Raw genomic sequence first — 54071 nt, forward strand, 5'->3', positions numbered from 1 at the left:
CTGAGGCCTCCGGACAGCGGCTGGTCGGCCACCTGCTGCCGCTGCTCCCACTCCCGGAACCGGGCCCGGACAGCCATCCGCTGCCGCTCAGCCTCCTGGTAGGCACGCCTCCGCTTCTCCCGCGTACGGGCCTCCCGCTCCGCGAGGCGCGCTTCGACGGCGTCCCGGACCGGCTGGTAGGCCTCCACCGCGGGCCGTACCCGCTCTTCGAAGGAGGCGTCGGCCGCGTCGTACCGCATCCGCGTCCGGCGGTGTGTCATCGGCAGGTCCCACCGCCGGATACGCCGCTGCGCCTTCTTCAGCTCCCTCTGCTCCGCGGCGATCCGCTGAACGAGGAGCGCGGCGGCTGCGGACCAGGCGGCGATCTCCTCGGGCGTGCCGTCCACGTCCACATGACGGGGCATCGACGTGTGCCCGGCGCCCAGTGCGTCCTGGACGTGGTCGGCCGGCAGCTCGGGCTCCCGGGGGAACCAGTACACGGTGATGTCGAGGTCCGCGCCGAGCCGCAAGCCCCGGTACGAGATCTGTAAGGCCATCCGCCCAGAGTGGCACCTCCCCGCACCCCGCGACCGGCGTTCCACAGGATCGAAGGGGAACCTCCCCGGCCCCCCGTGGACGGTGCCGGTGAGTCGAGAGCCGCCGCGACGGTCGGGGGTGCGGGAAAGGGCTGCGTGGGCCCGGGTTGCGGGGGCATACGGCTCTTACCTTCTGGAAGGAGCAGTGATGCTGGGTATAGCGGCCGCCGTGCTGTTCTTCATCGCGTTCTTGATCAACGCGGCGGAGATCTCGACGAACCACGTGTTCTCGTCCGGCAATTTCATGATCTTGGGCCTGATGGTGCTGGCCCTCCACGTGGCCGGAATCGGCAGCGGCTGGAGCGGACGCGCCCGACGCCGCTGACACCGTACGAGGGGCCTCGGCCCGCGTACGCGGACGCGCGGGGGAAGGTGGTTCGCCGTCTTCCCCCGCGGCGTGTGCGGCGGGGACTACCAGTCGAGCTCCGCGTGGACGGACTTCCCGTCGCGGCGGGGGACCACCCGCACCAGGCGGGCGAGGCTCTGGACGATGGACCAGCCGCGTCCGCCGGTCCGGTCGGGCGGCCTGGAGTACGGCAGGCGGGGGCTCGTGTCCCGCACGGTGATGCCGACCCCGCGGGGGAGCAGGCCGAGCTCCAGGACGGCGGGCCCGGGCGCGTGGCGGACGGCATTGGTCACCAGTTCGGATACGACCAGCAGGACGTCGTCGTGAAAGGTGTGGCGAGCCTGCGGGGCGGTCGGGACGTGGTGGCGGAGAAAATCGTCGGCGGCGTCCCGGGCCGCTGCGATGCAGCCGGGCGCTCCGCTGAAGTCCACGCACACCTGCACAGGGCGGGCGTCGTGCGGGGTGGCCGGCGGGAGCTCCATCCCCACTCCCTCTCCACTTCGGCTGAGTGCCTCACTGTCCGGGCGCCTCACCGCTGCCCGTGACCCCTTCGTGCCACCGGGGCGCCCGTCGGTCGACTGCGCCCCCAGGCAGCAGGGTACCCAGCCGACGCGCGCCATCCGCAGGTTCGTATCCCTTGCCGTCCTGTCCTTATGGGCAGGTTTGGACGTGCACGTGGTGATCCGTTCCGCACAACGGGTTCCTTTCTAGTGCAGATTCACTACTCTTGCCTGGTGCTCACTACCCAGCCCGGGGGTCGCCGCATGAGGGAAGACGCACGGTGACCGGCCCGGCGTTCCAGGTCGGCCCCGCGATCGACGCCGACACCGTCCGCCTGCGACTCGTCGGCGCCCTCGACCTGGAAGCCATCGCGCGACTGCGCGTCGCCCTCGCCGACTGCCTCGCACGGCGCTGTGACCGCCTGGTGCTCGATCTCCGGGACCTGCGCTTCTGCGACTGCGCGGGGCTCAACGTACTGCTGGAGGCCAAGGCCGCAACCGATAGGATCGGCGCCGACCTGCGCGTCGAGGGCGCCGACGGGCAGGTGGCCCGGCTCTTCGCCCTCGCAGGCGTCACCGAGCTGTTCGCCGAGAGCGTGCCGCGTCTACCACCGAGGACGGCCTGATGCCTTCACCCCCGCAGGCCCCACCGGCCACCGCGCCGGCCCTCGCCGCCGCGCGCATCACCATCCTGCTCGTCGAGGACCACGACATGGTGGCCGAGGCCATCCGGCTCGCCCTCGACCGCAGCGACGACCTGGACGTGGTCGGCCGCAGCCTGTCCGTCAAGGACGCGCTGACCGACGCCGCCCGGCTGCGCCCCGACGTGGTGGTACTGGACCGGCGGCTCCCCGACGGCGACGGCATCGCCGCCATCACCCGGCTCAAGGCGGCGGCCCCCGGGACCAGGGTGCTGGTACTGACCGGCGAGGGGACGCCGGCGCTGGCCGCACGCGTCGCCGGGGCCGGCGGATCGGGCCTCATCCTCAAGGCCGGCAACCTGGCCGAACTGCGCAACGGCGTACGCCTGGTGGCGGCGGGCGAAGTCGCCTTCCGCGAGGGCCAGCCGGACGCGGGCGGAGGCCTGATCGGTGCCGGCCTGCCGGGCGCCGGTGAGGGATCGCCCGAAGCGGCGCCCGGCGCGACGTCGGACCGTGCGGCCGGCCGGGCAGCCGACCGGGGCACCGACACCGACACGGGCACCGGCCGGGGCACCGACACGGACACCGGCCGAGGCGCCCTCACCCCGCGCGAGCGCCAGACCCTGGAGCTGCTCGGCGACGGCCTGGGGGCCGCCGAGATCGGCCGCTGCCTGGGAGTCGCCCTCAACACCGCCCGGAACCACATCCAGCGGGTCCTGGAGAAACTCGGCGCCCGCTCCCAGCTGGAAGCCGTCGCGGTGGCCCGCCGCAAGGGCCTCCTCCGGTGACCGGGAGCGACCCCGTCGAGGGCGGCGGCACCCTCGCCCCGACGGAGACGGCGTTCACCCTCCTGGTCACGAGCGTCCTCGACTACGGCATCTTCATGCTCGACCCCGAGGGCCACGTGTCCAGCTGGAACGCCGGCGCCGAACGGATCAAGGGCTTCCGGGCCGCGGACATCATCGGCAAGCACTTCTCGGTCTTCTACCCGCCCGAGGACATCGCCGCCCGCAAACCCCATCTCGAACTGGAGGCCGCCATCGCCGACGGCCGACTGGAGGACGAGGGCTGGCGCATCCGCAAGGACGGCACCCGCTTCTGGGCCAACGTCGTGATCACCCCCCTCTTCGACGAGAGCGGCGAACTGCGCGGCTTCGGCAAGGTCACCCGGGACATGACCGAGCGGCGCGCCGCCGAGCAGGCCCTCAGCGAACGCCGCCGCCTGTTCGCCCACATGGTGCAGGCGCAAGAGCTGGAACGGCGCCGCATCGCCTGGGACGTCCACGACGACTCCATCCAGGCCATGGTCGCCGTCGGCATGCGGCTGCAGCTCCTCGCCGACCGGGCGGACGGGCCCCTCGCGAGCGAGATCGCCCGGCTCGACACCTCCGTACGGGAGGCGGTCGGCCGCCTGCGCAACCTCACCTTCCGCCTCCAGCCGCCCGGTATCGACCGGCACGGACTGGTCGAGGCGCTGTCCCAGCACCTCGCCGACGTCGTGACCGGGGACTGGGGACTTGAGTCCCGCCTCGAACACAACCTCGTCCAGGAACCGGCGCCCGAGACCGCGATCACCATCTTCCGCGTCGTGCAGGAGGCACTGCTCAACGTGCGCAAGCACGCCAGAGCCCGCGGCGTACGGGTCAGCGTCACGAGCGAGAGCCGCGGCCTGCTGGTCCGGGTCGCCGACGACGGCACCGGACTCCCCGCGGTCACCCGCAGGGTGCACGAGCACTTCGGGCTGATGGAGATGCGCGAGCGGACCGAGACCGCGGGCGGCTGGTGGACGCTGCGCAGCGAGCCCGGCACGGGCAGCACCGTGGAGTTCTGGGTCCCCGACCTGCCGTCCGGTGTGCTGGACGAGCCGATGCCCGGCGCACCGGTCATGAGCTTCGACTCCCGTACCGCTCCTGCGGAGCCGTCGTGACCCCGGCCGACGCCCCGCACGTCCCCCAAGGCCGTGTGCGGGTCCTGATCTGCGACGACAACGACATGCTGCGCGCGGCCCTGTCGGAGGTCATCGAGGCCCAGCCCGACCTCACCCTGGCCGGCGGCGCGGCCGACGCCGACGAGGCGATCCGGCTCGCCACCGTCCGACGGCCGCACGTCGTGGTGCTCGACGTACGCTTCCCCGGCGGCGGCCCGTACGCGGCCCAGCAGATCATCAGCGCCGTCCCCGGTGTACGCGTCCTGGCGTTCTCCGCGTACGGCGACCAGGGCCCCCGCACCGAGATGGCCGCGGCCGGTGTCGCGGGATACCTCGTCAAGGGCGCCACGAACGCCCAACTGCTGGCCGCCGTACGGTCCCTGGGAGCCGAGGCCCGCGCGTCCGCCGGCCCGGCCGCCGAAGGGGGCGCCGCCCTCTGAGGCCCGGGCCGCAGCCGGGCGCGGCGTACGCGTCCCGAGGCCCCGCGGCTGCCCGGGCCCGGCCGGGACGCCCGGGGGCCGGGTCAGGCGGGACGGCGGTCGCCGTCCCCGTCGCGCGGCAGGTCGGCGGCCGCGTGGTGGGCGAGGACGTCACGGGTGGCCTGGCGTTCGGCTTCGGCGATGGCGGTGGGGTGGACGTTGATGACGCCGCCGAAGGGCCGGTCGACGTCGCGGATGATGCAGAGCGTCGCGGTGAGCAGCGCGGTGATCACGGTGAGGGTGATGAGCTGGCCGCGGTTGTTCCTGCGGGGGATGCAGATGCCGAGGGCCATCACGGTGATGACGAGGATGGCGAGCAGGAACCAGAGGATGGCGCTGGGGATGCTGGCGGTTGACTGGGTGAGGCGTTCCTCGCGTTCCTCGGAGCGTTTGTTGCCGGCGGCGACGAGCATGCCGCAGGCCGGTTTGCCCTCCAGGGTGCGGAAGGTCCGCCGGAAGTCCGTCGACCACACGCTGGGAGCGGCGGAGCCCGTGCCGTCCGCCATGGCGGGCCATTCCTGGGTGCGTACGGCGCGGGCGTAGCAGACGGCGGAGGCCTGGATCTGCGTCCGCTGGGTCTCGGGCGCCTACTCGGCGCTCTCCACGAGCTGGTCCAGGGCGCGGGCCTCGCCGCGGGAGGCGACCTCGGCCTTGCCGTAGGAGCCGTTGGCGGTGACCAGGACGAAGGCCAGCAGGAGGACGGTGAGGGTGAGCAGGGGGCCGACGAGGTCCTTGACCGCCATGCCGGTGTCGTCGTCCTCGCTGAGCAGACGGGGACGGAGGTAGCGGTTGGCGGCGAGTCCGGCGAGGAGTGCGAGAACGGCGACGACGATGACGAGGACCACAGCTGCGTACCTCCGAAAGCGGGGCGGGCGTGCGTGTGCGGGGCGGCGGGCGCGCCGTGATCCTGCCGGGGCCGCCGGCGGTCGGGAACAGCGGATCGTTCGCTCGCCCTCGCACGGGGGACCCGCCTTGAGCCATTGGGCGGGAAGGTGCCCGCCGACCTGGCTGCCGCCGTCGCCGGTGTGACACTGGAGGAGTGACCGACAACGCGGAGCGGACCGAGCGGCGCCTGGAGCGCGTGATCCTGGAACTGCTGGAGCGTCGAGGACCCACCGCGACGATCTGCCCCTCCGACGCCGCGCGGGCGGCGTACGCGGGGCACGGCGACGGCTGGCGCGCCCTCATGGAACCGACCCGGCGCGCGGCCCGGCGGCTGGTCGCGGCGGGCGAGGTCGAGATCACCCAGGCCGGCCGCCCCGTGAACCCGCAACAGGCCCACGGCCCCATCCGCATCCGCCGCACCCGCTGACCCGGTCCCGTAGGCGCACGGCCCCTGCGCCGCGGTGCAGGCGCGGCCCCGGCGCCGCTGAGCGGTTCCGACCGCGCGGGCGCGGCGGGCGCCGCGGCGGCCGGGCGGGGTCCTGGCAACCCCCCTGCGTCAGCCAACACGGCACTACTAGAGTGTGCGCGTGACCGAGCAGAATCCCGAACTCATCGCCGGCCGGTACCAGCTCGTCGAACGCATCGGCCAGGGCGGTATGGGCCGGGTCTGGCGTGGCCTCGACCAGCACCTTTTCGGACGTGAGGTCGCCGTCAAGGAGATTCTCTTCCCGCCCGGGATGGACGACGGCGACCGCGCCGCGCTGCTGCGGCGGTTCACCGGCGAGGCCCGCGCGGCGGTCACTCTCAGCCACCCCGGGATCATCACCATCCACGACGTCGTGGACCACCACGGCGCTCCCGTCATCGTCATGGAGCTGATCCGAGGCCAGTCCCTGGCCGCCGCCATCCGCGACCGGGGCCGGCTGCCTGCGCGGCGGGTGGCCGAGATCGGCGCGGCCGTGCTCGACGCGCTGACCGAGGCACACGCGGCACGGATCATCCACCGCGACATCAAGCCGGACAACGTGCTCCTGACCAAGGACCGCGTCGTCCTCACCGACTTCGGCATCGCCCACCTCGCGGACGCCACGACCAAGCTGAGCCACAGCGGAATCGTCATCGGCACACCGCAGTACATGCCGCCGGAGCAGCTGGAGGGCAAGCGCCCGACCCCCGCCAACGACCTGTGGGCGCTCGGCGCCACCCTCTACCACGCCGTCGAGGGGCGCCCGCCGTTCGACGCGGAGGGCCTCCACGCCCTCGCGGTGGCCGTGTTCACCCGACCGCACCGGCCGCCGGTCCACGCCGGCCCGCTGGCACCCGTACTGGACGCGCTCCTCACCAAGGACCCGGCGCGGCGCATGGGCGCCGCGGAAGCGGCCGAGATGCTGGCGGCGGCGCTGCGGTCCTTGCCGCCCCTGGCCGACGCAGCCACCGGGCGCGGGACGGGGCGGGACCCCGCGCCCGACAGCGGCACCGGGAACGCCCTCCCTCCCGTACCCGCACCCGTACCCGACCCGAGGGCGACCCCCGCACCGGCACCCGACGCGGCGGCCGAGCACGCCTCGGCGCCGACGGAGCCGCAACCGCAGTCGGAGCAGGAACCCCCGACGGTGCCGTCCCCGCAGACCCCGACGGTCCTGGACCCGAGGTCGAGCCCCGACACCCCGCGCGGACCCGTACCGGACCGGCCGACCACCCCGCCCGCGCCCGTACCGGACCGCCCGACCACCCCGCCCGCGCCCGTACCGCGGGCCGAGGACCCGGTCACGCTCGGTCCGACGGCCGAGCTGGAGCCCGGCGCACGGACGCCCGCCCGGCGGCGGGACCTCGGCCGGCGCTCCCTGATCCTGGGCGCGGCGCTGGCCACGCTCGCCACGGGCTCCGTCCTGACATGGTCCCTCACCCGGGACAACGACGAACCCGGCGGCGGCGGCGACAGGCCGGCCGGAAACGGCGCGCCGGCCTCCGTCACCGTGGTGATCGGGGTGGACGCACCGCTCAGCGGCGGGCTGTCCTCGATGGGCGCCGGCGTCAAGAACGCCGCCGACCTGGCGGTCAGGACCGCCAACGAATCCCGCCACGTCCCCGGCGTGAACTTCGAGATCAAGGCACTCGACGACGCGGCCGACCCCGCCAAGGGCGCGCCCAACGCGGCACAGTTCATCGACGACGAGAAAGTGCTGGGGGTCGTGGGACCCCTCAACTCCGTCGTCGCCAAGACACTGGTGCCCCCGCTCGCGCGGGCCGGCATGGCAAACGTGTCACCTGGCAACACCGACCCCGTTCTGACGCTCGGCCCCGACTGGGCGTCGGGCACCACATCCCGCCCGTACTCCACCTACTTCCGCACCATCGCCACGGACGTCGACCAGGGGCCGTTCGCCGCCCGCTACCTGCACGGCAAGGCCAAGAAGACCAAGGTCTACGTGGTGGACGACGCGAGCGCCCACGGCACCTCCCTCACCTCGGGCCTCACCGCCGAGTTCACGAAGCTCGGCGGTACCGTCGTCGGCACCGAGCAGGTCGACCCGGCCGAGCGCGCCTTCGCGGGCCTCGCCGAACGGGTGCGGTCCTCCGGCGCCGACGCCGTCTACTTCGGCGGCTACTACGACACCGCGGCGCCGCTCTCCCAGCAGCTCAAGGAGGCGGCGGTCACCGCGCCCCTGATGGGCGGCGACGGCATCTTCGACCAGCAGTACCTGCCGGCGAACCCGAAGGCCGAGGGCGACCTCGCCACGAACATCGGCGCACCCGCCGAGGAGTCGCCCGGGGGGCCGGACTTCCTCGCCCGGTACGGGAAGGCCGGGTACCCGGAAGCTGCCGGCTGGTACGGCCCCTACGCGTACGACGCGACCTGGACCCTCATCGAAGCGGTGAAGGCCGTCGTCACGGCCAACGGCGGCACGCTCCCGGGCGACGCCCGGGCGAAACTGGCGCCGGCCGTGTCGGGCCTGTCCTTCGACGGCGTCACGGGCCGCGTCGCCTTCGACGCGAACGGCGACACGCTCAACCGGCGGCTGACGGTGTACACGGTGAAGGCAGGCAACTGGGCGACCGTGACGAGCGGTTCCGCCACCCGCTGACGCCGATCGCGGCACTCTCGGTACGGGAGCGTGCGCCCCCGGCACCTCCGGTACGAGGGGCGCACGCCCCCCCGTACGGGTGACGGCTGCCCGTTTTCGGCGGGGCGCGCGGCGTCGCCCCCGACACTTGCCGAGTCGGGTTCCGGCAGCCGGGGTGGCGGCGCGGCAGGACCGCCCCTGCTCCTCCTCTGCCGTCGGGGCCCGCGCCGGGACGAGCCGTGCCCCGCAGAGGAGACATGCTGTGACACACACCGAACGGGGCCCGGGCCTCGCCGAGGACGCCGTGGCACTGGTGGCAGGCCTCGCCGACCTGGCGTTCAGCGGACTGAGCAGCGCGGTGGGGGGAGTCAGCGGTCTGCTGCGCAGAGCCGACCTGGGGGAGCTGCTGGCCGACGGCCAGGAGGAGACCAAGGCCCGCGGCCGCCTGCTCCTCGACCGGCACGCGGCAGCGGCACCGGCCCACCTGGAGGTCCTGGCCCGCGCGGTCGCCGAACGCCGTCGGGCGGAGAACGGCCGTGAGTGAACGAGAAGAGCACGCCCTGCTCAAGGAGCGCGTCGACCAGGTCCTCAGCGCCTTCGTCACCGCGGAAGCACAGGCCCTGACCGCCATCGACCCCAGCCTCGCGCCGGTCGCGGAGCAGCTCCACTCCGCCACCGGGTACGGCAAACGCCTCCGGGCCGCGTTCTGCTACTGGGGCTGGCGCGGGACCGGCCAGCCCGACAACGACGCACTGGTGCGCGCCGCCGGCGCGATCGAACTCGTCCACGCGGCCGCCGTCGTCCACGACGACCTGATCGACCACAGCCGCACCCGGCACGGCCGCCCCACCGCGCACATCGCCTTACGGGAAACCCTCACCACCCGACCCAAGGCCGGCGCCCGGACCCTGGCCATGCTGGTGGGCGACCTGTTGCTGTCGATGGCCGGCCAGCTGTTCACCACCTCCGGGCTCCCCGGCGCCTTCCTCAGCAGGGCCCGGCCGCTGTGGGCCGTACTGGCCCGCGAACTGGTGGCGGGGGAGTGCCTGGAGGTCATACGCACCGGCTGCGCACCGGATCCGGACGCCTCGGTGAAGGTGATCCGCTACAAGACCGCCAAGTACACCGTCGAACACCCCCTGCAGATCGGCGGCCTCCTCGCAGGCGCCCCACCCGCCCTGCTCCGGGCGTACAGCGACTACGGGCTGCCGCTGGGCGAGGCCTTCCAACTGCGCGACGACCTGCTGGGCCTGTTCGGCGACCGCGAGCAGACCGGCAAGGACCCGGCCGACGACCTCGCCTCGAACCGTCCCACCGCGTTGATGGCGTACGCACTCGCCCGCGCCACGAAGACGGAACACGCCGAGCTGCACCAGCTGCTCGGCCGGACGGACCTCACCGAGCGGCAGGTGGAACGCGTCCGCCGCATCGCCCACCGCACCGGAGCCGTCACCCGCGTCGAAGACATGATCACCGTCCGGCTCCGCCAAGCGCACGAAGCCCTGGCCGCGGCCGACCTGACCAGCGAGGCCCACCGGGCCCTGACGGCACTCGCGACGCACGCGACCACCCGAACCCGCTGACCCCCACGCCCACCCCCACCCCCACCCCCATCCTCGTCCCCCGGAGCAGCACATGACCTACACCCCGGCAGCCATGGACGCCCTGCGCACCCGAGGGGACGAACTCGCCGACGCCACCGTGGCGGCCCTGTTCGAGCGCGGGGAGGTCCGAAAGTTCAACACCCTCATGCGCTACGTCTCCACCGTCGGCCAGGACCTTCCCGAAGGCCTGCCCGACGTCGCCCGCGAGTACCTGCACGCCACCGGTTCACCGCCGGACTGGGTGGACTGGGGCGAGATGGAGCGGGCCCGCCTGTTCTTCATCGACAACAACGTGCACATCTCCACGGCCCTGTCCTTCGCCTCGATGCCCGCCTGCTACGTGGTGCCGCACGTCGCCCGACTGCTGTCGGCCACCCACTCGTTGAAGTACCCCTCCAAGCGGATGGCCGAGACGGGCCAGTTCACCGTCTACCTCATGCGGCCCGACGCGTTCGAAGCGGGCAGCCGCTTCCTGCCCGCAGCCCAGAAGGTGCGCCTCCTGCACGCCTCCATCCGCCACCACCTCAAGCGCGAGGACCGCTGGGACACCGCCGCGCTCGGCACGCCGATCTGCCAGGAGGACATGATCGGCGGGCAGATGATGTTCTCCATCCAGGTCCTCGACGCCCTGCACCGCCTCGGCATCCACATGAGCAACGAAGGCGCCGACGCGTACTACTACGCCTGGAAGGTGGTCGGCGCCATCCTCGGCGTCGACCAGGACCACGTCCCGCAGAACCTCCAGGAAGCCCGCGCGTTCTCCGACCTCTACATGACCCGCCACATGGGTCCCAGCGAGGAGGGCGCCCAGCTCACGCGCCAGCTCATCGACCTCTACGAGGACGTCGTGCCCGGCACCTTCTTCGACCCGGTCGTCTCCGCCCTGATCCGCTACCTCATCGGAGACACCTGCGCCGACTGGCTCCAGGTCCCCCGCACGTCCTGGGACGCCGTCGTCAAGACCGCTCCTGCCCTGCTGGGGGTACTGGAGACCATCGAGGACCACTCTCCGCTGGCCGCCTGGGCCCTGGACCGGATCGGGCACCTGACGAGCGTCCTCGAACTGTCCTCGCTGACCCGCGGCCGCGTCATGCACTACGCCATCCCCGAACAGCTCAAGAGCGACTTCGGGGTCAGCACGACGGTGCCGCCCAAGAGCCGCTGGACCCCACCGCCGCCGACCGTCTCCGCCTGAATGCCGGATCGGGCGCGGCGGGTCGGGGCATGCTGGGGGTGCGCTGGGGCGCTCTACTCAGGTAGCGGGGGTTGGTCGGTGTTACGCATTCACTTCACGGCGGAAGACCTTGCCCGGACACGGGTGGCGGCGACGATCGGTGTCGCAGCGGAGATCTACGGCAGCCTGGAGATGCTGAGGGAAAAGCGGGACCTCCTTCATTTGAGCGCATGGCGGTCAGCGGTCGCCGGCCGGATGGGAGCGGACACGCGCCCCCTGACCTCCCTGGTTCCGGTGCGCGGTCCCGGGCTCGATCTGTTCGCTTTGATGGGTGATGTGCCCTCCGTGGACCACGCCGTGGACAACCTGCTGCACGCCCCGGTGTCCCGGCTGCGACGCGAGTTCGAGGGACTCGAATTCCACCCCGGACACCTGCCGTGGGCCAGGCGGGTGTCCGAGGGCGACCGTGACGCACGGCGGGAGCTGGCCGAGGCCGTACGCGCCTGCCATCGGCTGACTGTGGAACCGTACTGGCGGCAAGGGCAAGCGGAACTGGTCGCACTGTCCACCCGCGGCGCGAACCTCGTGTTGGAGGGCGGCATCGACCTACTACTGCGATCGATCGGCGCACCCCTCGTCCGATGGCGTCCGCCGGTGCTCGAAGCCCCCTACCCGCGCCGGGTCGAGGTACGTCTCCAGGGAAGGGGGCTGATCATCACCCCCACGATCTTCTCGAAGCATCCGGTGAGCCTCCTGTGGGACCCGCTCGATACCACCCAGCCACCCCGGCTGACCGTGCCGGCCCTCCGCCGCCCGCTGACCGGCACCGAACCGGCGGAAGCGGACGCCTCCGCCCTGCGGAACCTGGAGTCCCTGCTCGGCCGCACGCGAGCTGCCGCCCTGCATGCGACAGCGGAAGGCAGCACGACGACCGAGCTGGCCCGCCGCCTCAACGTCACGGCCGCGGCGGCCAGCCAGCACGCGACCGTGCTCCGGAACACAGGCCTCATCACCACCAGCCGCCGAGGCGGCTCCGTGCTGCACCTCATCACCCCGCTGGGCCTGTCCCTGTTACGGCCCGACACCCTGCCGCAGGGGTGACCCCCCGAGGGCGCCATCGAACTCCGGTGACGAGGCGTGCGAGGCGTGCAAGGCGCCACACCTGCCCTCATGACTTACCGTCATAGCCCACCTTTAAGCCGTGACTTAACAGGTGGGCCACAGTCGGCCCGCCCGCCAGGATGTGAGCCGCAACCGACCCACTTCGACTACCTCACACCCATCCTGGAGTTCGCATGCAACGCCATCTCGCCGCCGCGCTCGGTTCCGTTGTACTGACCGCCGGCACCTTGCTGGGCGCTCCCGCCGCCAGCGCGCAGGTCGCCGCCTACCCCGTCACCCCTTACGGCCCCATCGCGGTCGGGAACACGTGGACGAAGGGCACGATCACCTGGTACAACCGGTCGGTCGTGGTGAAGGGGACGCACAAGTCGGTGAGCTCGGCCGGCCCGGCCTACTGCCGTCGCACCTGGGCGTACACCTACGACGCCAACGGCACGCTGCTGGGCTCGGCCGGCTCCGCCCCGTCTGACACGGCTTGCGGCACAACCGAGGACTTCGCCTTCCCCGTTCCGGCCGATGTCCCTGGCGGAGCCGCGCGCGTGTACGTCTGCCTCGACGACGGCAACCTCAAGGACCTGCGCTGCGACCCTTACTGGCGCCCCTGACCCCTCCGACCGCGCGCACGGCGCAGCCGCCGCCGAGGCAGGCCCGCACCAGGGCTCCCGGGGTGACCGTACCGGCCACGAAGCCGACCTTGAGTTCGTCGCGAGTGGGCATCTGGCCGGTGGGGTCGCCGACGGAGGACGACGTGGTGCCCGGCTCGGTCCGCGATTGCTGGGGGTTTAGCCCTGTCCCGGGGCAGCTGATCTGGGGTGTGCGGCGGCCGTTGACCAGCCCGAGGTGTTCTCACGGGCGGTGCTCGGTCGGGATATTCGCTGGTCGCCGCTTGTTGCTGGTGGTCATACTGCCGCGATGGATCCAGTGATTCTTGAGACCGATCGTCTGGTGCTGCGGGTCTTCACACCTGCCGACGTGGATGCCGTGTACGAAGCCTGCCAGGACGAGGACATCCAGTTCTACACCCCGGTGCCGGTGCCGTACCGGCGTGCGGACGCGGAGAAGCTCGTCGGTGAGAAGCTGCCCGTCCAGTGGGCCGAGGACAAGGACTACACCCTCGGCGCGTTCCGCAAGGACACCGGCACCCTGGTCGGCTCGTACTGCCTGACCCTCATCAGTCGCGGTGTCTGGGAGCTCGGTTACTGGGCGGTCAAGGAACAGCGCGGACGCGGGTACTCGGTGGAGGCCGCTCGGGCACTGTGTGAATGGGGCTGGGCCACCCTTGACGTGCACCGCATCGAGTGGTGGGCCATGGCCGGGAACACCACATCGCGTGCCGTCGCCGAGAGGCTCGGCTTTACCGTCGAAGGAACACTGCGCAATCGCAGCATCGCCAACGACGGCAAGCCGCATGACTGGTGGGTGGGCGGACTGCTGAGGCCCTGATGCTCGGTCCGGTGCTTCGCCGGCCCCGTTGCTCTCCTGCAGGTCCTGCCGAGGAGCCCCACCCACTGATCATCGGGCAGTGGTGTGCGGACGCAGAGATGTCCATTCCCCTGCACCCGTTTCCTGCCCCAATGGGGACGGTCCGCCGCCGCGACACCGCCGGCGGCAGCAGCGCCTCCCGCTGGGCGGCGGTGGACGCCGACGGATAGGCGCTGCGCGCCGGCCCTGCTCTACCGCTCGGGCAGACCGCAGACCGCAGACCGCAGACCGCGTCCGGCCTGCCGGTGCTCGTCACACCCGTGGCCGCCCCGGACCGTTCGCGTGCCGGGTCCGGGGTGGCACAGGGGGCGGCAGGCCGTCAGCGACGTTCCCAGTCTTTAGACGGGGGTGCTGGGCAGGGCGGTGAAACCGGGCGCGCAGGCGGCCGCCAGGTTCGACGGGGTGAAGGGAACGCCGTTGGTGGTGCAGCGGGCCTCGTACAGGACGCCGTCACTTCCCAGGAGGGTGACGAAGAGCCGCCCCGGGTTCTCCTCGGTCACGGCGACCGACGTGTCGAAGGTGCACCGGGGTCCGCCGGGGAGCAGGGCGAGGTTGATCCACACTCCGGGGTTGCGGCTGTCGTTGAGGAAGGCGTGACCCTGCTGGTCGGTCGCGGCGCGGAACACCGTCTCGAACAGGGGGGACGAGGCATAGTCCACGACGGTGGAACTCACATCACGACTTGTGGTGCAGCGTCGGCTCGAATCATCGTCCACCGCGACCGGCGAAGGCTTGGCAGTCTTCGCGGGGGCCTTGGGGTCAGGGCCTGCGTGCGCGGCGGCGGACGGGGCCACCAGGGCACCCGCGAGCAGGGCTACCGACACCGCCGCGGCGCTGCGCGCAGCCCAAGGAAGCTTCCTCATGCGATCTCCTTTTTCGTCAGCGCAGGCCGACCGACACGGGAAGTAGTCGTCACGCCTGCGTTACATGCGAAGACAGGAACGCGACCCACGCGCCGGGCGAGGTATGGCATACGCCAGGAACAACGCGTGACTCGCGGGCTGCTTCGTCTCGCCCCGAACATCGCACGCAGCCCGCACCCGGAACCGCACACCACTCCGAATATTCATTCGTGTGAGGGGCTCACCCGGAACCACTTGGCGGCATGCCGCCAAGCGCGCCGGAGTAAGGGCGGCAGTGGCTCGGGCGAGGCGTCGGGCGAGGCGTGGATTCCGCCTCCCGGCGACGGCCGCCCGTTATCCCGTGCCCTCACGCGAAGCGATCAGGCGATCGACGTGACCACCCTCGGGACGGCCCTGATCCTGGCGACCGACGCCCTGACCGAGTGGGTAGAGGCCGGCTGCCCGCCGCCCGCGCATGTGGCCACACAAGCCCCGAAGCGCGCTGAGCCGGCTCGAAGTCGCCCGAGAATCGCTCGGCACGTACATCGTGGGCCGACTGGCCGCGCTCGGCGTGGAGATCCTCTGCTGCCACAGCACCAAGCGGCCTCGGAGAAGGTGGGTCACGTCCACGCGCCGCCCGGCACGGCACCGCGCCGCGTTGTCGCAGAGCCCGAGTGCGCCCAGTACCAGGGCACTGCTCCGCCCTGCGATGCACCGCTCCGGGCGACGCTGCAACGCACCCCACGTCCCCGAGGCCGCTCAGCGTCCAGGCAGGCGAGCGGGATCGGCGATGATCTGGCGGACGGTCCGCCATGCCGCGCCCAGCACCGGTCCGCGGCGCCCCAGGGCGGAGGGGCGCACCGCCTCCGGGGGCCAGGGTCGGACGGTGACCCGGACGGCGAGTTCGGCGCGTACCGACGGGAGGAGCCAGTCGGCGAGTTCGGCGTAGGCGCCGCCGAGAACGAGGCTGTCCGGGTCGATCAGGTTCACCGCCGAGGTGAGGCCGAGGCCCAGGGCCCGTCCCGCGCGGTCCAGCGCCCGCAAGGTCGAGGCGTCCCCTGCGGCGGCCCGCTCGGCCAACAGGGCCACCGGGTCGCCGCCGACGTGCCCCAGCCCGGCCTGGCGCAGCACGGCCGCTTCGCCCGCGTACTGCTCCAGGCAGCCGCGTGCCCCGCAGGCGCAAGGGAGGCCCTCCGGGTGGACGGGCAGGTGGCCGAGTTCCCCTGCGAAGCCGCGGGCGCCCCGGAACAACTGCCCGCCCATGACCAGTGCGGCACCGATTCCGGCCTCGGCGGAGACGTGTACGAAGGTCTCGGCGGGGTTTCCCCGGTGCCACTGCTCGGCCAGCGCCCCGAGGTTGGCCTCGTTCTCCGGATCCGGCACGGTGTCGGGGTCGGGCCAGTGGTCGGCGAGGCGGACGGCGTGCCAGCCGAGGTTGGGCGCACGCTCCACCAGCCCGCGCGGCTCGTTCGGCACCACCCCCGGCACGGCCAGTACGCGACCCTCGACGCGCAGCCCGAGGGCGGCGGCCCCGGACTCCGCCTCGGCGCCCAGTGCGGCGGCCTCCGCCAGCACCTGTCCGGCCGGCCGGCCCGCGTTGGCCCGCTCCACGCGACGCCAGACCCGGGGTTCACCGCGCAGGTCCACGACGCACGCGGCGAGGTGGGTGACTCCGATCTCCAGGCCGAGGCCCGCGGGACCCCGATCGTTCAGGGCCAGCGCCCGTCCGGGGCGGCCGACCCGTCCGCTGGGCGGGGCTTCCGTCTCGGTCACGGCTCCGCGATCGATGAGCTCGTCGACCATGGAGGAGACGGCCGGCCTGGTCAGGCCCGTGTGCCCGGCGACGTCCGCCCGAGAGAGCGGGCCGTGCGCGGCGACCGTACCGATCACCACCGCGAGGTTCTGCCGGCGCATCCCCTGCTGTGAGGCGGGCGCGGTCTCCAGGCCACCGCTCGCCCTCCCGATCCCCGCCATGGAGCCGACCCTCCTATCGTCGTGCGGGCGGGGCCTCCTGCAGGGCCCGCGCCCGCCGCAGCGTACTGGTGATCCGTTCGAGCGTGTCGTCGTCACGGGGTACGGGCTCCAGTACCCGGCCCCCGGCGGTCCGCCAGCGCCGGGCGACGGCGTCGGCGGGCTCACCCGTAAGCAGTGCGGCGGCCTGGGCGGCCGCCCCGAGCGCGACCAGTTCCCGGGCCTCGGGCACCTGGACCGCTCGGCCGGACAGCCGCAGGACGGTCCGCCGCCAGGCCTTGCCGCGGGCTCCGCCGCCGATCAGGAGCAGGGGCACGTCGGGGGCGGGGTTCTCGCCTCCGGCGCGCAGCACGTCGTCCAGCGCCGCGAGCAGGGCTTGGGCAGCGCCGTCGTAGGCGGCCTGGAGGAGCTGTCCCGGCGTGGTGTCGTGGCGCAGGCCGTGGACCAGGCCGGACGCGTACGGGAGGTTGGGAGTGCGTTCACCGTCCAGATGGGGGAGTACCACCACCGTGCCGCCTTCCTCGACGTCCTCGCAGTCGCGGCCGACGAGGGCGGCGAAGCGTTCGACAGCGAGGGTGCAGTTCAGCGTGCAGGCGAGCGGCAGCCAGCCGCCGAGAGCATCGGCGAAGCCGGCGACGGTTCCGCCCGGGTCGGCAGGCCGGCTGCGGCCGACGGCGTAGACGGTGCCGGAGGTGCCGAGGCTCAGCACCGGCCGGCCGGGTGTGAGGCCCAGGCCGAGAGCGGCGGCCATGTTGTCACCGGTCCCGGTGGCCACCAGAGCGCCCTCGCGCAGCGGCATCCCGGCTCGGACGACGCCCGCCCGGGCGCCGGGCGGGAGGACCTGTGGCAGCAGCCCGGGATCGAGGCCGATCCGGCCGAGGACGTCCTGGTCGTAGCCGTCCGGGCCCCACCAGCCGGTGCCCGACGCGTCACCGCGGTCCGTCACCGCCTCACCGATCAACCGCTCCGTCAGAAAGTCGTGGGGAAGCCGGACGGCCGCGACGCGGTCGGCGACGGCCGGCTCGTTGGCGCGCAGCCAGGCCCACTTGGCGGCCGTGAAGGCGGCCGTAGGGACGCTTCCGGTACGGCGGGCGAGCTCTGCCGTACCGAACGCGGCTGCGAGTTCGGCGGCCTGCGGAGCGGAGCGGACGTCGTTCCACAGCAACGCCGGACGCACCGGCCGGCCGGCCGCGTCGAGGGTGACCAGGCCGTGCTGCTGGCCGGCGATCGAGCAGGCGGCGGCGCGATCCGCCCAGCCGGTGCCTGCCATGGCATCGCCGAGCGCCCGCCACCACTGTTCGGGGTCGCTCTCGCGTCCGGCGCCCTTGCTGACGGCGTGCGCGGCCCGCCCCTCGCCCAGGACGGCGCCGGTGTCCAGGTCGACGGCGAGGGCCTTGGTGCACTGGGTCGAGCTGTCGACACCGATCACGACACGCTGAGCAGACATGCGTTCCTCCGGTGGGGTTCCTTCTGGCGTCCCGGCATACTAATTTGTTTTCCGTCATTACAAATAGCCCTCTCGGCTCGGATCCGGAGCGCCCCATGACCAGCGACCCGCTCGTCCCCACTCCCGCGCACAGGTTCACCTTCGGCCTGTGGACCGTCGGCTGGCAGGGCCGGGACCCCTTCGGCGACGCCACCCGACCCGTCCTCGACCCGGTCGAGTCCGTGGAGCGGTTGGCCGAGCTCGGCGCCTACGGTGTCACGTTCCACGACGACGACCTGATCCCCTTCGCGGCCGGTGACACCGCACGCGAGCAGGCGGTCAAGCGCTTCCGCACCGCACTCGACACGGCCGGGTTGAAGGTGCCGATGGCCACCACCAACCTCTTCACCCACCCGGTGTTCAAGGACGGCGCCTTCACCGCCAACGACCGGGACGTCCGCCGGTACGCGCTGCGCAAGACGATCCGCAACATCGACCTGGCCGTGGAACTCGGCGCCACGGTCTACGTCGCCTGGGGCGGCCGCGAAGGTGCGGAGTCGGGCGCGGCCAAGGGCGTGCGCGCCGCCCTCGACCGGCTGAAGGAGGCCTTCGACCTGCTGGGCGAATACGTCGACAGCCAGGGATACGACCTGCGCTTTGCGATCGAGCCCAAGCCCAACGAGCCGCGCGGCGACATCCTGCTGCCCACCATCGGCCACGCCCTGGCGTTCATCAACGAGTTGGACCGGCCCGAGCGGGTCGGCCTCAACCCCGAGGTCGGCCACGAGCAGATGGCCGGGCTGAACTTCCCGCACGGCATCGCCCAGGCCCTGTGGCACGGCAAGCTGTTCCACATCGACCTCAACGGCCAGACCGGCATCAAGTACGACCAGGACCTGCGCTTCGGCGCGGGCGACCTGCGCCAGGCCTTCTGGCTGGTCGACCTGCTGGAGTCGGCCGGCTACGACGGTCCCCGCCACTTCGACTTCAAGCCGCCGCGCACCGAGGACTCCGCCGGCGTCTGGGCTTCGGCGGCCGCCTGCATGCGCAACTACCTGCTCCTCGCGGAGCGCTCCCGTGCCTTCCGGTCCGATCCGGAGGTCCAGGCCGCGCTCGTCGCCTCCCGACTGCCCGAACTCGCCCTTCCCACCGCCGAGGACGGCCTGGCCGGGCTACTGGCAGACCGGTCCGCCTTCGACGAGTTCGACGTCGATACCGCCGCCCACCGCGGCATGGCCTTCGAACAGCTGGACCAGCTCGCCCTCGAACACCTCCTCGGCGCCCGCTGAAAGAGCGTTCCATTCCGGGGGATGAGGCCTCGAAGACTCCCGGACCTCCCGATCAATCTCACCTGCCGCGTCGGCCGCCGCCTGGACCCGCGGGTGTGGACGCTCCCACGTGGTCACCGCAAACCGAAACGGGCGCCGTCCACTCCGCGTGCGGGGTCTGCTCACTGACGGGCAGCGCATGTCGGTCGAGCCGATGGCCGCCCGGCTGGGTGAGGACGGGAATTGCCCCCTCTGGGTGAGGACGGGAATCTCTAAGCGGGCTCCGCGGCGCGGGGGGCCTTGAGCCGGGAGATGAGTTCCTCCACGAACGCCTCCAGATGGGGCGGGTGCGCTCCGGTCCGGGTGGCGCAGAACCAGGTGCGGGTCAGCGGCCGCGCGCCGATGTGGACGAGGGCGAGGTCGTGCGAGGCCGCGTACGGGGCGGCCACCCAGTTGGGCAGTACCGTCACGCCCTGCCCGCCCGCGACCATCTCGACCACCAGGTCGGTCACCACCGGCATGGTGGTGATACGGGCCGGCCGGGCACCGGCGGGGATCGGCAGCGGCATCGACGGGATGCGCTTTTGGTCGTAGAAGTCGTAGAGGACCAGGTCGGCGCCGTCGAAGTCACGGGCGGTCAGGTACGCGCGCGAGGCCCACGGGTGGCCGGCCGGCACCACAGCCACCATCTCGTCCTCGAACAGCCTGGTCAGTGATACCCGGTCCATCTGCAGGTCCGGCTTGGTGACCAGCGCGACGTCGACCAGGTCGGCGAGGAGTGCCGGGATCGGCGCGTCGTCGGGGACGGTCTCGATGCGTACGTCGATGTCCGGCTCGCGCTCGCGGAAGGCGCGGAGTACGGGCGGCAGCCAGGGGAAGGTCGTGCTGCACTGCGCGGTGAAGCGGACCCGCCGGTCGCGCCCGTCGCGGAGCTCCCGCAAATCCCGGGAGGCCGACTCCAGTTCGCCGAGGACATGGCGGGCCGCGACCAGCAAGCGGCGACCGGCGGCGTTGGGGACCAGACGGCGGCCCTTGCGGTCGAAGAGGGGCATGCCCAGGCGGGCCTCCAGCCGGGTGAGCCGCTGACTCAGCGCCGGCTGGCTCACGTAGAGCCGCTCGGCGGCCGCCGTCAACGAGCCGGCTTCCGCGGTGGCGTCCAGGAGTTCCAGGTCACGCAGGTCCACATCCATAACCCTGGATTATGGCATGCTGCAATTTTCGTCGTGGTGTTATGCGTGGGGAGTTCGTAGGTTTCTGGTGTCAGCAGGACAGGCCCAGCCGCCACGAAAGGCACACATCATGACCGACACCACCACCACCGCTCTTGTCACCGGCTCCTCCAGCGGTATCGGCCTGGACATCGCCCGCGCCTTCCTGGCGAGCGGCGCCAACGTTGTCCTGGGCGGCCGGGACGGCGACCGCCTCGCCAAGGCCGCGGCCGGCCTCGGCCACCCGGAACGGACCGCGTGGGTCACGGGCGCCATCGCCGAGCCGGCGACCGGCGAGGCCCTCGTCCGCACCGCCCTCGACCGGTTCGGCGGCATCGACGTCCTGGTCAACAACGCGGGCACCTTCGCCCCCAAGCCCTTCACCGAGGTCACCGAGGAGGAGCTCGACGGCTTCCTGACCGGCAATCTCAAGGGCACCTACCTCACCACCCAGACGGTGGTGCGAGCGCTGCGCGCGCAAGGCCGGGGCGGCAGCATCGTCAACATCGGCACCGTCCTGGTGGACCACGCGCTGGCGGGCTTCCCGTCCTCCGCGCCGGTGGTCAGCAAGGCCGGCGTGCACGCGCTGACGACCAGCCTGGCCGCAGAGCTCGCCGCCGACGGCATTCGCGTCAACCTCGTCTCGCCCGGCATCATCCGCACCCCGCTGCACGCGGGCTCCGACGTGGACTCCTTCGGCGGGCTGGCCCTGCTGAACCGGGTCGGCGAGGTGTCCGAGATCTCCGAGGCGGTGCTCTACCTCGCGGGCGCCACGTTCGTCACGGGGCACGCCCTGCGCGTGGACGGCGGGCACGTCACCGGCCGCGCCTGAACCCCACCACACCACTCCACACCCCTCCACTCCACTCCACTCCAGCGAAAAGGACGTCCCCCGCCATGCCGTACGTCAACGTCAAGATCACCCGTGAAGGCGCCACCGCTGCCCAGAAGGCCGAGATCATCGCCGGCGTGACCGACCTCCTGGTCAGGGTCCTGGACAAGGATCCCGCCACCACCTTCGTCCTCATCGACGAGGTCGACCTGGAGGACTGGGGCGTCGGCGGCGTCCCGACGCAGGAGTACCGCCGCCGCAACCTCCCGAGGCAGAACACCTAGTCCTGCTGCGGTGCCAGGGAGCGCCGGACGCAGAACTCGTAGCCCTCGGGGTCGGCCATGACCACCCAACTCCGGTCCGGGCCCTGGCCCACGTCCGTCCTGGTGGCGCCGAGGCCGAGCAGCCTGGTCACCTCGTCCTCGGCGCTGGCGTCGACCGGGCTGACGTCGAGGTGGAGCCGGTTCTTCACGCCTTTGCCCTCCAGCACCTGGACGAGCACCAGGGTGGTCGGCATCTGACGGGCCCGGACCTCTCCGTCACTTCGCGCATTCGCGATCACGCGGGCGTTCTCGTCCTCGGCGTCCGGAGGCCAGTACCCCATAAAGCCCTCGGCGTTGCCCCGGCCGAGCAGCGCCGTCGTCGCGTCCTGCCAGATGCGGGTGAGCTGGCTCCGTGCGACCTCGGAGGTTACGTACGGCGCGAGCATGCTGAAATCGCTGGGTCCGCCAGGGTCGTGGTTGCGCCCGTCGGGGGAGAGGGACAGGTTCGCGGTCACCCTGCGGCTGGTCGAGTGGGTCATTGAGCGGCCGTCCGCCACCGCGGCTCCTCTGCGGCAGCTCGCTCCGCGTGGAGGCTTGCCTCGTAGCGGTCGTAAGTCGCGCGTGGGCCGCCGGCCTGGGTGGCGGTGTCGGCGAGCCGCCGGAGCGTGGCTGCAAGGTCCCGCACAGGCGCGGGCCAGAGCGCGTAGATGCGGCGCTGGTCGGTGCGGTGGGAGGTGACGACGCGGCGGTGGAGCACGGCGTTTCATGGGTGGTCGCCTGTGAAACATCCGCCAGCGGGCGACCGACCTGCGGCGACCGTGTTTCACGAGTCGTTGCCAATGTCTGGAGCGCGGAACCCATGCCGACCTGCCCGTTCAGGGGTTGCGGACCTCCCGAGACGAACCGCTGAACGAGCGTGGTGGCGAGGCAAACCGCCGTCCGCGCGGCCTCCAGCGTCTCGGGGGTGGTGGCGCTCTGGCCGCCGTGCCGGGAGGTCTGTCCTTCCCACAGCGCGCGCATCCTCGCCTCCGCCGGGGCGACGGGGTCGCCGGCCGGGATCTCAGGGTCTCGAAATAGGCCCGGGACTCCAACAGCACCTCCCCGTGTGGCCGTTCTCCAGTACGTGCGACGCGGGGTCGCCGATCCCCCGCTCGGCCTGCCACGCGGGCAGGTCGTATTCGGCAGGAGGAGTGGCTCGGGGCCGTACAGCAGCTTGAGGTTGCAGTCGCGGAACTGGCTCATGGGGGTGAGTACCACGGAGGTTCGAAGGGCCGGAGCCCGGACCCCGGCCAGGTATGGCGCCGACTACGCCCTCTGCAGCGAGCGCACGGACCTGGGCGTCGAGATCGGCCGTGTAACCGCCAGTCCACGACCACGACCACGATCGCGACCGCGACCGCGACGTCGGTCAGGCCGGTGATCAAGTCGGCCCTCGGCGCTCGGAGGAGCAGTCCTCGGTGACCAAGTGATCGCGCGGCCCCGCTGCGGGACTTGGTATGGACCTGACAAGCCCAGTCGGCTAGCGTAGCGCCCGCCACTCGCTGAGAGCGCTCTCAAGCGTCTGATCCCCCACACCAGGAGGTCTCGTGAAACACACCGCCCCCTTACGCGCTGCGGCCGTCGCCGCCCTGCTTCTGACCGTCGGCCTGGGCGCCACCCACGCCGGCGTGGCGAGCGCCGTCCCGCTTGCGGAGCCCGCCGCGGCATCGTCCGCCGCAGCGCCGTCCGCCTCGGCCGGACTGCTCGACGCGATGCGCCGGGACCTCGGGCTCACCGCTTCCCAGGCCGAGGAACGGCTGAGCGCAGAAAAGGCCGCCGCGGCCGTGGAGAAGACCGCACGGCAGGCCGCGGGTAGTGCGTACGGCGGCTCGTGGTACGAGCCGGCCACCGGCCGGCTCGTCGTCGCGGTGACCGACCGCGCGGAGGAGTTCGAGGTGCGGGCCCTGGGCGCCGACACCCGGCTCGTCCGGCACAGCGCCGCCGCGTTGGACCGCGCCAAAGCGAGCCTGGACACGCTGCGCGCCCCCACCGGGGTGGCCGGCTGGCACGTCGACCCGCGGACCAACAGCGTCGTCGTCACGGTCATAGGTAGCGAGCGGGAAGCCCCCGCCGTACGGGCGTTCCTCGACCGGGCCCGGGCCGACGGCCCCGTCACCGTCGCCGAGACGGCGCAGGCGCCCCGTACGTACGCCGCTGGCACCGTCGGCGGCGACCCGTACTACACCGGCAACGTCCGCTGTTCGATCGGGTTCTCCGTGTACGGCGGCTTCGTGACGGCTGGGCACTGCGGGCAGGCGGGGGCCGCCGTGCGCGGCTGGGACGGGTCCGCGATGGGCACCTTCCATGGATCCTCGTTCCCCGGAAACGACTACGCGTACGTCGGTATCCACAGCGGCTGGTGGACCGTACCGGTGGTGCTCGGCTGGGGCGCCGTCCCGGACCAGCTGGTACGCGGCTCCGCCGAGGCACCCGTGGGTGCCTCGATCTGCCGGTCGGGGTCCACGACGCGCTGGCACTGCGGCACCGTCCTCGCCAAGAACGAGACCGTCAACTACAGCCAGGGCTCCGTCTACCAGATGACGAAGACCAGCGTCTGCGCCGAGGGAGGCGACTCCGGCGGCTCGTTCCTCAGCGGGGACCAGGCCCAGGGCGTCACCTCCGGCGGCTGGGGCAACTGCTCGTCCGGCGGCCAGACGTGGTTCCAGCCGATCAACGAGATTCTCGGCCGCTACGGCCTGACGCTGCACACCGCCTGACAGCGAGGATGTACGTGAGCGTTCCCCGGCGGGGTCTGCCCCAACGCCTGACTGACTCAGGGTCCTCCACGGGATGGGGCGGCTCTGTCCGGGGGACGCTCGCGTGCATCCCCCGGTCCGGGGGACGCGCCTTCATAAGAGCCCGGCCAGAGACCCCATCGCCAACCGGCCCGAATAGGTGGCTCGCCGTAATGGTCAAGCCCACGGCGCCGACCGAGGAAGCCGCACTCCGAGGAGTGGGTGCGCGAGGCAGCGGGACAGATGCGCTTTCGTTGGGTCCCGCTCGCCTGACCTTGGGCGGTTACCGGCGGGCCGATAGCCCGTAGGCCTGTCCCGATCGTCAGGCACAGTCCCATCCGCGCTCGCGTCATCGCACGGCCAAACTCCTCCTCGTGTCGGATCAGGCCATACGTGCGGATGGTTTGCTTGCGGGACCCGGGCTGGGCGTCAGCTGAGCTCGAACGAACTCGCCCGGTTGAAGCAGCCCACCTGGGTCAGGTCCCAGTGCTTGTGGATCCACTGGTCCCCGCACTCGCCCTGGTAGTTGATGTCGGAGGAGAACCAGACGTCGCAGTGGGCGCCGGTCTGGGTCGACACCGAGCTGACCCGGTCGTTCCACCCACTCGGCATGGACGCAAACCTGAAGTCCTTGTCGCTCAGGGTGGCCGTGCAGTCGCGGGAGACGTAGACGTCATGGGTCGCGCCTGCTGAGTTGTAATTGACCCAGTCGTAGAACCTCACCGCCCACACAGCAGCGGTGCCGGCGTACTGGTCGGCCTGCTCCAGGGTGGCGAAGCACCTGGGGGCCTTGCCGCCCAGGACCTCCGAGCAGTGCTGGTTGGCTGCGGTCAGGCCGACCGAACCGGGTTGGGCGGCCTCCGAGGCGCCGACAGTCCACAGGGTCGTGGCTACTGTCAGACAGAGCGTCATCCCGATCTTCATCACCGCGCGGCGAATATGCATCAAAGTTCCTCTTTCGCGAGATCAGGTCAGGTGTGCGAATAGTGCACTTGGGTTTTCCGCGATCGCACTGACTCAGCCTGACAGCTTCCAGGACGCGCTCCCATGCCGTTTGCCAAGAACGACGTGAATTCCTTTCTTGACGCGTGACTTCCTTCCGTGCTACTGAATCGGACCTGTCAGGTTGCCCTCCTGCGGTCTGCTGAACAGCAGCGATGCGGGCCGCTGGCAGAAAGCCGCAGCGTTCTGAACAGCAGTCAGCGGTGAAGAGGAAACGTTCCGCCCATGGCCATCGTCAGGTATCTGGAATTGGCCAGCCCGTGAGCGGTGGAGCGCGGAGAGTCGAGGTCATCCGCAATCAGCAGGAGGATCTCGTGATTGATCAACTGCGTTTGCCGATCCGGTCGGGCCCGTAATCATTAGCCTGCTGGATCGAAGTTTCATGCGCTACGGAGCTTGGGAGCGGACACTCCGCACCTGGAGCTGGACCTACAGATGCCCTCGGCCGCCGAGGCGGGCTCCCGCTCAAGCACCGCAACCTGAACCTGAACCTGCTCGGCCGTACACCTTCACGGCCTCCACCCCGGCCGCCGGCGACCTGCGCCCGCTGCGCGGCCCGGACGCGCCCGAGCTGGACGAAGGCGATGGCACCGGAGACTGACAAGCGGCTGTGGACGGTGTCGGCGCGCCTGCCCCGCTGGACAGCGCGCTCCTGGGCCGGCCGGGCCGACCTCATACGCCCGCGGACGAGAAGGAGCGCGCGCGTCGCTCGCCGCCCGCCGAGCTGCCGGCCGCCGACGCGGACGACACCGGGCCCTGAACAACCGCAACGTGTTCGCCTCCCCCTCGCACCGGTGGTCCGACCCGCGCGCCCGGCTCCTGGACGGCGCGGCGTGGGACGCGGTGCGCGAGGACGTGCTGGCCGGGCTGAGCCTGGACATGCCCGTCACCGAGCACCTGGCGGAGCTGGTGCGGGCCCTGGACGCCGGGTGGAAGCAGATGGCCGAGCGCCTGGAGTCGGCGGGCAAGGACGCGAAGGTATCGCTCGACGTCCAGCGAGACGGCCGGGTGAAGCTGAACGTGGCGAAGCTCGGCGCGCTCGGCGAGCCGAAGTCGCTGGCCTGGCTGCGGGGGCGGGTCGAGAAGATGCTCCCGAAGATCGACCTGCCGGACCTGCTGTTCGAGGCCCACTCCTGGACCGGGTTCCTCGACGCCTTCGTGCACCTCGGGGACGGCACGCCCCGGATGAAGGACCTGCCCACCTCGGTGGTCGCGCTGCTGGTGAGCGAGGCGTGCAACATCGGTATGACCCCGGTCACCAACCCCGGTCATGAGGCCCTGACCTGCTCCCGCCTGGTCCACGTCGACCAGTTCTACCTGCGCGCCGACACGCTCGCTGCGGCGAACGCGATGCTGATCGAGGCCCAGTCCGAGGTGCCGATCGTGCAGTTCTGGGGTGACGGGCTGCTGGCCTCGGTCGACGGGCTGCGGTTCGTCGTCCCCGTCCGCACGATCAGCGCGGCACCGTCACCGAAGTACTTCGGGTTCAAACGGGGCATCACCTGGCTCAACGCCGTCAACGACCAGGTCGCAGGCATCGGGCAGATGGTCGTACCCGGCACCCCGCGAGACTCCCTGCACATCCTGGACGCGCTACTGAACCTCGACGGCGGGGTGAAGCCGGAGATGGTGGTCACCGACAACGCCTCCTACTCCGACATCGTGTTCGGGATCTTCAAGATCCGGGGCTACAACTTCAGCCCCCGCTTCCGCGACCTGGATGACCAGCGGTTCTGGCGGGCGGCGATGCCCGGGGTGGAGACGGGGACGTACGGGGTACTGGAGCTGCTCGCGCGAAACCGGGTGAACCTGAAGAAGATCGAGACGTGGTGGCCGGACATGCTCCGGGTCGCGGGCTCCCTGGTCACCAACCCAGGTTCGCGCCTACGAACTGCTGCGGATGTTCGGCCGCGAGGGACACCCGACCCCGCTGGGGCAGGCGTTCGCCGGGTACGGGCGGATCGCCAAGACCGAGCACCTGCTGCGGATGGTCGACCCGGTCGATGACACCTACCGCCGGCAGATGAACCGCCAGCTCACCGTGCAGGAGTCCCGCCACAAGCTGGCCCGCGACGTGTGCCACGGCAAGCGCGGCACCATCCACCAGGCGTACCGGGACGGGATGGAGGACCAGCTCGGTTCGCTCGGCCTGGGCCTCAACGCCATCGTGCTCTGGACCACGCGCTACATCGACGCCGCCGTCGTCCAGCTCCGCGCCGAGGGCCACGAGATCCGCGCCGAGGACATCGCCCGGCTCTCCCCGCTCAAGCACCGCAATCTCAACGTGCTCGGCCGCTACAGCTTCACCGCCTCCACCCCGGCGGGCGGCGGCCTGCGGCCGCTGCGCGACCCGGACGGGGCCGGGCTCGACGAGGAGGACGAGGAGTAGACGGGCTCGGCACTTGCCCAGCTTGGTGACGGTGGTGCTGCTTGCGGCGGCCCGGCCCGGCCCGGCCCGGCCCGGTGCGGGGAGCCGGGAGGCGGTCAGACTCCGGCCTCCCACCGGGGTGAACAGGAACGCATGGGCGTCGGGCTGGAGGCGTTCGAGGACGGCGACGGCGCGGGCTACGGGAGCGGTGACGATCCATGTCGCCGTCACGCCGCGGGGGTCTGCCTCGCCCTTGAAGGCGAGGCTGGTGAGTTCATGCCGATAGACCGTGCCGTCCGGGCCCTGGCGGGTAGTGACGCAACCGCGCCTGAGGTGCTTGATTACTGGCGGGAGGGGGTTATTCCGACCGTGCACTATTCCCCCTCCAGCCAGTAGCCCAGGGCTCTTGGTAGCCTCTCAGCCGACGGTCGCCGGAGTGTCCCGCAGGGTGACGTTGGCGTGGCTCTCCTGGAAGCTCTGGTCGGAGACCAGAGTCAGCCTGGCCGTGGACTGGAACTCCGGAAGAGTGGTGGAACCGCAGGACACCATCGTGGTCTTGAGCTTGGCGATGGTCACGGCGAGCCCTTCGTTCAAGTCGCCGGCGTAGGGGACGTAGCCGTCGACACCTTCTTCGAAGATCAGGCCCTGGCCTCCTTGTCCGTAGCGCTGCCAGTTACGGGCGCGGTTCGAGCCCTCGCCCCAGTACTCCTTCACGAAGCCGTCCCGGGTGGGGAGCTTCGCCCCGGCCGCCTGGTCGAAGCGGGCGAAGTAACGCCCCATCATGACGAAGTCGGCTCCCATCGCCAGCGCCAGGGCCACGTGGTAGTCGTGCACCAGCCCGCCGTCAGAGCAGATCGGCACGTACTCGCCGGTGCGATCACGGAAGGCGTCCCGGGCGGCGGCGACGTCCAGCACCGCGCTCGCCTGGCCGCGGCCGATGCCCTTCTGATCGCGGGTGATGCAGATGGAGCCGCCGCCCACGCCGACCTTGACGAAGTCCGCACCGGCCTCGGCGAGGAAGGTGAACGCCTCGCCGTCGACCACGTTGCCGCCGCCGGTGGGGATCTCCGGGTAGTGCTTCTTCACCCAGTTCAGGGCTTGTGCCTGCCAGTCGCTGTAGCCGTCGGAGGAGTCGAAGCACAGGGCGTCGGCGCCAGCCTCCAGCAGGGCGGGAACGCGCTCTTGGTAGTCGTGGGTGTTGATGCCCGCGCCCACGCGAAGACGCTTGGCGCTGTCGACGGCTTGGTTCGGGAAGCGCTTGTTGTCCGTGTAGTCGGACCGGAAGACCAGGTACTGCAGGTGCCCGTCGGCGTCGAGCACGGGGAGGCAGTCGAGCCGTTGGTCCCACAGTCGGGCGTTGGCTTCGGAGAGCGTGGTGTCGGCTGCGGCGTGAGGGAGGTCGGCGATGGCGGTCATCCGACCGCTCACTGGTCCGTCGAGGTCGTGGCGCTGAGGGTGGAAGTCGCGGGAGGTCACCAGGCCGAGCAGGCGGCCGGTGGCGGTGCCGTCGTGAGTGACCGCGGCGGTGCTGTGACCGGTGCGTTGCATGACGGCGACCAGGTGGCTCAGGCTGTCGTCGGGGCGGACGTTGGTGTCGCTGGTGACGAATCCGGCCTTGAAGTTCTTCACCTGGCGGACGGCTGCGGCCTGGTCCTGGATGGACTGGTTGTGGTGCAGGAAGCTCAGACCGCCGTTGCGTGCGAGTGCGATGGCGAGTTCCGGTGTGCTGACGGCCTGCATGATCGCGGACGTGAACGGAGAGCCGAGCTCGATCGCCGACTGCTCCCCGACGACGTGCCGAACCAGGGGCGTGCGCAGGTTGACCGTCGCGGGCGAGCAGTCGGTCCGGGTCCGGTTGGGCAAGAGAAGAAACTCGTTGAACGTCCTTGAGACCTCGGCGATGATTTGTGCCACTCGTTCCTCCTGACCCGTCGACCGGAACCCGACTGCCCGGCCGTGAAGGCCGCCCCGTGTCCCAAGACCCGGGCAGGCAGGTGCCGGCATGGCAGCTGCGGAGGTGTCACGAGCTGCGGCAGAGCCCTGACATGCCCGTGGTCGAACCGGGTGCGGTCGTGACCTGGCACCCTATCGACTGCCCCGCCGCTGCACGAATCTTGTCGTCTTTACCGGTGATCGCCAGTGGCGGGTGACTCCCTCTGGTCCTCGGCTCGTGCCGCGAGGTACTCGGCCCAATCGCGCCTGGCGTAGGCGACCCAGCGGATCACGGTGTGGCGGTGCATGCCGGTCAGGTCGGCGAGGATCGGGCTGGGGAGATCGGCGGCGAGCGCGGCGAGGGCGGAGTTGCGGGCCGCGCGGACCGAGATCCCGTGCCGGTTGAGCTTCTGCGTCATGGCGTAGGTCGAGATGGGCTTCCCCGGGACCAAGCCCGGGAACAGCAGCCGGGGACCCGGGGTGGCCTGCGCGAACAGAGCTCGTGAGCCGGGCAGGGCCCTTCCGTCAACTGTTGCAGCAGCCCGGCCAGTCGTGGGGGCAGCAGGACGGGGTGACGGCCGAGCATCAGGTGGGTGTGCTTTCCACCGACTTGCAGGTTGTCGGGCGTCAGATTGCAGAGCCGCTCGGTGGACGGACCGAAGAGCAGGGTGATCGCGCCGGCGGCTCGGACGTCCAGGGGCAGGGCGTCGTCGGTGAGACAGCGCTGGAGGAGGCTCCAGCGGTCGTCCTCGTCGACCGAGCCGCCCGCCGCCAAGAACGGGTGTGAGACTGGTAGGCCCGCATGTTGAGGTGTCGCGTATTCCAGTTTCGACAGCCCTCGTGGTCACTTCGGGTGGCGAGGCCAGTGTTCGTGGTCCGTCGTCGGGCGGATAGGTTCACCGTGGTGTGTTCGAGCCGCTTCTGGAGGGGGCATCGGTGGACATTGTCGCGATCATGGAGGCGCTGGCCGAACAGGGCATAACTGTGCTGTTCAAGGCTGATGCTGAGCGGATGGCAGAGAGGCGGAAGCCTTGGACGTTCGTGGCCAGTGGTGCCCCGTTGCGTGACGACATCCTCGTGCGTACCGATGCCGCGTCGGTGGAGCAGTGCCTCGAAGCCTGCCTGCCCCGCCTGCGCGAACTGGGCTTCCGTTTTCCCGAGTGACGAGGCATGCCAGCTGGCGTGGAGCGACAGACTCACCGCGTGTGGTCACCGGGGGCGTATCGGCTCCAGGTTCCGCCGGCCTCGGTGACCAGGCGGGTGGCGGTCTTGTCGTGGTAGCCCAGTCGGGGCAGTCGAGCCGGTCCATGAGCTGGCTGAACATGGTCGAGTGCCGTGCTTCTTCGGAGATCTCGGTCAGCGCGTACTGGGTGCGGGGGTCCCTGGGGTCACATCGGGTGAGGAGCCTGGCGAAGGTCTCCATCAGGAGGAGTTCGGACCACAGAGCCAAACCCATCATGGTGGCGAGTTCGCGGCGGGACATCTCCCGGCGCTGTGTGTCGGTCATGCGCCGCCACAGCGGTGTTCCGAACAGCGGCAGGCGCTCGGGCACGCAGTACCAGGCATCGTCCGGAGCAGGCGTGTCCCACACGATGGAGGCCTGAGAGTCGAGCGGTGGGGAGGAGGCCTGCAGCAGCCGCCGGGCGACCTCGCGCGGCGTGCCTTCGGCCGACCCAGCTGTCGCGCGGGTGTCCATGATCTTCCTCCCGTATGCCCTCGCCCCGCCTCCATGACCACCGCGATCACCTGCTCATTCGGATTCGGCGGCAGGAACTCAGTACTTCTCCTCACGACTCCGTGATCGCGGCACACCGGCCCCGGCGAGGAGCTGGCGGAAGGCTTCCACCGCGGCGCCACGTACACCGCGCGCCCCTGGCCGGTCGCGGGACCAGTCGACGCTCTCGCACAGGAACGCGTCCAGCTCGGGTTCGATGCGGAAGGGCGTCCGGAGTGAGGGACCGGGCGCGGCCCGCCCATGCCGCTCACCAGCCAACTCCGGAGGGCCGCCCGGCGCCGACGCGGGGGATCGACCGGCATACGATCAGCGTGCTGATTTCCGCCGCCGAGGAGCTTGCACCGATGACCTCCGTCATCCCGCCGCCGCGCACCGACACCCCTCTGCTGCACCTGCAGCGCGTGACCCGCATCGAGGACGGTGAGCGCCTGCACGCCCTGCTGTGGTCCGCCGGCCCAGGCTGGACGATGATCAGCAGCGCCGTGCTGGGCGGTGGCATCGGCGAACGCAACTGGGTCCTGAACGCACAGGTCGCCCACGGATACCGGCACACCGACCCCGACCGGCACCTCGCCGCCCTCGCCGAGGAGGCCGGCGCCTCACCCCGCGGGGCGGGCGTCGCCCTGATGACCGCCGCAGACGTCTGCGCTCACGGACGCGCCGGCGACGGCGGCGTCGAGGCAGTCGCCACCGCCGGCGTGAGCGTGCGCGGGTGGGCCGCCGCCTGCGCAGAACCGGTGCCGTTCGAGGCCGGGACGATCAACGTCATCGCAGCACTCCCGGTGCCACTGACCGACGCCGCCTTGGTCAACGCGGTGGCGACTGCCACCGAGGCCAAGGTGCAAGCGCTCGTGGAGGCCGGCTACGACTGCTCCGGCACCCCCACCGACGCCATCTGTATCGCCGCCCGTACACCCCGCCCAGGCGAGGACATCCACTCCTTCGCCGGGCCACGCTCCCTGTGGGGCGCACGCCTGGCACGCGCCGTCCACCGGGCCGTGGGCGATTCTCTGCCCGCGCGATGAGACACGCGACGCGGTGCCTACAGCGGCCCAGCTGCAACGGGGGACCCCGCGGCGGAATTGCATTCCCGCCAGGGTGCGGGTAGTCCCAGGGATCTGGGCCGTACGCCGGAAGGTACCGGGGACGCATACGTCGTCGTCGAGCAGACCGACGGCTCGCGCGCGTTCGTCGAGGCCGCCGCCTTCCCGCAGTACGCGACGCGCTGATCGCCGGCCGTCAGAAGGCACGTCGGCATCTGCCCTTTGCGAGGTTCCGCGTGGTGTCCTGTCGCCGACCGGGCGCGGGCCCACGTAGGCGCAGTGGTAGGTGGCGGTCGAGGGCAGCCAGTCGGCCGAGTCCTTGTCGGCCTTGGCCCGGTTGGACTTGGCGGCGACCGCGACCAGCGAGGTCGGGGCGGCGAGGATCGGCGGGTTCGTTCCTCACGCTCCTGCATCCGCATGGCATCACCCTCGTCATGCCGCGCAGGCCTCGGCTCAACCCGCCCCGAATGCCCCGCCGACAACGTGCCGCTCCCACCCGGTCTTTCGGTCGCCCGGCGCATGTGAACATCCCGCGCAGCGCAGCCGCCCGGGTCGGTTCGGTCGCTGCCCGTCGTACTCGATCCCCTGCGACACGCTTCGACCGCGGTCGCGGAGCACCTGACCCCCGTCGGCCTCCGGGCAGTCGTGGAAGGAAGCACGGTACGCGCCACGTGGGGTCCTGCGACGTCCGTTCAACTCCGAAATTGCTGGACGCGTTCGCTGTACCGCTGCCATAATCGCGCTTTGTGACTGTATTTCGAAAGGCTCATGCCGCGTAAACGGCCGATTGTGTTGCGCGCGCAGCGAGTGCCGCGCCAGGTGTACGCGCATATCGATTCATGGGACGTCGGATTGCCCAAGCGTTGGCGTCCCTCCCGGCGGATCGCCTCCGCGATCCGCCGGGAGGAGTACCGACGCCCGTTCGGTGAAGAATGGTGGCCCGGGGCGGCATTGGAGGCCATCGATGCCTATCGGGCCTTCCTCGCCCGCCCGGGCAAGTACCTGTACCTGCTCCTGTCGATCAGCGGTAGTCAGGACCAGGAGCTCCGGGAGAACGTGGCGGTGGCCCGGGACCTCCTCGAAGTGGTTGTGCACAGGCTCCCCACGCGTGCCCGCCGCGACCTGGAGGCGCTGCTGGCGGACATGGATGACGAACTGCGGCGCAGGACACTTCCCGACCCGCTCGCTCACCGCCAGCCGCATCGCAGGGGAGGCTGGTGGCACTGGCGCCTCTATCACGAGGCCAACCACCTCTGACATCCGTAGATCCCCGGCAGCTCGCTGGTTGGCGTTGCCCGAGCCTGCGCAGCGGGCTGGTCCTGAACGCGAAAGGGGGAAGGCCGGGCGGGGGAGCGAAGCGGACGCACCCCACGCCGGGAGAGCGTGTGAGCCAGGCTGCACTGGGTCATCCTCGACGAACTCGGTGCAAGAGGAGAGCTGATTGGCCACAGTGCGCGATCGACTCCGTCCGTGTGGAGGCAGCATAAGGACCACCCCCGCCGCCGGCTGCGCAAGCGCCACATCCGCCCCCGGATCGCCCGCAAGGGCATTGAGTCGTCGAAGCGGCTGGGCCGACACCGCCGGGTCGTTGAGCGGACAGTGTCCTGGCTGGCTGGCTGGCTGGCCGGACGCCGACGCCTGCACCGCCGCTACGAGCGCTTCTTCGCCTTCGTCGGTATAGCCACAGCGCTCATCAACTACCGCCGGCTCACTTCGTAGACAACAGCAGCTAGGATCTACCGGGACATCGCGTGTCGATCACCGGCTGGGTGAGGCATGGAGGTGTCGGGAGATGCCTTCGGAGGCATTCCTTGTCAGTTGAGTTGAACCACACGATCGTCCACGCCCGGGACAACCGGGAGTCCGCTCAGTTCTTCGCGGACCTGCTCGGCCTTGAGATCACCGCGGAGTGGGGCCCGTTCATCGCGGTCGGTCTGAGCAACGGCGTCACTCTGGACTTCGCCACGATCCCCGCGGACCACATCGCCATGCAGCACTACGCCTTCCTGGTCTCCGAGGAGGAGTTCGACGCGGCGTACGCGCGGATCAGCGAGCGCGGCATCGAGCACTACGCTGACCCGCACCGGCAACGGCCCGGCGCGATCAACCACAACGACGGCGGCCGCGGGGTGTACTTCCTGGACCCGGCGGGCCATTTCATGGAGCTGATAACCGTGCCGTACGGTGGCTGGACCGCGTAAGCACATGCGCCGAGGGCCGCACCCCAGCCCGGGGTGCGGCCCTCAATCGCTGCTTGTGCCCGATCGGTCGGCTCCATCGCAGCGCCGATCACGACGCCCTTACGGGTGTAGCGGTGGGCGTAGTCCGCGGCGTGCGGGGTGTCTGGGCGGACGCGGGGCGGGTGCCGGTGGGCGTCTTGAGGACGCGTGGCAGGGGGGCGTGCGCTGCTTACCGGCCGTCTGACATCCTGCGGACCATGACCTACGGGGACCCGATACCGACCGTCCGTCCCTTGGCGGGCGCGCCCCATCCGCACTTCGTTCCGGGCGACTACCAGGAGTTTCTGCGGAGCGTCCGCCCGGACACCTGGAAGGCGGTGTAGCGGTGGGCCGCCTGTGGGACAAGTGGATGGGGACCCGCCACGCCGACGCGGGCACTGAGGCCGTTCCCACCCAGGAACTACGGACCGCACTGCTCGCGCTCAACGGCATGGGCGTGCCCTTCAGCATCCGCGAGGTAGGCACGGGCGGGGCGGACTTGCTGGCGGAGTGGCGTTTTGTGGAGCCGGCCCGGGGCTCCGGTACGACCCGCAGCCAGGTGGAGCGGACCCTCAAGATCTGGATGCATCTGAGCCCGCGCGAACGTGAGGTGCGTGCCATGGACGAGCAGTTCGAGGTGACGCGGGCGGGCCCCCCGCCCGGCCGGACCGTGGCGCGCGCGCAGGGCCGCGGACCGATCCGCGGCATCCAGAGGGAATGGACCCTGGAAAGGGGTCCCGATGGCCGCAGGCGCAAGGTCGAGACGTTCAGTTTCGACTCGCGGGACCTGAAGGAACCTCTGCGCACCACCGTCCTCACGGCGGGGTGGACTTGGCGCGGTGTGTACAAGCTGTGACCGCAGGACGCTCGGCGCCCGAGGCGCAGCGAGCCGCCGGCACCGACCTCGGCACCGAATAGTGGGTATGAAAGGACTGGTCTGACACCACACGGGAGCCGTCCGGCAGGTCGTTGCCTCCAGGCCAGGCACCGCAGAACCTGTGGTTCATGCCCCGACGCCCGTTTCAGCAACCACGGCGCGCAGCAGTTCCCGGGCGCCGGTGGCAGCTTGAGGGTTCTCTCCTGGCGGATCGCCGGATCGCCGGATCCCCGGATCGCCCTTGGGGACTCCGCGGAGCAGCACCGACCGCATCCGCTCCGGTGCCGTCCGCGTCGCCACAGCCTACGAACGGTCAGGCCGATGATCCGCTGTCGACGACCAGGTCGGTGCCGACCACCGCGCCGGCTGCGGGGGAGGCGAGGTAGAGGACGGCGGCCGCCACTTCTTCGGCCTCCGCGACCCGGCCGAGCGGGTTCTCCGACTTCATCCGTTCCGCACGGTCGGCCTCGGTCTCGCCCGGCCGCAGCGACATGGGGGCGGCGGAGGCTCCCGGGCTGACCGCGTTGATACGGATGCCCTGGTGAATGTGATCGAGAGCGGCGGCGCGGGTCAGCGCGGAGACCGCTGCCTTCGAGGTGATGTACGCGGCAGCGTTCGGGATCCGCAGGTGTGCGCCCAGGTTGGAGGAGATGTTGACGATGGCTCCGCCGCCGTTCTCCTTCATGTGGGCGATTTCGTGCTTCATGGCCAGCCAGACGCCGGTGACGTTGGTGCGCAGCACCGCGTCCCAGTCCTCCTCGCTGACCTCGCCGACGGGTCCGGTGCCGCGCAGTATCCCGGCGTTGTTGACCGCGATGTCCAGGCCGCCGAAGCGGGCAACGCTCTCACGTACGAGGTTGTGGAGCTGACCTGAGTCGGTGACATCCGCGGTGATGGCAACTGCCGTGCCGCCGACAGCTTCGATCAGGCTGACTGTCTCTCCGAGTGAGGCGGCAGTGCGTCCTGCGGCGACCACGGATGCGCCCTCGGCTGCGAAGGCCAGGGCGATGCCGCGGCCGAGGCCGGAGCCCGCACCGGTGACGAGGACGGTCTTTCCGGTGAAGCGATTCATTCCGGTGACTCCCTTGATTTGTAGACTATTTGGCGCGGTGGTTCAGGACGGCGACGGCGGCGAGGGCGGCCCCCGTGGCGGCCAGGGACGAGGCATCGCTGCCGAGGGTGAGCAGGATGGCGAGGAGGACGGTCGGGCCGAATTCCATCGCGGTGTTCAGCACGCCGCCCGCGAGCCCGGTCCGCTCCTGCGGCACGCCTGTGGTGGCGAGTACGGCGGCTCCCGCGAAGGAGGCTGCGGTGCCGGCCGGCAGCAGGAGGAGGCCTGGCAGCAGGCCCTGCGGGTACGAGGCGTGGGCATCGAGTCCGGTGAGTGCGAGATGGGCGAGCCCGGCTGCGCCCGTGCCGAGCCCAGCGGTGGTGACGGCTCGGGCGCCGTACCGGCTGATGAGCGGCTGCGCCGCGCGGCCCGAGGCGATCAGCGCTGCGGCGAACGGCACGAAGGCGGCTGAGGTCTGGAGCGGTGACCATTCACGCGCCTGCTGGAGGTGGAGCGAGAGGACCACGAAGGTCAGCGCGGTCCCGCAGGCGCTCAGTGCGATGGCCGCGAGGGCGAAGGCCCGCCGCTGGTCGAGCAGGAACCGGGGCGGCAGCAACGGGTCGCGGGCGTGGCGCTCGGCGATCAGGAACGCGCCGAACAGCGCGGCCCCGCCGAGGAGCGGCACGAGCACGCCGGCCGACGACCAGGGGCGGGCGTCGGTGGCGACGAGTCCGTAACTGGCGAGGCTGATCCCGGCGGTGGCGAGCAGAGCACCCGGCAGGTCGAGGGTCCTGCCCCGGCTCGGCGGGGTGTCCGGCAGCAGCCGGGGTGCGAGGGCGAGGGCGGCGACGGCTACCACGAGCGGTACGGCGAAGGCCCAACGCCAGGACAGCAGCGAGGAGATGACTCCGGAGAGCAGATTGCCCAGGGTCGCGCCGAGTACCGAGAGCCCGCCCCAGGTGCCCATCGCCCTGCCATACGCGGTGGGGGAGGGGAAGACGGAGCGCAGTACCGCCATGGCGGCGGGCGCGATGAGGGCCGCGCCCGCGCCCTGCGCGAAGCGCGCCGCGAGCAGTGGCCCGATGTCAGGGGCGAGTGCGGCGGCGGACGAGCCGGCGGTGAAGAGGACGATGCCCGACGTGAGGGCGCGGCGCCCGCCGTAGCGGTCGGCGAGTCGTCCGCCGAAGAGCAGCAGCCCGGTGAAGCTCAGTCCGTAGGCGGCGCTCAATAAGATCAAGTTGGCGTGTTCCAGGCCGAATTCATGCGCGATGCGAGGCAGCGGCACGATGATCGCGGTGAGTGTGAAGATCAGCACGGCCTGCAGGCTGCCGAGCAGGATGAATGCGTACCGATGGTTCGTGGTGGCGGCGCGGGCGGCGCCTGTGGCGGTCATATCCCCCCGATTCTTGACCGATCAGTTCAGTATGAGGGCATGGAATAGGCAGCCCGGCGACTCCGGTGAGCGCGCGCGATCCGGTCAGTCCAGCAGGGTGAGCGCCTGCTCAGCCGCATCCCGTACCCGGGCGGGATCGCCCGAGGCCTTGCCGACGACCCGGATGCCCTGCAGGAGGACCAGCAGCATGCGGGCCAGTGCGTGCGGATCACGGTTCTCGGACAGCTCGCCCTGGGCCCGGGCCCGTACGAGCGAAGAGTGCAGCCGGGTCTCGACGTGCTCCCAGCTGATCTCGACCCGACGGGCCGCCGCAGGGTCATGCGGGGCCAGCTCGGCCGCGGTATTGGTGACGAAGCAGCCGTTCAACCGGCCGTCCGGGGAAGCTGCCTCCGCGGCGAACCGGCGCACCACCGCCCGCACCGCGGGCAGCGCGGGGCCCGGTTCGGACAGCTCCGCCAGGAGGAGCGGGTTTCGCACCTCGGCGTACCGGTCCAGGGCTTTCAGGTACAGCTCGTGCTTGCTGCCGAAGGTCGCGTAGATGCTGGCGCGGCCGATACCGAGGTGCTCGACGAGATCCGCCACCGACGTCGCTTCGTAGCCGCGCCGCCAGAACAGCTCAAGGGCTGACTGCAGCGCGGCGTCCGGATCGAATTCCTTGGTCCTGGCCACGTCGAAGATCATAAACCAATCTGGAACGCTCGGTCAATAATCATGCGTCGTGGCCGAGCCTGTGAGCGAGCGGAGCCGTGAGGGCTCCCGACCGCCATCCGTCCGAGTTGGACCGACTGTTCCTGGACTTACTCGCAGCACGACCACGCGCACCATGGTCGCGGACGAAGCGCAGTGGCTCTATCCAGAAACGTTCGGATACTTCTGGTTCCTCTGGGAGCACGCCTACACCCAGATCCGGATCATCTCCGCCGGCGGAGAAGGCGCGCACAGCGTGCCGCGCAAGGAGCCGATGCTGTCCTCCCACACGGACGCGACGGTGCGCCTTGTGCGTCACCGCCGCGCTTGCCCTGTGGGGTACGGCCGCCTGGACGCTCACCAGCACAGTGCCCGCCACCGCCCCCGGACAGCCGCCCCGACACCCTGATCGGCGCGCCGAGCACCGGGGAGCCGGGCTGCCCTCGTACGGCATCGGCTCGAAGCTGTCCTACGCCGTCCAGGCCCCGGAGGCGGATCCCGCGTGACCGCCGGAGCCCGCTACGTGTCCGCGCCCGGCGGCGGCCCGGGTCAGCCCACGAGGTCCGGGGCCCGCAGCACGGCGGACGGGATGCCCCACGCGTCGACGAGGTCGACCGCGAGGGGACGCACCTTGCGGCAGAGGTCGTTCACCTCGCGGGTGATCGCCTTGGAACGCTGGACGGTCAGCCGCCCGTGCTCCATGAACCAGGCCCGGTCCGCCTCGATCGCCGTCAGGGCGAACAGGTCGCACAGGAGACCGAGCGCCGCCTTCTCGCCCCCTTCGGGCAGCGAGCGCACCTGGTCGACGAAGGCCTCCGCCACCAGCCGCTCGACGTGGGCGCGCGCGAGCGCGATGACGTGGTCCTGCACCTGCGAGAAGACGGCGCCGGGGTCGCGCTTCACGTCGATGCCGCGCTTGATCCGCCGGGCAAGCCCGGCGAGCATGTGCTCCTCGCGGAAGCGGAGCATGGCCAGTTGGTACTCCGAGTCGCGCAGCCCCGCTTCCCGGTCCCACTCGTCGCCGCCGGGCAGTAGATCGCGTACCCGTTCGAGCAGTTTGTGCGCCGACGTCCGCTCGATGACCGTCTCGACGGCGAGGCCGGTGACGTAGCGGACCATGCCGAGCTGGTCGAGGTCCTCGAACTCGCTCGCGTGGTCGGTGAGCAGCCCCTTGGCCACGAGCTGCAGCAGAACGTGGTTGTCGCCCTCGAACGTGGTGAAGACGTCGCTGTCGCCCTTGAGGGCGGCGAACCGGTTCACGGCCAGGTAGCCGGCGCCGCCGCACGCCTCGCGGCACTCCTGGACGACCCGGGTGGCGTGCCACGTACCGAGCGCCTTGAGCCCCGCCGCCCGCGATTCGAGCCGCCGCCGCGCCCGCGGATCGTCCTCGGTACCCGAGAACACCTCGTGCAGCTGCGTGCGCACGACGTCCTGCGCGGCGTGCAGGGCGTACGTGCGGGCGATGAGCGGCAGCAGGCGGCGCTGGTGCAGGCCGTAGTCGAGGAGTACCTGCTCCTCCGCGTCGGAGGCCGCCTGGAACTGCCGCCGTCGCACGGAGTACTTCGTGGCGATCGCCAAGGCGGCCTTCGCGACGCTGATCCCGGCGCCGGCGACGCTGACCCGCCCCTGTACCAGGGTGCCGAGCATGGTGAAGAAGCGCCGGTCGGGGTTGTCGATCGCACTCTCGTAGACGCCCTCGGGAGTGACGCCGGCGAACCTGTCGAGGAGTGCCTCGCGCGGTACCCGCACCCCGTCGAACCAGATGCGACCGTTGTCCACCCCGTTGAGCCCCATCTTGCGGCCGTCGTCCTCGATCCGGACGCCGGGCGCAGTCTGGCCGCCCACCCGCACGGGTACGACGAAGGCGTGCACCCCCCGGGACCGGCCGTCCACCTCCAATTGGGCGAAGACCACGGCCAGTTCGGCATGGCGGGCGGCGTTGCCGATGTAGTCCTTGCGCGCGTGGTCGTCGGGGGTGGTGATGACGAACTCGCCGCTGCCGGGGTCGTACGTCGCGACGGTGCCGAGCGCCTGGACGTTGGAGCCGTGCCCGGTCTCGGTCATCGCGAAGCAGCCCATCAGCTTCCCGCTGACCAGGTCCGGGAGGTAGGCGCGGTGGTGGCGCTCGGTGCCCAGATGCAGGATCGCGCCGCCGAAGAGCCCGAACTGCACCCCGACCTTCACCAGGACCGACAGATCACCGAAGGCCAGCGTCTCGAACGCGGCGATCGAGGCCCCGACATCGCCGCCCCCGCCGTACTCGGCGGGGAAGCCCATACCGGTCTGGCCGGTCGCGGCCATCTTGACGACGATCTCACGCACCCGCTCGCGAAACGCGTCGATGCCGAGCTCGTCGGCGTCGTTGAGCACGGAGGCGTACGTCACCAGATTGGTGCGGACCAGGTCGCGGATCCCGGCGTACTCGCCGTCGAGCATCCCGGCCAGCGAGGGGACGTCGATCTCGGGCTGCACGTAGCCGGTCGCCGCAGGGGCGGAAGCGTTCTGTGGATCCATGCCGTCCCGCTACCCCGCCGCAAGACGATCAACCGGGGACGAACGGGGGCCGCCGACGCCCCGCGCCCTGCGGCGACCCGCTGCGCTCACTCCCTGCCCGCCACCGGTACGCCGGCACGGCCGCGCGGATGGCGGTCCTGGCCGTCCTCCTCCCCGGCCGCGGTCGACCGTTCCCCGGTACCCGCCCGGCTTCCGGGGCGGACCTCCCGCCGGCGGCCTATCTGCGTCCATTCGGCGAACCACCAGGCTCCGGCCACCACGACCCCCCACACCAGGCCGCTGAGCGTGGCCGCCCGCCAGGACGCGCCTTCATTCCACCGTTCGACGCCAGTCAGAGCCACCCAGCTGATCGCGAGTACAGCTGCCGTACGAACACGTCGATGCTTGAACATGCGCCCCGCCTACCCCGAGCGTGTCGGCTAAACGGAACCCGTGCTCCGGCGACTGCGCAAAGAAAAGGGAGATGTGCCCGATCTGCCGCATACAGCCGCCGATAGCGGTCAGGTGAGCGGAGGAATCATCCTGCGACGCGAATGGAGGCACGACGATGGACTGGCGTCATGAGGCCGCCTGTCGGCGGGAGGACCCGGATCTGTTCTTCCCCGTCGGCACCGGAGGCCCTGCCCTGCTCCAGATCGAGGAGGCGAAGGCGGTGTGCCGCCGGTGCCCGGTTCTGGACTCCTGCCTTGAGTGGGCCCTTCAAGGGGGCGTGGAGATGGGCGTGTGCGGTGGCCTCACCGAGGATGAGCGGCGGGCCGTCAAGCGACGGTCGACTCGAACGGCCCGCGCTCGGCTGGAAGCCTGATCAGACGGTTGCCGTACTTCCGCCGCCGTCGAAGAGACGGTGAGAGACCGTCAGAGACGGTCGGAGTCCGTCACGGGCGCGCAGCCCGCGGGCCCGTGAGCTGCGGGCCCGCGAGCGCGCGTCCGGCGGCGGCGCCGGCCACCACCGTCAGTGCGAACCGGTGCCGCCGCCACTGACCGTGCCGAACAAGGCGCGGACCTCGGTGAGCGGCCCGGTTGCTGGAGCAGGGCCAGTCGTGCAGCAGGAGCAACGCCAACGCCGCCGGGTTCTGTGAACGGACGTGCAGGAAGTGGAGGTTCGCCCGCTGTACCCGCTGTACCCGCTCCACACCCGGGGTAGGACCCGGGGCGACGCATGCTCTGACCTGGGCTTATCTCTGCCCAGAGCTATTGCGGGGAGTGATCAGTTGGGGAATGATGACCCGCCGTGACCATCTTCCTCGCCGTCCTACTCGGCGTGCTCCTCGTCGCGCTCCACCGCCTCTTCATCACCCCCCGCCGTACCGCCGGTGGGGTAACGGAGCACTTTGTCGCGTCCGCCTACGGCCTCCCGCCCCGGGAGCTGCTCGACCCCCAGCGCCCGGGCCCGCCCCCGCCCGCCGCCCGTACGGAGGAGCGGCAGGCCGTCGCCCATGCCGCGTGGGACGGAGACTGGAAGGCCGCCGAGAGGTACATCCGGGCGGCGGGCAAGGACTGGGACGAGCGCTGGGACCGGCTGGAGCTCCTGCAGCAGGTCGCCCGGGAGGACGACGCCTGGCTGCACGCCTGGCGCGCCGCCGAACCGGGGAACTGCGACGCGGCCACCCTCCACGCGAGCATCATGGTCCACCGCGCCTGGGAGATCCGGGGCAGCGGATACGTCCACGAGGTCCCGGCCTCGGACATGAACACCTTCCGCGCCATGCTCCCGGCCGCCATCGAGGAGGCGCGGCAGGCCGCGCTGCTCGACCCGGAGAACCCGGGTCCCTGGGTCGTCATGATCACGGCAGCACGCGGAGCGCGGTACGGCCACTCGCAGTTCGAGTGGCTCTGGGAGGGACTCACCGCTCGCGCGCCCCACCACTACGAGGGCCACGGTCAAGCCCTCCAGTACTGGTGCGCCAAATGGCACGGCAGCGACCGGCGGATGATGCGCTTCGCCCGCCGGGCCGTCGGCAACGCCCCGGCCGGCAGCCCGCTCGCCGGTATCTACCTGCAGGCGCTGCGCGAACTCACCGACCGGCGCGGCTCCGTCGCACTGCCCGTCACGCCCATGACGAGGAAGGTGCTGCGGCAGGTCGCCGCCTCGTTCGAGCAGGTCCCGCCCGACGACGAGCGTTTGCCCTCCTTGCGCCACCTGCTGGCGCACAGCATGCTCCGGGCGATGATGTACGCGGCCGCCCTGGAGCAGTTCCGCCTGATCGGACCCTGGTGCGGCGCCCGGCCCTGGCAGGGGGACGGCAACCCGGTCGCCGCCTTCGAAACGGCCCGCGGCACGGCCGCGAAGCTGTCCCGGACCCGTCCCGCGCCGACGTCGAAGGTGTACGGGATGGGCCGCTAGATCCTGCGGCGGAGGCCGGAGCAGGGTCCACGGGGTGGGGTACGTGAGCGGCCGGGCTTCATGCGGAAGCCCGGCCGCTGTTCCGTATCAAGGGCTGTCCTCCGCGGGACGCACGGTGTGGACGAGGGTGGCGAGCATGTCGACGGCGCTGCCCTCGTGGTCGCTGCCGGCAGTACCGCTGCCCTGCTGGACATTGGCGGCGCGGTCGACTTCGAGGACGGAATCGGCGTGGGAGTTGTCGATGACGGTGATCAGGCTCTCAGCCGCGGCGGCGGGCGCGGCGCCGCCACCGATCAGGGTCACCGCCAGGTAGGCAGCGGCCCGCAGACGCGCACTGGTCACACCCCGGCACTCTCGCGCGCCGACGGTACGGCCTGGTGCCGGGTGATGTTCTTGGCCAGGAGGCGGGTCGACTCGGTGACGCCGATCTCCTGTCCGTCCTGGGCGCCGGGAAGGCGTCCGTCGGCGAGGTGGAGTTCGGCGAGGGCGGTGTCCATCGCCCGGTGGGCGGCGAACAGGCACGGGGTGCTGTAGATGGCGACGTCGACGCCGAGCTCGGTGAGTTCGCTGAGGGAGAGGCGAGGGGACTTGCCGCCGGCGATCTGGTTGAACAGCAGGGGCTTGCCGCCGACCACCTCCCGGATCCGCTCGATCCACTCCACGCTGCGGACCCCGTCCACCAGGACGACATCAGCGTCCGTGGCGGCCAGGGCCTCGGCGCGCCGCAGAATGTCGTCCTCCTCCGTCGCGTCGGTGCGCGCGACGACGAGCAGGTCCTGGCGCGTGGCCAGGACCATCTCCAGCTTCTCCAGGTACTCGTCCAGCGGCAGCACCAGTTTCCCGTCGGCGTGCCCGCACCGCCGGGGCCGCTTCTGGTCCTCAAGGATGACGCCCGAGGCGCCGCTCCGCTCCAGGTTCTCGACGACGTGGCAGGCCACCTCGGGGTCGACGTAGCCGTCGTCGATGTCGACCAGGAGGTGGTGGTGGGGGAAGGCACCGCGCAGCCGCTGCACGAAGGCCACCATGTCGGGCCAGGCGATGAACCCGATGTCGGGCAGCCCGTAGTAGGAGGCCGCGAAGCCGAAGCCGGAGACGAACATCCCGTCGTAGTGGCCGGCCGCGATGGACGCCGAGTACATGTCGTACACGCCGATCAGCGGGGTGGTGCCCGGCTTGGCGATCTGCTCGCGCAGCAAGTTTCCGTAACTCATGATCAGGTTCTCCCGGAGGACGCTGATGTCGGTGATCACGGGTGCGGTTGCGACCCGCGGTGCTTTACCGAAACCTGATCATTTCCTGACTGTTTCAGGGGGAACGGTTACTGCACGCGTGTGCTCACGCGAACGGCCCAACCCGTTCATCCCTGAAACGTCCCTGCAACCGCCCACGCGGCCCGTGCGGGACGCGCGCCCGTACGGCGCCGATCGAGGCATCGCCGCATCGCCGACCGCGGGGGCAGGGATGCCTCGATCGTGCCGGGGGCTGTGCGCGGTACGGGGTCAGTCGACGGAGAGGGCCTGGAGGAGGTCCGCGACCTGAGGGTCGGGCAGGGCGCGGGCGACGTCCGCCTGAGCGACGATGCCGACGAGGCGGTGGCCGTCGATGACGGGCAGGCGCCGCACCTGGTGCTCGCTCATGGTGCGCAGGATTTCGGCGGCGTCGTCGTCGGCGCCGATGGTGACCGCCTCACCCTGCGCCAGTTCTCCGGCCGTGACCTCGGACGGGTCCCGGCCGGCGCCCAGGACCTTCACGACGATGTCGCGGTCGGTGAGCATGCCCTTGAGCTTGTCGTCCTCACCGCAGATCGGCAGCGCACCGACGTCCAGCCGGGTCATCTTCTTCGCGGCCTCCAGGACCGTCTGCTGCGCGCCGATGCACTCGGCGCCCTCTGTCATGATCTCGCGAGCCGTCGTCATGCGGTCGTACTCCTCGGGTGTGGGGGTGGGCGTGGCTGTTGGTGTCGGTTGGGTGTGGCGCGGCTGTGGTGGGGGGCCCGTGCCCTGGCCGTCAGGTGTGCAGGCGGCTGTTGGTGCCGTCGTGACCGTCCGCGTGGTCCTCGTCGAACCAGTAGTCGCCGGCGGCCAGATAGCGGAAGGAGTGGACGCTCCGGTCCGGCAGGGCGACGCTGACGGCGCGCGTCCCGTCTCCGCGGGACTCCAGGGTGTGGGTGCCGGGCTGCCAGTCGTTGAAGTCGCCGACGACACTGACGGGGCCGGGCGGGGTGTCGGCAGGCAGGACGAAGGTGACGTGTGAGCGGTCCTTGAGCTGCTTGCGCTCCAGCATCGGAGAACTCCTCGCGGCAGGGGATGATGCGGCTCATCCTCCGGCCGGAGACCAGCGCGGGCCTCCGGAGACGGCCGAGAGGGTGCCTTCCTCACCCGTGCGGCAGCGTCCTCGCCCCGGGCCCGAGCCCGGCCGGGTGCCACGGGCCGCACGGGTGTGCGGGTGCGTGAGGTGCACGCGGGCCGGTCGACGGCAGACGGCGCGCCCGGGCGGGGCCGGGCTGGGCGGTGCCGTGGCTGCGACCACCGCCCAGCCCGGAGTCTCAGGCTGCCGTCGACCGGCCCGCAGGTGCGGCGGCGGACTCGTGCTCGCAGGCGTCGTCGATGCCGTACGTCTCCCATTCCGGGAAGTCGTCTTCGGCCGGGGCCGGCTCGTCGGGGCTGAGCAGGCAGGCTTCGAGTGTCGCCCGGAGCGCATCGGCGCGCAGTCCGGTGCCGATGAAGACCAGCTCCTGGCCCTGGGCCGTGTCCGGGCCGCGGGTTCCCGAGGGCTCGAAGCGGGCGACCGCGCCGGCCTGGGACCACAGACCGGTCACCCGGGGGCGGCTGGAGAGCCAGAAGAACCCCTTCGACCGGAGGATCCGCCCGAAGGTGCCGCTGTCGAGGCCCTTGGTGACGAACGTCCACAGCCTGCCGGGATGGAAGGGCGCGTCGGCGCGGAACACCAGCGAGGAGATGCCGTACTCCACGGTCTCCGGGACGTGGTCCCCGTTGAGCTCCTTGACCCAGCCCGGGGCCTGCTGGGCCCGCTCCACGTCGAACAGTCCGGTGCCCAGCACCTGTTCGAGCGCCACATGGCCGCGTACGGCAGGCACGATCCGGGCCTCGGGATTGAGCCGGGCGAGGGTGGCGCGCAGTCGCGCGGCGTCGCCCGGCCCGACCAGGTCGAGCTTGTTGAGGACGATGACGTCCGCGAACTCGACCTGGTCGACGAGGAGATCGCTGACGGTCCGCTCGTCGTCCTCGTACTGGTCGAGGCCGCGCGCGACGAGTTCGTCCCCGTCGGCGAGTTCGCGCAGGAAGTTCGAGGCGTCGACGACGGTGACCATGGTGTCGAGGCGGGCCAGGTCGCCGAGGGTGGCGCCGTCGTCCCGGGGGAAGGAGAAGGTGGCGGCGACCGGCATGGGCTCGGAGATGCCGCTGGACTCGATGAGCAGGTAGTCGAAACGGCCTTCGCGGGCGAGCCGGTCGACCTCCTCCAGCAGGTCGTCGCGCAGGGTGCAGCAGATGCACCCGTTGGTCATCTCGACCAACCGCTCCTCGGTGCGCGAGAGCGCCGCTTCGCCACCGCGCACAAGCGCGGCGTCGATGTTGACCTCGCTCATGTCATTGACGATCACCGCGACCCGCAGGCCCTCGCGGTTGCCCAGCACATGGTTGAGAAGGGTGGTCTTGCCGGCGCCGAGGAAGCCGGACAGAACCGTCACCGGCAGGCGGTCGTACGAGGTCACGAGCTCAGCCTTCGGGCCGGATGAGGCCGCGCTCGTACGCCTTCACCAGTCGCTGGGGGACCTGGTAGACGGAGCCGTCGACCGTGATCGGCACCAGCTGGGGCGTGGTCGCCTTCCACTGCGCGCGGCGGTGGCGGGTGTTGCTGCGGGACATCTTCCGCTTGGGGACGGCCATGGTGGGACTCCTCGGTTGGGTGTGGACTCGGAAGGGGCTGCTCGGTTTCGCAGGTGTACGCGTGCGGCCCCCTTCGGGCCCCCCTTGCTTGCCCGTTGTGGTGCCGCACGCGTACGGGATTCACCCTAGCCGCTCATGGTAATCATTTTCAATGAGCGGCCGGGTGGGTGTGCGGGTATCGCCCGCGGTCAAGTGCCGACTACCAGGACGACTTCGTCACTCCTGGCAGGAAGCCCGCGTGTGCCTGCCGGCGGGCCCGCACGCGCGAGAGTCCGAACTTGCGCAGGTGGCCACGGGGGCGGCCGTCCACGCTGTCGCGATTGCGCACTCGGGTGGCGCTGGCATCGCGCGGTTGCCGGCGCAGCTCCGCGAGGGCGGCCTCCCGTTCGACTGGGGTGGCGGACGGGCGGCGGACGGCCTCCTTGAGTTCGGCCCGACGTGCGGCGTAGCGCGCGACGATCTCCTTGCGCTTCTCGTTCTGTGCGATCTTGCTCTTCTTCGCCATCAGACCTTTCCTCCCCGTGCGCGGATCCGGCTCACGGCGGCCTCGACGCCGATCGCGTCCACCGTCTTGATCGCCCTGGCGCTCAGCGTCAGGCGGACGTGGCGCCCCTCGCTCGCCAGCCAGTAGCGCTTGCGCTGGATGTTCGGGTCGAAGCGGCGTGAGGTACGCCGGTGTGAGTGGGAGATGGCGTTGCCGAAGCCCGGCTTGGCGCCGGTCAGTTGACAGTGGGCTGACATGGAGGCTGCCGCCTTTCACGATGAGCACGCTTGTTGGTAATGAAAACCAGTGTCATATACTAGCCTCATGGCACGCAACGAGATCCGCCCGGTCATCAAGCTCCGCTCCACCGCAGGCACCGGGTTCACCTATGTGACGCGCAAGAACCGGCGCAACGACCCCGATCGGCTGACGCTGCGCAAGTACGACGCCGTCGTACGCCGGCACGTCGATTTCCGCGAAGAGCGCTGACCCCGCACACCCCGCCCCGACCATCGAAAGGCCCCTGCCATGAAGCCCGGAATCCACCCCGCCTACGGGCCCGTCGTCTTCCGCGACTCCGCCTCCGGCACCGCTTTCCTCACCCGCTCCACGATGACCAGCGACAAGACCGTCGACTGGGAGGACGGCCACACCTACCCGGTCGTGGACGTGGAGATCTCCTCGGCGAGCCACCCCTTCTACACGGGCACCGCTCGCGTCCTCGACACCGCCGGCCGCGTCGAGCGGTTCGAGCGCCGCTACGGAGCCCGCTGATGGCTCACGATCACCAGCTCCCCGTTGTGATCGTCGCCGGCCTCCACGCCGACGCACGGAAGGAGGTCGTCGAGCGCCTCCTGCGGACCGTCCCGGGCAGTGTGGCGCTGCACCACGACCTCGCGTCGGCATCCGACGGCACCGTGCTCCGCCTGATCCGCGACGCCGGCGGCACCGTCTCCCGCGGCGAGACGCCCCTGGTCAACGACTGCGCGTGCTGCGCGCTGCGCGAGGACCTGATTCCCGAACTGGAGCGGATGGCGGACAACGGTCCGACCCGGCTCGCCGTGGTCGAGCTGTGGGACTCGGTCGAACCGAAGGCCATGGCGGAGGTCATCGCCGGACATGGCGGCGACCGGCTGGTCGTGACGGGCGTGATCACCGCCGTGGACCCGGCACTCGTCCTGCCGTACCTCGCCAACGGCGACGACCTCGCCGAGGCCGGGCTCGCGGCGGCCCCCACCGACCAGCGGACCGTCGGTGACACCTGGGCCCGTCAGCTGGAGTACGCACCCGTCCTCGCGGTCGTCGACAGCGACGAGGCCGACGACCAGGACCATGCCCTCCTCGCGCAGCTGCATCCCACCGCGCGTCGAGTACCGGCCGAGTCCGTCGACCTCGCGCGGGCCGCGCTCGCCGGCTTCGACATCGAGGCCGCCGCGGCCGCCCAGCACCCCGCGTGCGCGCTCCTGCCCCAGGAAGCCGACGACGCCGGCGTCACCACGTTCGTCTGGCGCCGCCGGCGGCCGTTCCACCCGGAACGCCTCTACCGGGCGCTCGAAGACCTGTGCTGCGCCGCCGCCCGCAGCCGCGGCCGGTTCTGGCTCGCCGACCGCCCGGACACGCTGCTCGCCTGGGACGCGGCCGGCGGAGCACTGTGCGTGGAGAGCGCCGGGCCGTGGCTGGCGTCACTGCCCGCCGCGGCGTGGGACATGGTCCCGCCCATGCGTCAGGCGGCGGCCGCGCTCGACTGGCACCCGGACCACGGCGACTGCTGCCAGCACCTCGTCTTCACCTCACCCGGCCTGGACCGGGACAGACTGGAACAGCTCCTCGACTCCTGCCTGCTGACGGACGCGGAGTACGGGTCGGGACGCGAAGCCTGGCAGCTCCTGCCCGCCGCCTTCGACTCCCTCCTCGACGCCGCCTGACACCCGCACCCACCCGATCGCGGCCCGGTGAGGCCGTAACCGAATCGTTCATGCAAGGAGAACCCCTCATGCCCCGACGCCCCCACCCCGGCGAGCCCGTGAAGTCCCGGCCCAACCCCCTCGACGCCGCCGAGGTCACCTACATCGACTACAAGGACACCGACCTGCTGCGGAAGTTCATCTCCGACCGCGGAAAGATCCGCAGCCGGCGCGTCACCCGGGTCACGGCCCAGCAGCAGCGGGCCCTCGCCACCGCCGTCAAGAACGCGCGCGAGATGGCCCTGCTGCCGTACGCCGGCCGCTGACGGCACCCGGGCCCACGCCCGGACGTCGCCGGCCCAGGGGAGGGCGTGCGCGGGCCGGGGCCCCTGGGGGAGTGGCGGGTCAGCCGACCGCGGCCGGCTCCCGGTGCGGCCCCGGCCCCGACCCCGGCTCGGGATCCGTTCCCGCCTCGCGGAGCGGCATCTCGAAGTGGACGGTCCCGTAGCCTCCGTGCTCTCCGGTGGTGCGGGCGTCGAAGACCTCGGTGGCCATGCTGCGCCAGAAGTGCTCCGCGCCGGGGATGTCGACGTTGGTGTGCAGGTAGATCCGCTCGTAGCCGGGTACGGCCGCGGCGAACGCGCAGGCGGTCCGCACCATGACGCGGGCCAGTCCGTGCCTCCGGTGCTCGGGGCGTACGTACACGCGCAGCAACTGTGCGGTCCGTCCCGAGGGGTAGCGCTCGACGAGGCTTCGCGGGTGCGGAGGGTGGACGGGGCCGCGCGAGTTGAGTGCGGTGGTGCCGACCACCTCGCCGCCTTCGCCCACGGCCACGACGAGCGTGTGCCGCGGATGCCGCAGGTAGGTGCCGTCCAGGTCGACGACGTCCGGGTGCCAGTCCGGTACGTACCCGTAGCCGAACTCCCGGTAGAAGGTGTCCAGCATGACCCGCCGGGCGCCGGGCAGGTCCTCGGTTCCGGCGTGCCGCACCGTGTACGGCCCGACCCTCTGATCTCGCGTCAGCTCTGTCATCACACTCCGCCTCTCATGCTCCGGGGGCCGCAGGCTATCGGAAAACTGGCGTATTGGAAATGAAAACGATTTCCTATAACGTCTGCGTCGCACAGAGCCGACGGCAATCTGGAAGGAAGTCCGGTGGGACATCTGCTGGTGATCGAAAGCTGGGTGGGGTCGATGAGCAGGCTGCTGCCCAGAGCCATCCGCGAAGACGGGCACGAGTTCACCTTCGTCACCCGCGACCTGCACCACTACCTGCGCGCAGCCCCCGCGGGGGACGGGCCGCACCCGCTGCTCACAGCACGTAACGTCATCACGGCGGACACCAACGACACGGCCGCACTCCTCGCGCGGTTGGAGGGCCTGCACGCCGTCCTCGGCTTCGACGCAGTGGTCTCCTCCTGCGACTACTACCTGCCGGCCGTCGCGCACACGGCCCGGCGCCTCGGCCTGCCCGGACCAGCCCCGGAGGCCGTCGAAGCGGCATGCCGCAAGGACCTGACGCGCCGTGTGCTGGCTGAGGCCGGCGTTCCCGGCCCCCGGTTCGCGCTCTGCGAAGGGGCCGTGGAGGCAGCGGTCGCCGCTCGTGAGATCGGCTACCCGCTCGTGGTCAAGCCGGTGGACCTGTGTGCGGGCATGTTGGTCCGCGCGGTGCGCGACGAGCACGAACTGCGGCTCGCCTGCCAGGCGATGGCCGAGTTCCCGGTCAACGCGCGCGGCCAGGAACGGACGCCGGTCATCCTGCTGGAGGAACTGCTGCACGGGCCCGAAGTCAGCGTCGAGACCGTCTCCTTCGGCGGTGCCACGCACGTTGTCGGGGTCACCGACAAGAGCATCGGCGGGGCGCCCGCCTTCATCGAGACCGGCCACATGTTCCCGGCAGGCATCGAGGAGGCCCTGGCGTCGGAGGCCGCCGAGACCGCGCTGGGGGCGATCAAGGCGCTGGGCCTGGACCAGGTGGTCTGCCACACCGAGATCAAGCTGACGCCCGACGGGCCCCGGCTGGTCGAGGTCAACCCCCGCCCGGCCGGCAACCGCATCACCGAACTGGTCCGCCACGTCACGGGAGTCGACCTGGCCACCGCATGCGTTGACGTGGCCCTGGGGCGCACCCCCGACTTGGCGCCGCGACCGACCGGTGTGCGCAGCACCGCCATCTCCTTCCTGCTGCCCGACACCGCCGGGGTCCTCGCCGGCATCGAAGGGGCCGAGGCCGTACGAGCCCGGCCCGAGGTGCTGGAGCTGACCCTCGCCGAACCCGGCCGCACCGTGCGGGCCGCCACCAGCAACAACGAGTACGTCGGCCACGTCATGACCGCCGACACCGAGGGCGGCGGCGCCCGCGCGTCCGCCGAGCGGCTGCTCGCCGACCTGCGTCCCTGTTACGAGCCCGCCACGGCGGTGCTCGCGTGACCCTGCCGGCCCTGCACACCCCTGAAACGATCCCGCCGGGCGAGCGCCGGCATGCCGACCCCGCCGTCCGGACCGTCGACCAGCTCTTCGACGCGGTCCTGGCCGGTGCGTACGGCCCCGACCCCGCCGGCGAGCGGATCTCGCTCGCCTTCACCACCTCTCAGGCCGTCCGGCACGAAGGTCGCACCAGCGGCTACCGCAACGAGGTGCTGAGCCTGCGGCTCGACGCGGCGGTCGGGTCCTGCGCGGTCGAGCCCGGCGCCCTGTCGGAAGGCGCCCTCGACGACTGCGTGGGCGCCGCCGTCGCCGACCTCCTCGGGCATCCGCTGCTGCCCGTGCGGATAGCGGCGCTCGACGCCTACCTGGCCCACGTGCGGCCGCACACGCCCGCCAACGGCGCCCGCCCGTACCCCCTCCCGGCAGGCAGTTCGCTGAGCCGTTCGCGGGCACGGGCCCGGGCCGTCGTCGACCTGCTGCCCGCCGCCTTCTCTCCGTCGGGCGGGCGCCTCCCGGTCCTGGTGATCGGAGTGGTCAACTCACTCCTGGAGCAGCTTCGCGCGCGAAACCTCGACTACCTGCCGTGCGACCTCAAGGGCGGCACCACCGAGTGGGGCGAGCCGGTCCTGACCGACGCGTCCGCGCACCTGGAACGCTGCGGCGCTGTCCTCGCCTCCGGCATGACCCTCGGCAACGGCTCCTTCCAGAGCCTGCTCGATCACGCTGCCGGGACCGGGAAACCCCTGGTGATGTTCGCGCAGACCGGCAGCGCCGTCCTGCCCCGATTCCTCGGGGCCGGGGTGAGCGCCGTGTCCGCCGAGCCGTACCCGTTCTTCTGGCTCGACGGCGGCCCCGGTGCCATCCACCGCTACGGAGGCCGGCCGTGACCCTGGCTCCGCTCATGCACCGGTCACAGGCCGCTTCGGCCAACCCCGGTCTGCTGCCCCTGGTGGGGCGTACTCCGATCGCCCGTGTCCAGACCGACCTGCCCCACCCCCACCCCGGCTTCTGGGCCAAGCTCGAATGCCTCAGCGCCGGCGGGATGAAGGCCCGCGCGGCGATGTCCATGCTCATGGGCGCCCGCGGACGCGGTGAGCTTCGCCCCGGCGCGCCGGTCGTGGAATCCACATCCGGCACCCTGGGCATCGGACTGGCCTTCGCCGGACAGGCCCTCGGCCACCCCGTCATCCTCGTCGGCGACACCGAACTCGAACCGTCCATGCGGCAGTTGCTGCGTACCTACGGCGCCCGCCTGGAGCTCGTCGACCGCCCCGCGCCGCAGGGCGGCTGGCAGGCCGCCCGCATCGCCCGGCTGCGCGAGGTCCTGGCCCGCACCGAGGACGCCTACTGGCCCGACCAGTACAACAACCCGGACAATCCAGCCGGCTACCTCTCCATGGCCGCGGAACTGATCAGCCAGCTCGACCACCTGGACGTGCTGGTGTGCAGCGTGGGCACCGGCGGGCACAGCGCCGGGCTGGTCGGCCCGCTGCGCCGCCGCTGGCCCCGGCTGAAGGTCATCGGCGTCGACTCCGTCGGCTCCGCGATCTTCGGACAGCCCGCCCGGCCGCGCCTGATGCGCGGACTCGGCAGCAGCATCCACCCCCGCAACGTCCGGCATGGAGCCTTCGACGAGGTGCACTGGGTGGGCGCCGTCGAGGCCGTCGACGCCTGCCGCCGGCTCGCCCGCGGCAGCTTCGTCAGCGGCGGCTGGAGCACCGGCGCCGTCGCGTTGGTCTCCGCGTGGGCCGCCAGGGCCGAGCCCGGCGCCGTCGTGGCCACGGTCTTCCCCGACGGCC

The 54071-nt window shown here is 71.3% G+C and carries 61 protein-coding genes and 3 pseudogenes (2 of these 64 running past the window's edge); 35 read left to right on the plus strand and 29 right to left on the minus strand.

The genetic code is table 11. The annotated features are described in order from the left end of the window. Nucleotides 1–536: the beginning of a hypothetical protein gene (locus tag ACFWUQ_RS03155; protein WP_384531958.1), read on the minus strand. 664 nt of this gene lie to the left of the window's left edge; the window shows 536 of its 1200 coding nt (coding positions 1–536); its start codon is at nucleotides 534–536; its stop codon lies beyond the left edge, outside the window. A gap of 187 nt (nucleotides 537–723) precedes the next feature. Here ACFWUQ_RS03155 and ACFWUQ_RS03160 point away from each other — a divergent pair, with 187 nt between their 5' ends. Further along, nucleotides 724–900 (plus strand): hypothetical protein, encoded by a 177-nt coding sequence (locus tag ACFWUQ_RS03160; RefSeq protein WP_384531959.1) that lies wholly within the window; start codon nucleotides 724–726, stop codon nucleotides 898–900. An 86-nt stretch (nucleotides 901–986) separates the two neighbouring features. On the opposite strand, the gene ACFWUQ_RS03165 is transcribed toward ACFWUQ_RS03160, so the two are convergent. Beyond that, nucleotides 987–1403: an ATP-binding protein gene (locus ACFWUQ_RS03165; protein ID WP_384531960.1), complete on the minus strand. Its 417-nt coding sequence runs from the start codon at nucleotides 1401–1403 to the stop codon at nucleotides 987–989. Nucleotides 1404–1702: 299 nt separating this feature from the next. Here ACFWUQ_RS03165 and ACFWUQ_RS03170 point away from each other — a divergent pair, with 299 nt between their 5' ends. Genes ACFWUQ_RS03170 through ACFWUQ_RS03185 form a run of 4 tightly spaced genes read left to right on the plus strand, consistent with a single transcriptional unit; the run spans nucleotide 1703 to nucleotide 4429 of the window. Next, on the plus strand, nucleotides 1703–2047 hold the full coding sequence (locus ACFWUQ_RS03170) for an STAS domain-containing protein (protein WP_384531962.1): 345 nt from the start codon (nucleotides 1703–1705) through the stop codon (nucleotides 2045–2047). Beyond that, entirely contained in the window at nucleotides 2047–2850 is an 804-nt protein-coding gene (locus tag ACFWUQ_RS03175) for a response regulator (protein WP_384531963.1), read from the plus strand. The genes ACFWUQ_RS03170 and ACFWUQ_RS03175 overlap by 1 nt, the downstream gene beginning before the upstream one ends. After that, on the plus strand, nucleotides 2847–3989 hold the full coding sequence (locus ACFWUQ_RS03180; protein ID WP_384531965.1) for a PAS domain S-box protein: 1143 nt from the start codon (nucleotides 2847–2849) through the stop codon (nucleotides 3987–3989). Before ACFWUQ_RS03175 ends, ACFWUQ_RS03180 begins: the two co-directional genes overlap by 4 nt. Next, nucleotides 3986–4429: a response regulator transcription factor gene (locus ACFWUQ_RS03185; protein ID WP_384531966.1), complete on the plus strand. Its 444-nt coding sequence runs from the start codon at nucleotides 3986–3988 to the stop codon at nucleotides 4427–4429. Before ACFWUQ_RS03180 ends, ACFWUQ_RS03185 begins: the two co-directional genes overlap by 4 nt. 83 nt (nucleotides 4430–4512) lie before the next feature. Here the strand turns inward: ACFWUQ_RS03185 and ACFWUQ_RS03190 are convergent, their stop codons facing one another. Both ACFWUQ_RS03190 and ACFWUQ_RS03195 read right to left on the minus strand, forming a co-directional pair. Beyond that, nucleotides 4513–4974, minus strand: coding sequence for a hypothetical protein (locus ACFWUQ_RS03190; protein ID WP_384531967.1), 462 nt, complete (start codon nucleotides 4972–4974; stop codon nucleotides 4513–4515). A gap of 81 nt (nucleotides 4975–5055) precedes the next feature. After that, the gene (locus ACFWUQ_RS03195) at nucleotides 5056–5313 is read right to left on the minus strand and encodes a hypothetical protein (protein ID WP_384531968.1); all 258 of its coding nucleotides are present in this window, start codon (nucleotides 5311–5313) and stop codon (nucleotides 5056–5058) included. A 194-nt stretch (nucleotides 5314–5507) separates the two neighbouring features. Between ACFWUQ_RS03195 and ACFWUQ_RS03200 the strand changes: the two genes are divergently transcribed. The 8 genes from ACFWUQ_RS03200 (at nucleotide 5508) to ACFWUQ_RS03235 (ending at nucleotide 13761) form a co-directional block, all read left to right on the plus strand. Continuing rightward, entirely contained in the window at nucleotides 5508–5780 is a 273-nt protein-coding gene (locus ACFWUQ_RS03200) for a DUF3253 domain-containing protein (RefSeq protein WP_384531970.1), read from the plus strand. A 160-nt stretch (nucleotides 5781–5940) separates the two neighbouring features. After that, entirely contained in the window at nucleotides 5941–8439 is a 2499-nt protein-coding gene (locus tag ACFWUQ_RS03205; protein WP_384531971.1) for an ABC transporter substrate-binding protein, read from the plus strand. A gap of 241 nt (nucleotides 8440–8680) precedes the next feature. Further along, a complete protein-coding gene (locus ACFWUQ_RS03210) occupies nucleotides 8681–8962 on the plus strand; it encodes a polyprenyl synthetase (RefSeq protein WP_384531973.1) in 282 nt (93 codons plus the stop codon). Continuing rightward, nucleotides 8955–10001 (plus strand): polyprenyl synthetase family protein, encoded by a 1047-nt coding sequence (locus tag ACFWUQ_RS03215; RefSeq protein ID WP_384531974.1) that lies wholly within the window; start codon nucleotides 8955–8957, stop codon nucleotides 9999–10001. Before ACFWUQ_RS03210 ends, ACFWUQ_RS03215 begins: the two co-directional genes overlap by 8 nt. 52 nt (nucleotides 10002–10053) lie before the next feature. Next, nucleotides 10054–11217, plus strand: coding sequence for an oxygenase MpaB family protein (locus ACFWUQ_RS03220; RefSeq protein ID WP_384531976.1), 1164 nt, complete (start codon nucleotides 10054–10056; stop codon nucleotides 11215–11217). 123 nt (nucleotides 11218–11340) lie between these two features. Beyond that, entirely contained in the window at nucleotides 11341–12297 is a 957-nt protein-coding gene (locus ACFWUQ_RS03225; RefSeq protein ID WP_384531977.1) for an ArsR/SmtB family transcription factor, read from the plus strand. A gap of 194 nt (nucleotides 12298–12491) precedes the next feature. Continuing rightward, nucleotides 12492–12923 (plus strand): hypothetical protein, encoded by a 432-nt coding sequence (locus tag ACFWUQ_RS03230; protein ID WP_384531978.1) that lies wholly within the window; start codon nucleotides 12492–12494, stop codon nucleotides 12921–12923. Between the two features lie 307 nt (nucleotides 12924–13230). Then, the gene (locus ACFWUQ_RS03235; protein ID WP_384531979.1) at nucleotides 13231–13761 is read left to right on the plus strand and encodes a GNAT family N-acetyltransferase; all 531 of its coding nucleotides are present in this window, start codon (nucleotides 13231–13233) and stop codon (nucleotides 13759–13761) included. A gap of 377 nt (nucleotides 13762–14138) precedes the next feature. Here the strand turns inward: ACFWUQ_RS03235 and ACFWUQ_RS03240 are convergent, their stop codons facing one another. The 3 genes from ACFWUQ_RS03240 to xylB form a co-directional block, all read right to left on the minus strand. Continuing rightward, entirely contained in the window at nucleotides 14139–14663 is a 525-nt protein-coding gene (locus ACFWUQ_RS03240; protein WP_384531981.1) for a hypothetical protein, read from the minus strand. Nucleotides 14664–15401: 738 nt separating this feature from the next. Continuing rightward, nucleotides 15402–16616, minus strand: coding sequence for an ROK family protein (locus ACFWUQ_RS03245; protein ID WP_384531983.1), 1215 nt, complete (start codon nucleotides 16614–16616; stop codon nucleotides 15402–15404). Between the two features lie 13 nt (nucleotides 16617–16629). Further along, nucleotides 16630–18060, minus strand: a complete 1431-nt coding sequence (xylB, locus tag ACFWUQ_RS03250; protein WP_384531984.1) for a xylulokinase — start codon at nucleotides 18058–18060, stop codon at nucleotides 16630–16632. 95 nt (nucleotides 18061–18155) lie between these two features. Here xylB and xylA point away from each other — a divergent pair, with 95 nt between their 5' ends. Continuing rightward, entirely contained in the window at nucleotides 18156–19328 is a 1173-nt protein-coding gene (gene xylA, locus ACFWUQ_RS03255; protein WP_384531985.1) for a xylose isomerase, read from the plus strand. A 251-nt stretch (nucleotides 19329–19579) separates the two neighbouring features. Here the strand turns inward: xylA and ACFWUQ_RS03260 are convergent, their stop codons facing one another. Further along, nucleotides 19580–20497 (minus strand): LysR family transcriptional regulator, encoded by a 918-nt coding sequence (locus ACFWUQ_RS03260; RefSeq protein WP_384531988.1) that lies wholly within the window; start codon nucleotides 20495–20497, stop codon nucleotides 19580–19582. 109 nt (nucleotides 20498–20606) lie between these two features. On the opposite strand from ACFWUQ_RS03260, the gene ACFWUQ_RS03265 reads away from it, so the two are divergent. Together ACFWUQ_RS03265 and ACFWUQ_RS03270 are read left to right on the plus strand one after the other, a co-directional pair. After that, nucleotides 20607–21347 carry an SDR family NAD(P)-dependent oxidoreductase gene (locus ACFWUQ_RS03265; RefSeq protein WP_384531990.1) on the plus strand — a complete coding sequence of 247 codons (741 nt, stop codon included), beginning with the start codon at nucleotides 20607–20609 and terminating at the stop codon, nucleotides 21345–21347. A 65-nt stretch (nucleotides 21348–21412) separates the two neighbouring features. Continuing rightward, nucleotides 21413–21631: a 4-oxalocrotonate tautomerase family protein gene (locus ACFWUQ_RS03270; protein WP_384531992.1), complete on the plus strand. Its 219-nt coding sequence runs from the start codon at nucleotides 21413–21415 to the stop codon at nucleotides 21629–21631. Here ACFWUQ_RS03270 and ACFWUQ_RS03275 read toward each other — a convergent pair. Then, a complete protein-coding gene (locus tag ACFWUQ_RS03275) occupies nucleotides 21628–22149 on the minus strand; it encodes a VOC family protein (protein ID WP_384531995.1) in 522 nt (173 codons plus the stop codon). The genes ACFWUQ_RS03270 and ACFWUQ_RS03275 overlap by 4 nt on opposite strands. A 1047-nt stretch (nucleotides 22150–23196) precedes the next feature. Here ACFWUQ_RS03275 and ACFWUQ_RS03280 point away from each other — a divergent pair. Further along, on the plus strand, nucleotides 23197–24366 hold the full coding sequence (locus ACFWUQ_RS03280) for a S1 family peptidase (RefSeq protein WP_384531998.1): 1170 nt from the start codon (nucleotides 23197–23199) through the stop codon (nucleotides 24364–24366). Nucleotides 24367–24813: 447 nt separating this feature from the next. On the opposite strand, the gene ACFWUQ_RS03285 is transcribed toward ACFWUQ_RS03280, so the two are convergent. Continuing rightward, nucleotides 24814–25329, minus strand: coding sequence for a hypothetical protein (locus ACFWUQ_RS03285; RefSeq protein ID WP_384532000.1), 516 nt, complete (start codon nucleotides 25327–25329; stop codon nucleotides 24814–24816). An 813-nt stretch (nucleotides 25330–26142) separates the two neighbouring features. Here ACFWUQ_RS03285 and ACFWUQ_RS03290 point away from each other — a divergent pair. After that, a pseudogene (locus ACFWUQ_RS03290) lies at nucleotides 26143–27775 on the plus strand (Tn3 family transposase); the annotation flags it as partial. A 396-nt stretch (nucleotides 27776–28171) separates the two neighbouring features. Here the strand turns inward: ACFWUQ_RS03290 and ACFWUQ_RS03295 are convergent. Together ACFWUQ_RS03295 and ACFWUQ_RS03300 are read right to left on the minus strand one after the other, a co-directional pair. Next, on the minus strand, nucleotides 28172–29668 hold the full coding sequence (locus ACFWUQ_RS03295; protein WP_384532003.1) for an IMP dehydrogenase: 1497 nt from the start codon (nucleotides 29666–29668) through the stop codon (nucleotides 28172–28174). A gap of 209 nt (nucleotides 29669–29877) precedes the next feature. Then, entirely contained in the window at nucleotides 29878–30105 is a 228-nt protein-coding gene (locus ACFWUQ_RS03300; RefSeq protein ID WP_384532006.1) for a hypothetical protein, read from the minus strand. A gap of 113 nt (nucleotides 30106–30218) precedes the next feature. Here ACFWUQ_RS03300 and ACFWUQ_RS03305 point away from each other — a divergent pair, with 113 nt between their 5' ends. Further along, nucleotides 30219–30473 (plus strand): hypothetical protein, encoded by a 255-nt coding sequence (locus ACFWUQ_RS03305; protein WP_384532009.1) that lies wholly within the window; start codon nucleotides 30219–30221, stop codon nucleotides 30471–30473. 119 nt (nucleotides 30474–30592) lie between these two features. Next, the gene (locus tag ACFWUQ_RS03310) at nucleotides 30593–30850 is read left to right on the plus strand and encodes a hypothetical protein (protein ID WP_384532012.1); all 258 of its coding nucleotides are present in this window, start codon (nucleotides 30593–30595) and stop codon (nucleotides 30848–30850) included. Nucleotides 30851–31016: 166 nt separating this feature from the next. On the opposite strand, the pseudogene ACFWUQ_RS03315 reads toward ACFWUQ_RS03310, so the two are convergent. Continuing rightward, nucleotides 31017–31382, minus strand: a pseudogene (locus ACFWUQ_RS03315) (diiron oxygenase); the annotation flags it as partial. Nucleotides 31383–31765: 383 nt separating this feature from the next. Here ACFWUQ_RS03315 and ACFWUQ_RS03320 point away from each other — a divergent pair. Next, nucleotides 31766–32446 (plus strand): adenosylcobinamide amidohydrolase, encoded by a 681-nt coding sequence (locus ACFWUQ_RS03320; RefSeq protein WP_384532014.1) that lies wholly within the window; start codon nucleotides 31766–31768, stop codon nucleotides 32444–32446. 285 nt (nucleotides 32447–32731) lie between these two features. On the opposite strand, the pseudogene ACFWUQ_RS03325 reads toward ACFWUQ_RS03320, so the two are convergent. Beyond that, a pseudogene (locus ACFWUQ_RS03325) lies at nucleotides 32732–32839 on the minus strand (HNH endonuclease); the annotation flags it as partial. A 393-nt stretch (nucleotides 32840–33232) separates the two neighbouring features. Between ACFWUQ_RS03325 and ACFWUQ_RS03330 the strand changes: the two are divergent. From ACFWUQ_RS03330 to ACFWUQ_RS03345, 4 genes are all read left to right on the plus strand, one after another. Then, nucleotides 33233–33721, plus strand: a complete 489-nt coding sequence (locus ACFWUQ_RS03330; RefSeq protein WP_384532017.1) for a hypothetical protein — start codon at nucleotides 33233–33235, stop codon at nucleotides 33719–33721. 180 nt (nucleotides 33722–33901) lie between these two features. Continuing rightward, nucleotides 33902–34183 carry a hypothetical protein gene (locus tag ACFWUQ_RS03335; protein WP_384532151.1) on the plus strand — a complete coding sequence of 94 codons (282 nt, stop codon included), beginning with the start codon at nucleotides 33902–33904 and terminating at the stop codon, nucleotides 34181–34183. A 92-nt stretch (nucleotides 34184–34275) separates the two neighbouring features. Then, nucleotides 34276–34665, plus strand: coding sequence for a VOC family protein (locus ACFWUQ_RS03340; RefSeq protein ID WP_384532019.1), 390 nt, complete (start codon nucleotides 34276–34278; stop codon nucleotides 34663–34665). 364 nt (nucleotides 34666–35029) lie between these two features. Then, nucleotides 35030–35539 (plus strand): hypothetical protein, encoded by a 510-nt coding sequence (locus ACFWUQ_RS03345; protein WP_384532022.1) that lies wholly within the window; start codon nucleotides 35030–35032, stop codon nucleotides 35537–35539. A 334-nt stretch (nucleotides 35540–35873) separates the two neighbouring features. On the opposite strand, the gene ACFWUQ_RS03350 is transcribed toward ACFWUQ_RS03345, so the two are convergent. The 3 genes from ACFWUQ_RS03350 to ACFWUQ_RS03360 all read right to left on the minus strand — a co-directional run bounded on the left by ACFWUQ_RS03350 (nucleotide 35874) and on the right by ACFWUQ_RS03360 (nucleotide 38673). Beyond that, nucleotides 35874–36632 carry an SDR family NAD(P)-dependent oxidoreductase gene (locus ACFWUQ_RS03350; RefSeq protein ID WP_384532025.1) on the minus strand — a complete coding sequence of 253 codons (759 nt, stop codon included), beginning with the start codon at nucleotides 36630–36632 and terminating at the stop codon, nucleotides 35874–35876. Between the two features lie 25 nt (nucleotides 36633–36657). Next, nucleotides 36658–38004 carry an MFS transporter gene (locus ACFWUQ_RS03355; protein WP_384532028.1) on the minus strand — a complete coding sequence of 449 codons (1347 nt, stop codon included), beginning with the start codon at nucleotides 38002–38004 and terminating at the stop codon, nucleotides 36658–36660. A gap of 84 nt (nucleotides 38005–38088) precedes the next feature. After that, nucleotides 38089–38673: a TetR/AcrR family transcriptional regulator gene (locus ACFWUQ_RS03360; RefSeq protein WP_384532030.1), complete on the minus strand. Its 585-nt coding sequence runs from the start codon at nucleotides 38671–38673 to the stop codon at nucleotides 38089–38091. A 326-nt stretch (nucleotides 38674–38999) separates the two neighbouring features. On the opposite strand from ACFWUQ_RS03360, the gene ACFWUQ_RS03365 reads away from it, so the two are divergent. Beyond that, complete coding sequence (locus ACFWUQ_RS03365; RefSeq protein WP_384532032.1) at nucleotides 39000–39197, plus strand: hypothetical protein; 198 nt, start codon at nucleotides 39000–39002, stop codon at nucleotides 39195–39197. A 43-nt stretch (nucleotides 39198–39240) separates the two neighbouring features. Here the strand turns inward: ACFWUQ_RS03365 and ACFWUQ_RS03370 are convergent, their stop codons facing one another. Further along, nucleotides 39241–41205 (minus strand): acyl-CoA dehydrogenase family protein, encoded by a 1965-nt coding sequence (locus ACFWUQ_RS03370; protein ID WP_384532035.1) that lies wholly within the window; start codon nucleotides 41203–41205, stop codon nucleotides 39241–39243. An 86-nt stretch (nucleotides 41206–41291) separates the two neighbouring features. Continuing rightward, nucleotides 41292–41546 (minus strand): hypothetical protein, encoded by a 255-nt coding sequence (locus tag ACFWUQ_RS03375; protein ID WP_384532038.1) that lies wholly within the window; start codon nucleotides 41544–41546, stop codon nucleotides 41292–41294. A gap of 206 nt (nucleotides 41547–41752) precedes the next feature. Here ACFWUQ_RS03375 and ACFWUQ_RS03380 point away from each other — a divergent pair, with 206 nt between their 5' ends. Next, nucleotides 41753–42010 carry a WhiB family transcriptional regulator gene (locus tag ACFWUQ_RS03380; RefSeq protein WP_384532041.1) on the plus strand — a complete coding sequence of 86 codons (258 nt, stop codon included), beginning with the start codon at nucleotides 41753–41755 and terminating at the stop codon, nucleotides 42008–42010. Nucleotides 42011–42080: 70 nt separating this feature from the next. Here the strand turns inward: ACFWUQ_RS03380 and ACFWUQ_RS03385 are convergent, their stop codons facing one another. Next, on the minus strand, nucleotides 42081–42338 hold the full coding sequence (locus ACFWUQ_RS03385; protein WP_384532043.1) for an epoxide hydrolase N-terminal domain-containing protein: 258 nt from the start codon (nucleotides 42336–42338) through the stop codon (nucleotides 42081–42083). 98 nt (nucleotides 42339–42436) lie between these two features. Between ACFWUQ_RS03385 and ACFWUQ_RS03390 the strand changes: the two genes are divergently transcribed. Further along, on the plus strand, nucleotides 42437–43549 hold the full coding sequence (locus ACFWUQ_RS03390) for a hypothetical protein (RefSeq protein ID WP_384532045.1): 1113 nt from the start codon (nucleotides 42437–42439) through the stop codon (nucleotides 43547–43549). Nucleotides 43550–43636: 87 nt separating this feature from the next. Here ACFWUQ_RS03390 and ACFWUQ_RS03395 read toward each other — a convergent pair whose 3' ends face one another. The 8 genes from ACFWUQ_RS03395 to rpmB form a co-directional block, all read right to left on the minus strand. Beyond that, entirely contained in the window at nucleotides 43637–43891 is a 255-nt protein-coding gene (locus ACFWUQ_RS03395) for a hypothetical protein (protein ID WP_384532048.1), read from the minus strand. Beyond that, on the minus strand, nucleotides 43888–44760 hold the full coding sequence (locus ACFWUQ_RS03400) for an oxaloacetate decarboxylase (RefSeq protein WP_384532051.1): 873 nt from the start codon (nucleotides 44758–44760) through the stop codon (nucleotides 43888–43890). Before ACFWUQ_RS03400 ends, ACFWUQ_RS03395 begins: the two co-directional genes overlap by 4 nt. A 288-nt stretch (nucleotides 44761–45048) precedes the next feature. Continuing rightward, a complete protein-coding gene (locus tag ACFWUQ_RS03405; protein ID WP_384532053.1) occupies nucleotides 45049–45465 on the minus strand; it encodes a CBS domain-containing protein in 417 nt (138 codons plus the stop codon). 91 nt (nucleotides 45466–45556) lie between these two features. Then, nucleotides 45557–45832: a hypothetical protein gene (locus tag ACFWUQ_RS03410; RefSeq protein WP_384532055.1), complete on the minus strand. Its 276-nt coding sequence runs from the start codon at nucleotides 45830–45832 to the stop codon at nucleotides 45557–45559. Between the two features lie 262 nt (nucleotides 45833–46094). Then, nucleotides 46095–47282 (minus strand): GTP-binding protein, encoded by a 1188-nt coding sequence (locus ACFWUQ_RS03415; protein ID WP_384532058.1) that lies wholly within the window; start codon nucleotides 47280–47282, stop codon nucleotides 46095–46097. Between the two features lie 4 nt (nucleotides 47283–47286). Beyond that, complete coding sequence (rpmF, locus tag ACFWUQ_RS03420; protein WP_150529992.1) at nucleotides 47287–47457, minus strand: 50S ribosomal protein L32; 171 nt, start codon at nucleotides 47455–47457, stop codon at nucleotides 47287–47289. Nucleotides 47458–47656: 199 nt separating this feature from the next. Further along, complete coding sequence (rpsN, locus tag ACFWUQ_RS03425; protein ID WP_384532062.1) at nucleotides 47657–47962, minus strand: 30S ribosomal protein S14; 306 nt, start codon at nucleotides 47960–47962, stop codon at nucleotides 47657–47659. Next, the gene (rpmB, locus tag ACFWUQ_RS03430; RefSeq protein ID WP_384532064.1) at nucleotides 47962–48198 is read right to left on the minus strand and encodes a 50S ribosomal protein L28; all 237 of its coding nucleotides are present in this window, start codon (nucleotides 48196–48198) and stop codon (nucleotides 47962–47964) included. Before rpmB ends, rpsN begins: the two co-directional genes overlap by 1 nt. Before the next feature lie 67 nt (nucleotides 48199–48265). Between rpmB and rpmG the strand changes: the two genes are divergently transcribed. From rpmG to rpsR, 4 genes are all read left to right on the plus strand, one after another. Beyond that, entirely contained in the window at nucleotides 48266–48430 is a 165-nt protein-coding gene (gene rpmG, locus ACFWUQ_RS03435) for a 50S ribosomal protein L33 (protein ID WP_384532066.1), read from the plus strand. A 39-nt stretch (nucleotides 48431–48469) separates the two neighbouring features. Further along, nucleotides 48470–48715: a type B 50S ribosomal protein L31 gene (locus tag ACFWUQ_RS03440; protein WP_384532069.1), complete on the plus strand. Its 246-nt coding sequence runs from the start codon at nucleotides 48470–48472 to the stop codon at nucleotides 48713–48715. Continuing rightward, entirely contained in the window at nucleotides 48715–49866 is a 1152-nt protein-coding gene (locus ACFWUQ_RS03445) for a CobW family GTP-binding protein (RefSeq protein WP_384532072.1), read from the plus strand. Before ACFWUQ_RS03440 ends, ACFWUQ_RS03445 begins: the two co-directional genes overlap by 1 nt. A gap of 68 nt (nucleotides 49867–49934) precedes the next feature. Continuing rightward, nucleotides 49935–50171, plus strand: coding sequence for a 30S ribosomal protein S18 (gene rpsR, locus ACFWUQ_RS03450; protein WP_384532075.1), 237 nt, complete (start codon nucleotides 49935–49937; stop codon nucleotides 50169–50171). 79 nt (nucleotides 50172–50250) lie between these two features. On the opposite strand, the gene ACFWUQ_RS03455 is transcribed toward rpsR, so the two are convergent. After that, nucleotides 50251–50877, minus strand: a complete 627-nt coding sequence (locus tag ACFWUQ_RS03455; RefSeq protein WP_384532077.1) for a GNAT family N-acetyltransferase — start codon at nucleotides 50875–50877, stop codon at nucleotides 50251–50253. A gap of 123 nt (nucleotides 50878–51000) precedes the next feature. Here ACFWUQ_RS03455 and ACFWUQ_RS03460 point away from each other — a divergent pair, with 123 nt between their 5' ends. The 3 genes from ACFWUQ_RS03460 to ACFWUQ_RS03470 form a co-directional block, all read left to right on the plus strand. Next, nucleotides 51001–52275, plus strand: coding sequence for an ATP-grasp domain-containing protein (locus tag ACFWUQ_RS03460; protein WP_384532080.1), 1275 nt, complete (start codon nucleotides 51001–51003; stop codon nucleotides 52273–52275). Between the two features lie 98 nt (nucleotides 52276–52373). Beyond that, on the plus strand, nucleotides 52374–53159 hold the full coding sequence (locus tag ACFWUQ_RS03465; RefSeq protein ID WP_384532154.1) for a hypothetical protein: 786 nt from the start codon (nucleotides 52374–52376) through the stop codon (nucleotides 53157–53159). A 14-nt stretch (nucleotides 53160–53173) separates the two neighbouring features. Beyond that, nucleotides 53174–54071, plus strand: the 5' portion of a protein-coding gene (locus ACFWUQ_RS03470; protein ID WP_384532157.1) for a PLP-dependent cysteine synthase family protein. It continues 215 nt past the right edge of the window; only the first 898 of its 1113 coding nucleotides appear in the window; its start codon is at nucleotides 53174–53176; its stop codon lies off the right edge, out of view.

This window comes from Streptomyces sp. NPDC058662 (assembly GCF_042716255.1).
Taxonomy (GTDB): domain Bacteria; phylum Actinomycetota; class Actinomycetes; order Streptomycetales; family Streptomycetaceae; genus Streptomyces.

Bases quoted from the DNA above. Each gene is read 5' to 3' on its own strand.
- ACFWUQ_RS03265 (WP_384531990.1), top strand. From the start codon at position 20,607: ATGACCGACACCACCACCACCGCTCTTGTCACCGGCTCCTCCAGCGGT.
- ACFWUQ_RS03175 (WP_384531963.1), top strand. From the start codon at position 2,047: ATGCCTTCACCCCCGCAGGCCCCACCGGCCACCGCGCCGGCCCTCGCC.
- ACFWUQ_RS03300 (WP_384532006.1), bottom strand. From the start codon at position 30,105: ATGACGCAGAAGCTCAACCGGCACGGGATCTCGGTCCGCGCGGCCCGC.
- ACFWUQ_RS03285 (WP_384532000.1), bottom strand. From the start codon at position 25,329: ATGCATATTCGCCGCGCGGTGATGAAGATCGGGATGACGCTCTGTCTG.
- ACFWUQ_RS03380 (WP_384532041.1), top strand. From the start codon at position 41,753: ATGGACTGGCGTCATGAGGCCGCCTGTCGGCGGGAGGACCCGGATCTG.
- ACFWUQ_RS03240 (WP_384531981.1), bottom strand. From the start codon at position 14,663: ATGAGGAAGCTTCCTTGGGCTGCGCGCAGCGCCGCGGCGGTGTCGGTA.
- ACFWUQ_RS03220 (WP_384531976.1), top strand. From the start codon at position 10,054: ATGACCTACACCCCGGCAGCCATGGACGCCCTGCGCACCCGAGGGGAC.
- ACFWUQ_RS03235 (WP_384531979.1), top strand. From the start codon at position 13,231: ATGGATCCAGTGATTCTTGAGACCGATCGTCTGGTGCTGCGGGTCTTC.
- xylB (WP_384531984.1), bottom strand. From the start codon at position 18,060: ATGTCTGCTCAGCGTGTCGTGATCGGTGTCGACAGCTCGACCCAGTGC.
- ACFWUQ_RS03230 (WP_384531978.1), top strand. From the start codon at position 12,492: ATGCAACGCCATCTCGCCGCCGCGCTCGGTTCCGTTGTACTGACCGCC.
- ACFWUQ_RS03165 (WP_384531960.1), bottom strand. From the start codon at position 1,403: ATGGAGCTCCCGCCGGCCACCCCGCACGACGCCCGCCCTGTGCAGGTG.
- ACFWUQ_RS03410 (WP_384532055.1), bottom strand. From the start codon at position 45,832: ATGCTGGAGCGCAAGCAGCTCAAGGACCGCTCACACGTCACCTTCGTC.
- ACFWUQ_RS03160 (WP_384531959.1), top strand. From the start codon at position 724: ATGCTGGGTATAGCGGCCGCCGTGCTGTTCTTCATCGCGTTCTTGATC.
- ACFWUQ_RS03330 (WP_384532017.1), top strand. From the start codon at position 33,233: ATGCCGCGTAAACGGCCGATTGTGTTGCGCGCGCAGCGAGTGCCGCGC.
- ACFWUQ_RS03405 (WP_384532053.1), bottom strand. From the start codon at position 45,465: ATGACGACGGCTCGCGAGATCATGACAGAGGGCGCCGAGTGCATCGGC.
- ACFWUQ_RS03320 (WP_384532014.1), top strand. From the start codon at position 31,766: ATGACCTCCGTCATCCCGCCGCCGCGCACCGACACCCCTCTGCTGCAC.
- ACFWUQ_RS03245 (WP_384531983.1), bottom strand. From the start codon at position 16,616: ATGGCGGGGATCGGGAGGGCGAGCGGTGGCCTGGAGACCGCGCCCGCC.
- ACFWUQ_RS03445 (WP_384532072.1), top strand. From the start codon at position 48,715: ATGGCTCACGATCACCAGCTCCCCGTTGTGATCGTCGCCGGCCTCCAC.
- ACFWUQ_RS03455 (WP_384532077.1), bottom strand. From the start codon at position 50,877: ATGACAGAGCTGACGCGAGATCAGAGGGTCGGGCCGTACACGGTGCGG.
- ACFWUQ_RS03400 (WP_384532051.1), bottom strand. From the start codon at position 44,760: ATGAGTTACGGAAACTTGCTGCGCGAGCAGATCGCCAAGCCGGGCACC.
- rpmB (WP_384532064.1), bottom strand. From the start codon at position 48,198: ATGTCAGCCCACTGTCAACTGACCGGCGCCAAGCCGGGCTTCGGCAAC.
- rpmG (WP_384532066.1), top strand. From the start codon at position 48,266: ATGGCACGCAACGAGATCCGCCCGGTCATCAAGCTCCGCTCCACCGCA.
- xylA (WP_384531985.1), top strand. From the start codon at position 18,156: ATGACCAGCGACCCGCTCGTCCCCACTCCCGCGCACAGGTTCACCTTC.
- ACFWUQ_RS03355 (WP_384532028.1), bottom strand. From the start codon at position 38,004: ATGACCGCCACAGGCGCCGCCCGCGCCGCCACCACGAACCATCGGTAC.
- ACFWUQ_RS03260 (WP_384531988.1), bottom strand. From the start codon at position 20,497: ATGGATGTGGACCTGCGTGACCTGGAACTCCTGGACGCCACCGCGGAA.
- ACFWUQ_RS03190 (WP_384531967.1), bottom strand. From the start codon at position 4,974: ATGGCGGACGGCACGGGCTCCGCCGCTCCCAGCGTGTGGTCGACGGAC.
- rpmF (WP_150529992.1), bottom strand. From the start codon at position 47,457: ATGGCCGTCCCCAAGCGGAAGATGTCCCGCAGCAACACCCGCCACCGC.
- ACFWUQ_RS03275 (WP_384531995.1), bottom strand. From the start codon at position 22,149: ATGACCCACTCGACCAGCCGCAGGGTGACCGCGAACCTGTCCCTCTCC.
- rpsR (WP_384532075.1), top strand. From the start codon at position 49,935: ATGCCCCGACGCCCCCACCCCGGCGAGCCCGTGAAGTCCCGGCCCAAC.
- ACFWUQ_RS03370 (WP_384532035.1), bottom strand. From the start codon at position 41,205: ATGGATCCACAGAACGCTTCCGCCCCTGCGGCGACCGGCTACGTGCAG.
- ACFWUQ_RS03270 (WP_384531992.1), top strand. From the start codon at position 21,413: ATGCCGTACGTCAACGTCAAGATCACCCGTGAAGGCGCCACCGCTGCC.
- rpsN (WP_384532062.1), bottom strand. From the start codon at position 47,962: ATGGCGAAGAAGAGCAAGATCGCACAGAACGAGAAGCGCAAGGAGATC.
- ACFWUQ_RS03440 (WP_384532069.1), top strand. From the start codon at position 48,470: ATGAAGCCCGGAATCCACCCCGCCTACGGGCCCGTCGTCTTCCGCGAC.
- ACFWUQ_RS03350 (WP_384532025.1), bottom strand. From the start codon at position 36,632: ATGAATCGCTTCACCGGAAAGACCGTCCTCGTCACCGGTGCGGGCTCC.